Here is a 57,671-nt window from a genome sequence, read left to right on the forward strand (position 1 = left end):
TACAGATAGTAAGCGAGAGCGGAGTGACAGTGAAGAGGATCACCGTTATCAAATAATCATCGAGTATGATTAAGAAGAGAAAGGGGACGCAACAGCGTCCCTTTTTTTTATGTATAAGTATTCTGAAAAATTATGAAAGTGTTATATTTTAATAATAAATAAGTTATTTTAATAAAATTTATAATAATTCAAGATTTATTGTTAAATAATATATTTACAGTTGTTTTATTGATGATTATCATAATTTTTCTCGACAAAATCCCAATTTATGACATTCCAGAATTCATTGACGTATGCAGTTCTCAGATTCTGTTTATCGAGATAATAGGCATGTTCCCATACATCACATGTAAGAAGTGGAGTAAGATTATCTAATGTTAATGGATTGTCAGCGTTATGTGTTTGTATTATAGACAAACGTAATTTTTTGTCGCTCACCAACCATGTCCAGCCTGAACCGAACAATGATGAAGCCTGTTTAATGAAAATGTCTTTAAAATCATTGTAGTTTCCAAAGTCACGTATAATTGAATGCATTAGTTGACCCTCTGGTATTTTTTTTGCTTTAGGAGACATACAATTCCAATAAAATTCATGATTCCAACTTTGTGCAGCATTATTGTAAATTCCTCCTGAACTTTTTTTTATTATATCGACCATACTCATGTCTTCAAGTGGAGAACCGGCAATAAGGTTGTTAAGATTTTTAATGTATGTAGCATGATGTTGACCATAATGGAAATCCAAGGTCTGTTTAGAGATGTGCGGTTCTAATGCATCTCTGTCATAAGGTAATTTAGGTAATTCGAACATAGTAAATTATTTTTATGATAAATAACAATTATACAAGGTGAAAGTTTGTATGTATTGAAAAAACAATGAAGAATCATGTATTGTTGGTTCTGTCTCTGAAATGTTTGGGAATTCCGGGATTATGATAACAAATATGTTCTCCGCAGTTTTCTATGCTGTCGTGTATGGATTTAAGACTTTCCCATGGATTCAGATGTATTCCGGGTTTATTTTCATATAGTTTATAGTTTTTCTTTTTATATAATGGTGTTACATTTGGCATAACTACATTGGCCCCGGCAAGGATGGCTTTTCGTCTGCCTTGATTATCAAGTGATTCAAGTGCTGTTGATGCTGCAATATTTATTGTAGGCATCATAATGCGAAGTATAGCAATCATTAAAAGGCTGACATTAAAACGTTTTTCGAGAGTCCAAAGCTGGTTTCGTTTTTCATAAAGAGGTGTCTCACTGTGTTCTATAAATGGTCCCATACCTATCATGTCCACATCAAAATCTCTGAAAAAAACCAAATCTTTAGCAAGATGTTCAACAGTTTGATTTGGAAGTCCTATCATGACACCTGTACCGACTTGATAGCCGGTGTTTCTTAAGTCTGTTAGAGCTTGCATCCTTGCTTTAAATGAATGATTCTCATCTTTTGGATGAATGCTGTAATACAGTTCTTCGTCGGAGCTTTCAATACGAAGCAAATAGCGATGTGCTCCGGCGTCAAACCAGCGTTTATACACTTCTGGTGTTTGTTCTCCACATGATAAGGTTATCAGTAGTTCAGGATAATTTTGATGTATCTCTTTTATATATGATTCCAATGTTTCAATGAATGTATCTCCAAGTAGTTCACCACTTTGGATAACAACAGAACCGAACCCGTATTTCTCGGTAAGACGTACAGATTCCATAACTTCATCGTGAGACAATGTATAACGTATGGCTTTGCTGTTATCACGTCTAATACCACAATAAAGGCAATTTTTTCTACAAATATTGGACAATTCTATCAATCCTCTCAAATAAACAAAACGTCCTATGGCATTTGCTTTTACTGATAATGCCTTGTCGAAGACTTTTTGCATGTCATTTTTGTCTTCAATAGAAAGAAGTATTACAATATCTTCATAATCAAGATACTCTTTGTTTAGAATGTCATCGATATTTGTCATTGGCATATTTATTTTTTTACAAAAATAATCAATAATACAGTCTATGAAGGTATCATTTGTTACAATTTTATTGTTAAAAGACATGAATTGTTTACAGTTGTCTTAAAAGGTTTAATTTTGCAGATTATAAATGCCGTCATGAAGATATATTTGTTTGATAGTATAGAAGAATTGGGAGAAGATTTTGTAAAGCAATGTGTTACATTTTTTCCATCTTGGAGAACAGAACAAATGATGGCGTATAAACATCATTCGAACCGTGTCAGAAATGCAGTGGCATATTTACTATTGGTCAAAGGTTTGAAAGATATTGGGGTAATGTCAGGAATGCCGGAGTTTGACTATAATGAACATGGAAAACCGTTTTTAAAGAATTATCCCGGCTGGTATTTTAATATAAGTCATTGTAAAACAGCAGTTGTATGTGTTTTGTCAAGGAAAATTGTCGGTATTGATGTGGAGGATATAGGTAAATTTAGGGAGCAGTTGGCGAAATATTCATTTAATGATGATGAATTGAAAATGATATATGAAGGAAATAATACTGCCGATATGTTCTATAAGCTATGGACTCAAAAAGAGGCGGTTTTCAAATGTCTTGGTATGGGAATAACCCATGATATCAAGAATGTTTTGGTAAATAATGACGCAAAAGTTATTTCCCTCAGACATGGAAATATTTGGATTTCTTTAGCAGAGAGATGATTATGGATAATTTTATTTGTATAGAAATGGCGGTATGTATTTTTAAGAAACTAATGCATACCGCCTTTTGTCATTTACGAAAAGGTTCCATGGCTCTGTCGAAGATGCCGTTGAGATATGCCAATGTCATTCCGTAGTTGCTAATTGGTATGTTTTTGTTGACAGCCATATTGGTTCTGTTAATCAGTTGTTTACGTGTCACCATACAGCCTCCGCATTGAATGACCATGGCATATTGTTCTATATTTTCTATTGGAGCAAGTCCGGATACATAATCGAAAGATATGTTTTTTTTCGTGAATTTACGGATCAGGTTAGGTATTTTGTACCTGCCGATATCTTCGCAATTTACTTGATGAGTACAGGATTCGAGCATTAAAATTTTGTCATCGTCTTTAAGTTGGGATAGAAAGCTTGTCCCTTTGGCATAATTGTCGAAATCACCGCGGAGACGGGCAAGGACAATGCTGAAACTTGTTAAAGGTATTTCGGGAGGGACTATTTTATTGACCATGGCAAATACTTGACTGTCAGTGACTACAAGTGCCGGCTTGCATGTTATTTTTTCAAAATAGTCCTGTAGATTCGTCTCTTTTACTACTACGCAAATGCAGTCATTGTCAAGGACATCACGTATAGCCATTACTTGTGGCAATATCATTCTTCCATCAGGAGCCTCGGCATCTATGGGTGTAACTAAAACTACAACATCTTTTGGTTTTATTATGTCACCAAGAAGTGATGGTTTATGGTATGATGTTTCAGGGATGGTCTTTTTGAGAAGTTCTGTCAGAGTGGAGGTGTCTCCATTTATTGTATTGAAATCTAATACTTTAGTATTGTAGTCGTGTTCAATTCTTGATTTTAGTGAAGTATCGATAGGAATGATATCGGATTTGTTATGGATCACGAGAAAAGGTATATCGTTTTCAGTAAAACGGTTGATAAGTTCAGTTTCAGGAGTGTCGAACTCATTATTTGTTATCACCAAAATGGCACAGTCGATATTTTTAATAGTTTGATAAGTTTTCTCTACGCGTTTTGTTCCGAGTTCGCCATAGTCATCAATACCGGCAGTGTCAATAATAACAGCAGGACCTATGCCGAAAATCTCCATAGATTTCTTTACCGGGTCGGTAGTGGTGCCGGCATATTCAGATACTATTGCGATATCTTGTCCTGTCAGTTTGTTGATAATGGAACTTTTACCGTTATTGCGACGGCCGAAAATTCCGATGTGAGGTTTCAAATCTTTAGCCATTTTTAATAGTTTGATGATAAAATGAAACGCGGGAATATACTCGCGTTTCATTAGAGGACTTTATAATACTTAAATCAAAGAATAACATAATCATAATTTAGAAATAAAGGTCGCGTTCTCCGTTTTTAATTCTCTCGATACGATTTTTCAATTCATCAAGGAACTTGGGATCGACATTTTTGAAATTGTTTTCGATACATTTCCATCCTTTTGCAGCAACTGTGGGGTTGGCATAGTCAACGAGATATTCTGCAAGTGTCAGGATAGCGTTGGGTGTACAATAACGTTTGATAAATCCCGGTACGCTAAATTCCATAAAGTGTTCGCCTGTACGTCCAAGTCTATAACAAGCTGTACAAAAACTTGGGATGAAGTTGTCGTCAAGCAATTCTTCAATTATATCAGATAAAGTACGGTCATCGTTGATTTTAAACTGTTCCCTATGAAGATTTTGGTTTTCGGTTTTGTCAGTGTTGTTTTCAATATCTTCATGGTGGTATTTATAATCTCCGATTTGCAAATTGGTACCTCCATCGATTTGGGAGATGCCGAACTGTATTGCATTATGTCTAAACTCAGGAGACTCACGTGCTGTAAGTATTAAACCTGTATAAGGCACGGCAAGACGGAAAATAGCTATGATTTTCAGGAAAGTGTCGTCGTCAACCATATATTCTCTGTCAATATTCAATCCTGAAGCATCTTTTATGCGAGGGAAAGAAATGGTATGAGGACCTACGTTGAAACAAGCCTCGAGGTGGTTGGTATGGCGTATCATAGCAAGCACTTCGAAGCGCCAGTCATAAAGACCGAAGAGGATACCGAGACCGTTGTCATCAATGCCTGCCTGTTGAGCACGGTCCATAGAGGTGAGACGCCAATTGAAGTCGCCTTTGCGTGTATAAGCAGGGTGGAATTTCTTATATGCATCTATGTTATAGGTTTCCTGGAAAATTTGATAAGTACCTATACCTGCTTCTTTTACGGTGCGAAATCCTTTTACGTCGAGAGGTGCAGCGTTGATGTTTACACGTCTTATAGAGCCGTTGCCTTTATGTGTTGCGTATGTCAAGTTTACCGTATGAGCTATATATTCCGGAGAATATTTGGGATGCTCGCCATAAACTAATATCAAACGTTTCTGTCCATCATCTTCAAGAGCTTTTACATTGTTTATCAGTTCTTCATCTGTAAGTGTGGTACGTATTTGTTCTTTATTGGAGGATCGGAATCCACAATACTTACAATCGTTGATACAATGGTTACCGACATATAAAGGAGCAAAAAGAACTATTCTGTTGCCATAGATACGTCTCTTCAATTCGCGTGCTCCTTCTTTGATTTCTTCTATCAGTTCAGGATCTGTAGTATTGACAAGGACGGCTGTTTCTTCCATGGTAAGACGATTCTTGTCTAATGACTTCTGTATTATTTCTCTAACTCTTTCCGGAGTGCTTTTTGTATTATTGATATAATCCCAAATCTCTTCTGAGTCGATAAAAGGTTTGTTCGGCTCGTCCGGTATTCTACATTTTTCAGGATGAAATTGCATAATAATCTAATGTTTTTAGGTTGTAACGATTTTTTTCGTTGCAAAAGTACTAAAGTGGGTTTTGGTATTATGTAACAAATGATACAAAACTTTTGTTTTCATGACAATTTGATTAAAATAATTTGTAAATAATTGATATTGAATATATTATTTTTTGACATGATATTATTTTTGATAACTGTTTTTTTAAGGTTATGGATTTTTATGGATAGATAATGAATAATATGTTAACAGAATATTACATATATAAAACACATATATGGCATCATTAAAAAAAACAGTAACATTTGAGTGATAGGATTTTGGTTTGATTATAAAATTTAAAATATTGATTATCAATAATATATAATTTATTTTAAAAGTTAGGTGTTTTTTATACGACTATGTGTAAATGGCGGGTATAATTTTGCTTTCGAAAGTAGAACTTAAAAACGTAGAATTATGGGACTTAATAACAATGTTAGACTTATAGGATATTCAGGAGGAGATCCGGAAGTTAAGACTGTAAAAGGAGAAGGAAGAAAGATGGCGCGTTTTACGCTTGCAACCAATGATTTCTATTATAATGAAAAGAAAGAATTACAAAAGAATGTTACTTGGCATAATATGTTGGCGTGGGGTAAAACTGCAGAGTTGGTGGAGAAACTGATTAAAAAAGGGCAGTTTATAGCCATAAACGGTGAGATACAGAATAGAAGTTATGATGATAAAGACGGTAACAGAAGATTTTATAGTGAAATAGTCATAGACGAGTTTATGTTACTTGACAAAAAAACATCAGAATAACCTAATCACTCTATATGTTTCTTATTGAATGATGGTGGTTTGTGTCCTCCTTTTCAAATACCGCATTCCAAATACAACTCTTTAGTGTTAGAGGTCTTAAACATTAATGGAAAGAATCTCTGATGAATTATCACCCTTTAGGAGACACTAACAGCATTATTCAGGTTTTCGGCCGGAGGAGTACCATTCGAACGACAGTTTAAGATGGTATTATCCTCCACGAAGACCATGCCTGAAACGATAATGACTTGTTTATGAAAAAGTTAGTACTATATATGATTTAAAAACTTTTTTGACCGTTAAAAATTGGTTCATGATTATCTATAGATAATTAATTAAAATGACTTATATCAAAAGCAAACTGGATTTGTGTTTTACTTGTACAAGATTTATTACATAACGTAAAAATTAAAATCATGGTTCATGAATTTAATTGTTCAAACTATGGTTTTTCTTTATAAAAACTGTAATTTTATTGCTATTGAAAGTTCTATAAGACAATGAAATTTAAAAAATTTTTACAGATTGCAATGAATCAAAAACAGTTATTCTATTGTATGGCAAAAATTTCGAGATTCTTAATAATATCTTGAAAATAAAATTTATATGCCTGAAAATCAAGCTGAGGAATTATATAATGGTTTTATATTGATACTTCATCAATTTATTATGATTTTATATGTAGAGACGTCATATTATGGCGTCTGTACAATATGTTTAAATAATTTGTGTCTTAATTAGTAATCTCACATATATTTATTCCATATAACGATTTTATTCAGCAACAATGAAAAAATTTTTTAAAAAAATATCGAAAGTAATAATAATTTATATATTTGCGATAAGTAATAGGTTTGAGGACTTATTATCAGACATACAAAATGAAGCACAACTAAAAATTATATTTACTATGAAGAATCTCTATTATTTAAGAAAAGCAGTCTGTTGTAAATCATTACCCCCCCTCCATCCGCTTACTTATGAAAAGTATTTTTACTTTGGTATTATGCTTTTTAGCATTGACATCATTTTCTCAAAATGAGTTGAAAGAATTAAAGGCACGCCTTGTCGATGAAAATGGTGCAGCTGTTCAATTTGCAAATGTATCCTTGAAATCGGCAGACAATGACAGCATCATTGCCGGAACGTCTTCAGATGAAAACGGGAACTTTATTTTCAATGTTGAAGAAGGAAGATATATTCTCTTAGCCACAGCCATAGGTTATGAACGTCTTTCAATATATTGCCGACCGTCCGACCTTGGCGATTTGACTATGCCTCAAACTTCCGAGATATTAGACGATGTTGTGATACAAGGTTCTCGTATTGAAGAGACGCCTCAACATTTTGTCATACTTCCAGATCCTACAGAAGTGGAGATTTCCGGCAAAGGCATCAATTATCTTAACATGTTGCAACTACCCGGATTGAAAGTCAATATGGCAAAAGAGACAATCAGCATTGACGGTGGAACTCCGGTATTTCAAATCAATGGCAAAGAGGTTTCATATCAAAGATTTATCAATGTAAGTTCAGAAAAGATCAAACGAGTCGAGTACAGTAATAATCCGGGAATACGTTATTTGGACAAAGGGGCAACAGGGATTATCAATATTGTCTTGAAAGAAGTTGAAGACGGAGGCTCTATAAGTGCCAATGGCAAGACCGCTTTCAATACCGGTTTCGTTGACGGTTATGTTTTAGGAACATACAACAGAGGAAAATCTGAAATATTGATACAATATAATGTCAGTCATCGAAATTATGATGATGTACCTTACGAATTGACAGACAAATACATCAATGAAAACAGAATGGTAGAGCGCGAACAGACGATGAAATTTCCGTTTTATTATACCACACATAACATTATGGCTGAATATACTTATCAGGCTAATGACAGTACATTTTTAATCGTGTCGTTGAGAGATAATATCAATAATAACAATTGGACAGGTGACGGAATGATGATGGAGAGTGATAATGGCATCATAGATACAATAACAATGAACAGAATTAGAAGAGACAAGGCGAACATGCCTGTACTCGATTTGTATTTCAGTCGCAGGATGAGAAATTTTCAAAAGATTGAATTAAATGTTGTCGGCCAATATTCAAAATCTAACTATGAAAATAAATTAACATACGACTATATTTCAGACACTCTCCTGGAGGAATATCCTACTTATATTGAAAATCATGGATATTCTGTCAGCGGAGAGGCTATGTACACAAAGTCATTTGACAATTCAGAATTATATCTCGGACTTCAATATCAACACAATTTCGCTCATAATGATTATGTGGTCTATGAAGAAACTTCGTCCATGAATAAGGATAATGTTTATGCATACTCACAGTATGTCACCATGTTGGGAAAAAGAGCAAGTCTTGTCCTTGGAACCGGAATGAAGATATTTGTCGTCGATGATGGCATGAACAAACAAAATTACATCAAAAATTTAAGTACAGTCAAATTAAACTGGATAATTAACAGGAAATTATCGATGTCAGCCGTAGCAAATTTAACTCCGAATCTTCCTTCGCTCGGAGCACTATCTACCATAATGCAGCGTACCGATGATGTTGAAGCCAATGTAGGTAACCCTGATTTGAAACCGTATTATTCATTATTGAGCAAATTAGTACTTGTTTATAATAGTCAAAAGAGTTTGTATGCCATAGCGACAGCAGGATATTCCTATCTGTTCAATCCAATAATATTCACATATCATTATGATCCGGGATTGAATTTGTTCATCAACTCTCCTCACAACAGCGATTATTTCAACAGTATGTATTTTAATGCAGAACTCGGAATGAGGAAATTGTTTAAATTCCTTTACATATCTCTCAATGGTACGTTAAGCAGAGATGAATCTAAAGGAATTGATTTTCATCATGAACATGTAAATTTCTATAGCAGCGTTGATGTACAGGCTGTTTGGAATAAATTCAATATAGGATGTGAATTCGATATTACTCCGAAAATTTCACTGTATGGCGAGGATTTGTCTTATAAAGACATGTCACAAGATATTTACGCGCAATACAAATTGAAAAATTTGTATATAACATTGACATGGCATTGTCCGTTCAACAAAGAAGGATATAAATACGAATCAGAAGGCTTGTCGGAAGTACATCCGTACAGGCATGTCAACTGGACTGCAAATAATGGCAATATGCTTGTGCTCGGTTTGTCGTGGAACATCAACTACGGCAAGTCATTCAGCAAAGGTAGGAAGTCACTCAATAACGGAGGTTATGACGACGGTATGATAAAACCGGGAGAGTAGTTTGAAACATTGATTATTTGTTAAACTGTTTTACAGAATGTCATTCAAATTTTATCAAGGAGTCTTGTTTTTATGTGTATGCAAGGCTGTAGAAAAAATATGGATGAGAATCATTGGATGTTTTCCGAGTTATGATAAATTAAAAGACAAAACTTCTCTTTTTATGGTTCATTGTAATCAGAATCGTTTTGCAGACGTACGTAAGTTATGAATAGGAAAAGTGTTTGTTTTGTTGTAAGTGATTGGATATTTTTATAATTTTGCATGTGTTGCAACGATTGATAAGTTGTAATAGAATAACCACGTTATGGTAGATTTGGAAAATAGATGGTTTGAATAAACGGAATTTACTATAATGTCGATGTGGATTTGATAATGATGTTTTAATATAAAATTATGAAGATAGTATTTTTGGAACCGTTGGGTGTTTCGGTTGACAGTATAGAAAGTGCAACAAAGATATTGAGAGACAGAGGTCATGAGGTGATAATATATTCGGACAGGATACCTGAATTGAATAAAGAGAGAGCATCTGATGCTGATATAGTCGTTGAGAGCAACATGCCGTTGGATAAGGACTTTTTTGATGCATGTCCCAAATTAAAGATGTTGTCCGTAGCTTTTACAGGTTTGGATCATATTGATTTGGAAGAATGCAAGAGGAGAAATATCACTGTAATGAATTCAGCAGGTTATTCAACACAGGCTGTCGCTGAAGAGACTATATGTATGATGATAGGATTATATAGACATATAGTTGAAAATGATTCTATTACACGTAAATGTTGCGGTAAATCCATTGTTCCCGGAAGAGAGATTTCAGGAAAAACGGTTGGAATAATAGGTATGGGTGCCATAGGTTGCAGGACAGCGACTTTGGCTCAGGCTTTCGGCTGTAAAATTATTGCTTGGAACAGAACTCCTAAACATATTGACGGTGTCAGCTTTGTGGAAAAAGACGTATTGTTTAAAGAAGCAGATATTATTGCTTTACATCTTGCACTTAATGAAGAAACACGTAATTTTGTCACAGCACGTGAGTTGTCAATGATGAAAAAGGATGCCATAATAATCAATGCTGCAAGAGGACCTGTCATTAATGCCAATGATTTGTCCGAGGCTTTGAAAAACGGTAAGATTGCCGGAGCTGCTCTCGATGTCTATGACAATGAGCCTCCTTTGAAAGAGGATAATGTTTTGTTATCGGCACCTAACACTTTGTTGTTGCCTCATATAGGTTTTGCTACAAAAGAGGCTTTTGAACTGCGACTTGGCATAGTGGTAGATAATATCCTTAAATATTTGGGATAACCGGTTTTTGATTTTAAGTCTTTTAGTGATTTGTTTTCTGTTTTGAAGGTAAATCATTCGTTTGAATAACTGTAATTTTGTTACAAATACTTGTTGTTGTCTCGAAAATATATGTAAAATTTCTTTTAATATATTTATAATCAAATCATTATATGTTGATTGTTGATAAGTGTCGGAAGAAATGGTACTTTTGTGATAACAGTTCTGAAGAATAATTTTTTGAAGAAGAAATCAATGTCGTTGTTTTTTACAGATATGAAAAGTTGAAAACAGTGTTGTTTGTTGCAAAATTATTGATTAATGTCCTTGAAAAAGTGAAATTTGAAATGAATAATATGTAATGTGCATAAAATCAATATATTATGTGTGTGAATAATTTTTTTGAGGGTTAATTTATTCATTATAAAAATTGTTACTTTTGTGCCCCGAATTGGTAGGTATAATTGTTATGAACACTAAGTTTAGGGGATATTTATGCGGTATAATAGCGGCTGTCTGCTATGGAACGAATCCATTGGGAGCCAAGTTTCTGTATATGGATGGAATAAATACAGATACGGTGTTGTTTCACAGGTTTTCCTTGGCTGCAGTGATAATAGCGATTATTATGATGACAAGAAATATTTCTTTTAAACTTACCAAAAAAGAAATAAAAGTGTTGCTTCCTCTTGGTGTTTTATTTGTAATATCTTCATTGACATTATATTACAGCTTTATTTATATGGATGCCGGTGTAGCTTCAACATTATTGTTCGTTTATCCGATGATGGTTGCAATAATCATGGCATTGTTTTTTAAGGAAAAATTGACTGTAGCAACAGTGTTTTCTATTGTTATGGCATTTGCCGGAATAGCCTTGCTCAATGAATCTGAAGGAGATTCCCCACAAAGTACAATAGGTTTTATTTTGGTAATGCTTTCTTCCTTAAGTTATGCAATATATATTGTGGTAGTCAACAAAACCGAGGTTAGGATGCCATCTATCAAAATGACGTTTTATGTGTTAATAGTCGGGGCTTTTGTGATTTTTTTACATTCCATGTTTGATAAGGAGACACATTTGCAGGTTTTGACAACAGCAAGGGAGTGGATGTTTGCTTTAATGCTCGCCGTTCTGCCTACGATATTGTCTTTGGTATTTATGAATGTTTCCATACGAGATGTGGGTTCTACGCCTGCAGCCATTATGGGTGCCTTGGAGCCGTTGACGGCTGTTGTCATTGGCATTGCAGTTTTTCATGAGGTATTTACTTTACGTTTGGGATTGGGAATTATTCTGATATTATCAGGTGTTTTGCTTGTTGTAGCCGGAAAAGCAATTCCCACAAATAGATTTATTCACCATATAAAAAGACGAAGCGTGAAATAATGTGTTTTGAGTGATATTTGTAAATACGGAAATGTAGTTCTTTCTTAAACTTAATGATTAATAAAAGATTACCGGACTTTCTTCAAAGAAATTCAGTGAATACATATTAATATATCTCTCAGATATTGAAAGAATTTCATGAAAATAATGAATTTCGTACTTGATTGCGGTACTCTCTACATTATCAAAAGTATCTTGAAAATATTGTTATATTAGTTTGATATTGAAAAGCAAATTATAGAATACAGCTCATTAAAATCTGTCACCATTTCTATAATTTGCACATCGATTAATAAAATTCAAACAAAAATTATTATAAAACAACAAATTGTCGTTTTCAATACTTAAAAATATATTGTCGATTTTATTTTCTGCCAACATATTCGAATCCGATTTCCTCAACAGCCTTTTTAACGGCTTCGTCGTCAGGATTGCCTTTAACAGATGCTGTCTTACTGCCCAAGTCAACAACAACATCCTCGATATTGTCAAGTGCTCCAATAGCCTTTTCTACTGAGGCCTTACAGTGGTTGCAGGTCATTCCGTTGATACGGTATATGATACTGCCATCATTTTTAACTGTTTGTCTATTAAATAATTTCATGATAAAAGCATTTATAAGTAATAATACGAATACTGAAGCTGAAATAATCTCTATCCATGAAGGAGTAACGCTATGGTTACAGCTTATTGCATCTGACTGCATGCTGTTGTCGAACCATGAATGTGGCAACAAATAATCTATAAATAGTCCGCAAGTTATTGAGCCTATGATAATGGAAATGAGATAAAACAACAATTGTTTTTTACCGAGTGATTTACCTATCACCAACATGGACGCTATGCTTGTTGCAGGACCGGCAATAAGGAACACTAAGGCTGTTCCCGGAGACAGACCTTTCATCATCAAGGCGGCGGCAATAGGTATAGAACCCATGGCACATACATACATGGGAATTGCTACCAATAAGACAATCAACATGGTGATTAAAGGAGGAAGATTAAGAGAAGTAAAGAATGAGTCGGGGACCAATACAGTTATCAAAGCACCGATTATCAAACCTAAGGTGAGCCATTTTCCCATGTTTTGTATTAAATCGACGAAACTGTAGCGCAGCAATTCGATGAGTTTGTTATTAAGTGGAGTTTTTACGGAACAAGATGAATTATTGTGAACGACTATTTCATCTTTTGAGAACCATGTAGTTACCATTCCACCGGATAGAGCTGTCAATAGTGCTACGACAGGTCTTATTATGGCAAAGGGTAATCCCATAAGAGAATATGTTGCAATAATCGAGTCAATTCCGGTTTGTGGGGTAGCAATCATGAAAGCGACAGTGGCTCCTCGCGAAGCTCCGTCACGACGTAATGATATGGCAGTAGGTATCACACCGCAAGAACATAGAGGAAGTGGTATTCCCAATAATGTCGCCCATAAGACTGATTTGAAATTCTCCTGTGACAAATGTCGTTCGAAAAATTTGGACGGAACGAATACATGCAACAGACCGGCAACAAAAAAACCGAGTAAAAGATACGGTGCCATTTGGCATAACATGAATAACAGTGTCTGAAGGAATTTCATAATGGCTTGTTTATTTTGTTGTTATTCTTTTTTTTAAAAGGACAATTGTAACAACCGTCGTGATGACAGTTGTTGCAATCTATGAATTTGCCGGAACAACATGAGTTGCCTTTGCGTATCTTTTTTATCATTAAAATAAAAAAGTAAATAACAGCTGCAGCGACAATGATAAATACTATGATGTTCTGAATCATGAGTTATGATATTAGCGAACCGATCTGATACACCAAAAAAGATACAATCCAAGCTAAGCCGGTACTGTAAATCATGGAAAACACCGCCCATTTCAAGCCGGCTTCTCTTTTTATTGCCGTCAAGGCTGCTATGCACGGCGTACAAAGCAAGACAAAGAGCATTAATCCGTATGCCACTAATGGAGAGAATATGGTTTCTCCGGCATATTTGCCATTTTTCCAAGTCTGTTTTTGTATCAACTGTTCCATATTGTCATTTTCATTATAATTGTCTTCAGCCTGATAAAACACTGCCATTGTCGAAATGATAACCTCTTTTGCGGCAATGCCTGTGACAAGGCTGACACCAATACGCCAGTCAAAACCAAGAGGACGTACTATTGGTTCAATAAAATGTCCAAAACGTCCAATATAGGAATTCTCACTGTGTGTAGCAGCATATAATCGTTCCAATCTGTCAATCTCTGCTATTTTATCTGCTTCGCTGATATTGTCGTCCGATTTGACATTTTCTATATTTTGTTCTATTGCTGTCAATTTTTCATTGGTTCTCGGGAAATATTCCAACGCCCATATTATAATAGAAGCAACTAATATAACAGTTGCCATTTTCTGAAGATATTGAACGCTTTTATCCCACATGTGTATTAAGGTATTACGCATTGTTGGGATTCTGTATGGAGGCAGTTCCATGACGAACTGTTCTGATTGCCCCTTGAAAGCAGTTTTATTAAGTAAAAAGGCTGTCAAAATGGCAAAAACTACGCCAATGGCATAGATACTTAATAATATCAAGCCTTGGTGTTTCTCGAAAAATGCAGCGACGAATAACAAATAAACAGGTAATCGTGCTGAACATGAGATAAAAGGTGTAGCAAGTATTGTTACAAGTCTGTCTTTCTTGTTTTCGAGAGTACGTGTTGCCATTATTGCAGGAACAGTACAACCGAAACCTATGATAAAAGGAATGAATGACTTGCCATGAAGCCCGATTTTATGCATCAGTTTATCCATTATGAAAGCTGCTCTCGACATATATCCAATATCTTCAAGTATGGAGATAAATAAAAACATTATCAAGATATTAGGAAGAAAGACAAGGACACCGCCCACACCTGCAATGATGCCGTCGATGATTAGGTTGTGTAATATGCCTTCACTAATCCATGACCCAACAAGGTTGCTGAACCAGTTGACTCCCATCTCAATCCATTTCTGAGGATAAGCACCTACGGTAAATGTCGTTTGAAACATTATCCACATGAACAAAACCAATATTGGAAATCCCAGCCATCTGTTGGTTAATATGTCGTCTATTTTATATGCCGACCAGTTTTCATTTGTCTTTCCTTGAGTATATGTCTCTTTAAGTGCGCCTCTGATGAAAGCATAACGTGCATTGGTTATCAGAGTGTTTACATCTTCGTCGTATGAACGTTCAAGCGACTGACGACGTATCTCTGCTTCTTTGAGAATTTTGTCACAATCTTTCAGATTCTTTATTTCGTCTATGGTAGATTGCGTGTTGTCCAAAGTAGTGATGGCGATATATCTTGCCGGGTATTTGTTGATTATGTCTTTGTCTTCTTCAATAAGTTTTTTAATTGGAATGATGGCGTTCTCAATATCTTTGCCATAATTGATATGAATGTGTTTTGTCAGGTTTTTCCTGTTGTTGTAAACATCGATTATAGTCTGTAACACATCTTTTATGCCAGAACCTTTTGATGCTGTTGTCGGCACTATTGGTAACCCGAGCATTTTACCCAACGCTTCATAATCTAATTTGTCGCCTTTGGAAGTCAATTCATCAAACATATTCAACGCCATGACGATGGGGATATTCATGTCAATAAGTTGTGTGGTAAGGAAAAGATTTCTCTCTATATTCGATGCATCGACAATGTTGAGAATCATGTCGGGGTTGTTATGTGTAAGATAATCACGTACATAACGTTCTTCAGGAGAATATTCTGTTATGGAGTATGTACCCGGCAGGTCAACGAGGCGTATGGTATAGCCATTATGATAGAAAGTGCCTATTTTAAGGTCAACGGTGACGCCACTGTAATTGCCGACCTTTTCTCTAAGTCCGGTTGCATGATTGAAAAACGATGTCTTTCCGCAATTAGGGTTGCCTATAAGTGCTACAGTTATGGTATTGCTTTGGTCTTTAATGGTTTCAGAGATGCGTTCCTCTGTCATTATGCCGTTATAATCCGTTTCGTTGACATATTCTTTGTTGACTTCTACGACTTCGATTTTGTCAGCTTCGCTGCGTCTTAATGACACATGAGCCTGCATTACTTGATATTCAACAGGGTCGAGAAGAGGAGCGTTTTTAATGACTGTGATAGTCTCTCCTTTGACGAATCCCATTTCCATAAGACGATGCCTTAACCCACCATGTCCGTTGACTCTGATTATCACACACTTGGTGCCGGTCTTCATCTCTGAAAGGTTTACTCTCTTTTCACTGTTGGTATCCATATTTTTGACTTAGTTATAACTAATCTTTTTAAGTTGCAAAGTTAATGACAATTATTCATATTTTCATCATTATTAATGATGATAAACTGCAAATAAAATCATTATTTGTAGGTATTATGCGTGTCTTTGCAACTCGGTTGCAATATGTTTTAAGGGTTAATTTATTAAGTCGTGTTTCGTAACACAAATTTGATTGGGTGAAAAAGATTTTGTTTGTATGATTGTTTTGCAAATTTTATGATAACGGGCAATGTTAGTATAATGTGATGTATTAAAAAATGGTGTGCCAAAAATCTTTTGACACACCACCGCTCTATTATTTGTAAATAGTTTGATTTTTTTTAATTGGCAATAAGACCGAAAAGTACCCAAGCCACTATCAGAGTAAATATGATATTGAATCCTTGTGCTGCAAGAAATGCTTTCAACGATTGACGGTTTTCTTTGGCAAAAATCTCTTTGAAATGTGTTTCAAGACCTATACAAACAAATGCTATGGAGAAGAAGATTCCTTGGAAATTTTTTGCCATGTCTTTGTATTTTATTGTAGCCTCACCTACTTCGGCAGCGCCTGAGAACCAGATGCTGAATACAGCGGAGGCAATGACCATGCCGATTACAAATTTAGGAAAACGTTCCCAGATGACTTTTCCGGAGGTCTTTTCAACACCTTCAGTTTTGCGGAAAGACCAGAAAAGTGAGATGAGGAATGCAGCCACACCTATCAAGACATTTTGTGATGCCTTGACAATAACAGCAGTATCACCGGCAATGTCACCCAGAATACCGCCTGAAGCGGCTACTGCTGCTGTAGTGTCTATTGTTCCGCCGATCCATGCCCCTGCAACCTGTGCCTGGGCTATTTCATTGCCCGGGAGTATTAATGGAAGAATCCATTTGCAAAGCAACGGCATGATGTAAAGCATGGGTATTGCAATTACCATGACTAATGAGATGACGTAACTGAGTTTCTTTTGGTCTCCTTTGATAGTACCACATGTCGCGATAGCAGCAGAAACACCGCAGATACTGACAGAACTTGCAAGCATTGTAGCCATCTCGTCATCGACGTGATATACTTTGCGGGAGATCCAGAAACCGAAATACCATACGCAAAATACTACTATAAGTGCCTGTATGAGACCGAAAGCTCCGGATTTCATGATCTCTCCAAAAATTACTGTGGCACCTAAACAGACAATGCCTATTTTAATGTAAAACTCACTCTGTATTGCAGGTTTCATCCATTTAGGAACACCAATGAAGTTGCTGATGATCAATCCGAAAAGAACGGCAAACAATACTGCCTCGAGCCCATATTTCTTGCAGAAAGGAATACTTGCACATAATTGAGCAAGTAATGTTAAGGCAAAGATTACTAAAAATGATAAAAATATTCCTTTAATATCCTTTTTTAAAATGATAGCTGAGGTATAAATTATTATCATTAAGAATACGAATGTATAACCTGCATTTAACCATCCGTTGGCTGTAGTCAAAGTTTTAACGTTCAGCATCTGAATCCCGTTCATGAATTTCGGGAAAATAACGCATAATGCCAAAATTACAAGACCTATTGCTACTATCAACCATTCTTCGTTGATAAAAGGTTTTTTTGTTGCTGTTTTAGTCATATAATACTATTTTTTTGATTAGAATTTAACTGACAACATAGCTGCGACAGCATGTCCCAAATTGTCATTGTTGCCATTGTCTTTCAATGTGTAGTTAAGCTGGAAACGAAGATGTTTTTCCGGCCACCAATCTAAACCTAACATATAGTATGTTGATGTTGTTTTTGTCAAATCTGTGTTGCTGTTGTAATAATCATAACGTACGACAGGTGCTATGGTTTGTTTTCCTTCTTTTCCTACGTTGAAGACGTATGCAGCTATTGCATAGAAACCGTCCGATTTTTGGTCATTGACAAGTTTTCCTTCTGCCAAAGTAAATTCATCTGTGTTATCCATTCCGGTTACACCCCATAGATATTCCGAACGAACTACAAGATGGTTATTTTTGTATTCACCGCCAATACCGTATCTGTTTCTGACTGCATTCTCATTATTTGTTGTTTGATATTCGCCAATGTACATGGAACCGGCAAGAACAAGTTCTTTTATCCAAGGATGTAATTCCAAACGTCCGGCAATGTCTTTTGTTTTATTGTTGTCTTTTGTGTTGATACCGGCACCATTGAAGACACCTACGCTGTAATTGAAAAGTTGGAACTTCTTGCCAAAGGTCTCCATGTTGATGAAACCTCCGTAAAGCATGACACCTATCTCACGACCGAATTTGTAGTTGCCATTACCGCTTACGTCGCTGAAGCCGCTTAATGCGTTGATGACTTGTGCGTTGTCTATAGCCTCGAGGTCAAGTGGTGCATAAGGGTTTTCTATTGAAAACGGTATCTTGAATTGTCCGACTTGTACATTGATGTATGGATTGAATTTGACTTTTACGAAAGCATCGACAAGAGCAGCTGATTTTGTAAAATCACCCTGCAATCTGAATTCAATATTTTTTGTGATGTTGCCCTTGATGTCAAGACGTGCACGGCGAATCTGAAATGTATTTGACTCATCCAAAGTGCCGTCATTCAATTTTTGGGATTCAAAACTATACTGTGAATTGATGTACCCTCCAATGGACAAGTAATCGCCTATCAATGATTTTTTAGGGGCTGGTTGGATTGGTTTTTGTGCAAACAATACTGTTACTGAACTCAATAACAGAAAAATTCCGGTGATAAATAAATTTTTCTTCATCTTTAAAAAAATTAAAATTTGCAATTTGTTTTTGCAAAAATATTAAAATTAGTAATACCTTTTACTAATAAAGTCAAAACTTTTATGGTATAATATAATACATTATTATAAATAAGAAGATTCATGAATTATGATAATCATATCATTTTACTAATTAATAATTATGATAGATAAGGAAGATATATTGTCAATAAATGAGTTATATGATTTCTGAAAGAAGTTTCAATATTTTTCAAAAATAAATAAGGCGTGTTTTTGGGAAGCACGCCTTATATATAAATAGGTGATATCAATCTGCCAACACCAGTATTTTATTGTTGAGTACTTCTAAAACACCGCCTTTAATTTCGAAATAACTCAGTTTGCCGTTCAATTCTCTTATTTTTATTTTTCCGGCGCCCAAGGCAGCAATCATGGGAGCATGGTTGTTAAGTATCTCGAACAGTCCGTCTATTCCGGGCAATTGGACCAGGTCGGTGTCACCATTATAAAGTCTTTTGTCCGGTGTTATTATTTCTATTTTCATGGTCATTCATTTGTCTCAGCCATCATTTTCTTACCTTTCTCGATAGCTTCTTCAATTGTTCCAACCAAATTGAAAGCTGCTTCCGGATACTGGTCAACTTCGCCATCCATAATCATATTGAAACCTTTTATGGTATCTTCAATACTGACTATTGTTCCCGGTATGTTGGTGAACTGTTCTGCAACATGAAGTGGCTGTGAGAGGAATCTCTGAACACGTCTTGCTCTTTTCACCACGAGTTTATCTTCTTCTGACAGTTCGTCCATACCCAAAATAGCGATTATGTCCTGCAGGTCTTTATATCTCTGTAAAATATTGATGACGCGTTGAGCTGTATTATAATGAGCTTCGCCAACTATTTCGGGTGTCAATATTCTGGAAGTAGAGTCGAGAGGGTCAACGGCAGGATAAATGCCGAGTTCAGATATTTTTCGGCTCAATACCGTGGTAGCATCGAGGTGAGCGAATGTTGTAGCAGGTGCCGGGTCTGTCAAGTCGTCGGCAGGTACATATACTGCCTGTACTGAAGTTATGGAGCCGTGTTTAGTGGATGTGATACGTTCCTGCATGAGACCCATTTCGGAAGCCAAAGTAGGTTGATAGCCTACAGCGGAAGGCATACGTCCCAACAGGGCTGACACTTCAGAACCTGCCTGTGTGAAACGGAAGATGTTGTCAATGAAAAACAAGATGTCACGTCCCGAATTGTTCTCGTCTCCGTCCCGGAAATATTCAGCCATTGTAAGACCGCTGAGAGCCACTCTGGCACGTGCTCCCGGAGGTTCGTTCATTTGGCCGAATACCAATGTCGCCTGTGATTTTATCAATTCATCGTAATTTACTTTCTCTAAAGGCCAGCCGCCTTTTTCCATTTCTTTTGAAAACTCTTCTCCGTATTTTATTACGCCTGATTCTATCATTTCTCTGAGCAAATCGTTACCTTCGCGGGTACGTTCTCCCACGCCGGCAAATACCGACATGCCGGAGTACGATTTAGCGATGTTATTGATCAGTTCCATGATAATGACCGTTTTACCCACGCCGGCGCCACCGAACAAACCTATTTTTCCGCCTTTGGCGTACGGTTCTATCAGATCTATGACTTTGATACCTGTATAGAGTACCTCTTGTTTTGTGGAGAGGTTTTCGAATTTTGGTGGTTCTCGGTGTATGCTGTTGCGTTTACATTCTTTCATAGGTTTGAGACCGTCGATAGACTCTCCTATAACGTTGAACAGTCTTCCTTTCACCTGGTCGCCTGTCGGCATTGATATGGGCTTGTCGAGACAACGCACTTTCATGCCTCTTCTCAAGCCGTCGGTAGAGTCCATGGCAATGGTTCTCATGGTATTCTCCCCAATATCCTGCTGTACCTCAGTTATCAGTTTATCTCCGTTGTCACGTTCTATCTCAAGAGCGTCGAGCAGACTCGGAAGATGTTCTTTATCATCAAAGGCAACGTCTATAACAGGTCCGATGATCTGTACAATATGACCGATTTTTTCTTTATTCATTTTTTAAGCTCCTGTTGTTCTTGTTTTTTTTCTGAAATAGAATCTATTGTATGAAGTATAAATTTGCCGTGGAATATTATAAGATACAATGTTCCAATGGTAATTGATGAATCCGCAATGTTGAATATTGGGCTGAAAAATATCTGACCTCCGAGAAATGGCATCCATTGCGGAAAGGTGAAGAGTGGAAAATAAAGCATATCGACTACTTTACCTTGCATAAAACCGGCATAACCACCACCTTCCGGGAACAATACCGCTGTGTTGTAGAAAGTACTCTCGCTGAATATCATGCCGTAAAACATTCCGTCTATGATATTGCCCAATGCTCCTGCTATAATAAGAGAAATGCCGAATAAAGGTCCGAAACTGACATCTTTGTCACTCAGTTTCTTTAACAGAATAAACAGCAAGATCACAGCTGCTATTCTGAATGCTCCGAGTATCAGTTTACCCCAAATGCTCTCTGAGATTTCCCAACCGAAAGCCATGCCGTTGTTTTCTATGAACAAAATATTGAACCATTTGCCGAAAACAGGGATACATTCGCTTAATGTCATGTTTAATTTGACCAGAAATTTGCTTATCTGGTCTATCAAAATGACTGAGAAAATCACTATAAGAGATTTCTTCATTTCTTTTTCTGGTTCAATTTAGCTTCCACACTTAATGTAGCGTGAGGCACGGCACGTAGTCTTTCCTTTGGAATGAGTTTCCCTGTCACACGACAGATGCCGTATGTCTTGTTTTTTATGCGTATCAGTGCGTTTTCAAGGTTCTGTATATATTTGTATTGACGCATTGCAAGTTGACTGTTCTCTTCCTTTGACAACACGGCAGAACCTTCTTCCAAAATCTTGAAAGTCGGAGCGCTGTCATTGGCACTGTTTTTTCCGCCGGCTACATTTTCGTTTAAAAGTTCCAAATCTTTTCTCGCTGTTTCAAGTTTTTCCAATATCAGGGCTTCAAATTCGGCGAGTTCTGCATCAGAATATCTGAGTTTTTCTGTTTCATTTGCATTTCCTTCCATAGGGCTCATTTTTTTCTGAATTAATAACGCCCAAAAATAATATATTTTTTTGAAATATGAAAGAAAAATCAATGAAAATCTATTTTTGAAAGAAATGTTGACGTCTTTTCTTTTGATAAAAAACTTGTTTCCGAATGAAAAATACCGACAACTATTGATGTTAAATGTTGTGGGTTAAATCAATAGTTGTCGGTATATACAGTTTGTAATCAGAACTAAAATTCAATTAGTAATTCAATTGTTATGCCTTGCTAATGGATATTTTGGCATATATGTTCTCTACGAGTTCTTGTTTTGTCACATTTTCATCATTGATAGAATCCACAAGATTCAAGGTGGCGAGTGTCTCTGAGCATATATAGTCAGTGTATTGTTCTACAGCGTTGACAATATCATTGTTTTTCTCGATAGTGAGGACGATATGGTCAGTAACTTCAAGACCTTTGTCTTTTCTCATACCTTGAATACGATTGACTATTTCTCTTGCGAGACCTTCGTCGGCAAGTTCTTTTGTAATTGTCATGTCGAGAGCGACAGTGATATTATCCTGTGTTGTCACTGTCCAGCCGGGAATGTCGTCGGTAGTGATCTCGGCATCGTTGATGTTTAATATGACTTCTTGATTATCAATATTTATCATTGAACCATTATTTCTTTCAAATTCTCTTATGTCATTTTGGGACATCTCTGAGAAATATTGAGAAATTTGTTTCATCAGTTTACCGTAACGTGGACCTAATGTCTTGAAGTTAGGTTTTATCTTTTTGACGAGAACATTTTTGTCATCTGTAAGATATTGTATTTCCTTGACATTCACCTCTGACAGAATCAGGCGTTCCACTTTAAGAAGTTGTTCATGACGTACTTCAGAGTCTATCGGTATCATGATTTTAGACAATGGTTGACGTACGCGTATATTGGCTTTCTTTCTCAGCGACAGTACCATGGAAGATACGAGTTGGGCCATTTCCATACGTTCTTCAAGTTGTTTGTCTATCATGGAAGTGTCAGCTGATGGAAAGTCGGTAAGATGTACTGACTCAGCTGTTTGTCTGCCTGTGACATTATTAAGGTCGCAGTACAACCGGTCTGCGAAGAACGGTGCTATAGGAGAAATAAGGCGTGATAGTACATCCAAGCATGAGTAAAGAGTCTGATAAGCGGATGTCTTATCTTCCGAGGCGTTGCTTTTCCAGAAACGGCGGCGAGAGAGACGTACATACCAATTGCTCAGGTGGGCATCGACGAATTTGCCTATGGCGCGGCCGGCCTTTGTAGGCTCATAGTTTTGATAAGCGTTGTCAACCTCGATAATGAGTGAGTTAAGTTCGGATAGTATCCACCGGTCTATTTCGGGACGTCTCTCATAAGGTATGTCAGCATCAGAATAGTCGAATTTATCGATATTGGCATACAAGGCGAAGAATGCGTAGGTGTTGTACAATGTGCCGAAGAACTTGCGACGCACGTCATCGACGCCTTCTTCGTCGAATTTGAGGTTATCCCATGGCTGTGAGTTGGTCATCATATACCAGCGCACGGCGTCGGCACCGTATTTCTCAATGGCACCGAAAGGATCCACGGCATTACCGAGACGTTTTGACATCTTGTTTCCGTTTTTGTCGAGTACCAAGCCGTTGGAGATGACATTTTTATAAGCCACAGAATCGAATACCATAGTGGCAATGGCATGAAGGGTAAAGAACCAGCCGCGTGTCTGGTCCACGCCTTCAGCGATGAAGTCGGCAGGAAACACCTTGTCGTTGAGTTGAGCTTTATCGCCCATATAATGTATCTGTGCATACGGCATGGCACCGGAGTCGAACCATACATCGATGAGGTCAGGCTCTCGGAACATCTTCTTTCCGCTGTTGGAGACGAGTACTACATTGTCGATATAAGGTCTGTGCAAGTCGAAATCGTTATAATTGTCCGATTTATACGGGTTGTCCGTCATAAAACCGGCATTTATAGATTTTTCTATTTCTTCACTGAGTTGTTTTACACTGCCGATACATATCTCTTCGTTGCCGTCTTCAGTACGCCATATTGGCAAAGGTGTGCCCCAGTAGCGGGAGCGTGAGAGATTCCAGTCCACGAGGTTCTCGAGCCAATTGCCGAAACGTCCCGTGCCGGTCGTCTCAGGTTTCCAATTGATAGTCTTGTTGAGTTCTATCATTCTGTCTTTCAAAGCAGTAGTACGAATGAACCAACTGTCGAGAGGATAATAAAGGACAGGTTTGTCAGTACGCCAGCAGTGCGGATAGCTGTGTGTATGTTTCTCGCTTTTGAAGAGCTTGTTCTGTTCTTTCAACATTATGACTATGTCAACGTCGAGAGACTTGTCTTTTTCTGTTTTTGTACTGTCGTAGGCATTTTTGACGTATTGTCCGGCGAAAGGTTTGTATGCATCCGTGTCTATATTGTTTTTCACAAAGTCGGGGTCGAGGTCTTCCATGAGGAAGAATTTACCGGAGCGGTCAACCATAGGCTGAGCCTTGCCGTCTTTGTCTATCATGACGAGTGGAGGTATGTTGTTTTGTTTAGCCACTCTGTCGTCATCGGCGCCGAAGGTAGGAGCGATGTGAACAATACCCGTAGTGCCTTCATCGGTAGTGACATAATCACCCGGAATCACGCGAAAAGCGTTATCGCTTGTTTTGACCCAAGGTATAAGTTGTTCGTATTCAATGCCAACAAGGTCGGAGCCTTTGCAAGTACCGAGAATGTCGTAAGGTAATTTCTTATCGCCAGTTTTATATTCTTCGAAAGAAGGTTTCTCGTTTTCCGGTGGGAAGAATGAACTCATCAAAAGTTTTCCGATGATGACGTATGTCGGAGTACCATTGACAGGGTTGACGGTTTTGACGAGACAGTATTCGATGTTCGGACCCACGCACAAAGCTGTGTTGGACGGCAGAGTCCATGGGGTAGTAGTCCATGCCATTATCTGAATATCGTTAAAAGGCACCTGGACGCCGAATGGCAGTTCTTTGAACTTGCTTTGCGTTGCCTTGAGGCGGAACATGGCGACACAAGTGAGGTCTTTGACGTCACGATAGCAACCAGGCATGTTGAGTTCGTGGGAGCTGAGGCCTGTGCCGGCGGCAGGCGAGAAAGGTTGTATGGTATATCCCTTGTAGAGAAGTCCTTTCTTGTAAAGCTCAGATAGTAAAAACCATAAAGTCTCGATATAATCGTTGGTAAAGGTGATATAAGGGTCGTCGAGGTTCACCCAATAACCCATTTTACGAGTGAGGTCATCCCATAAGTCTTTATATTTCATCACTTCTTCGCGACAAGCCTTGTTATAGTCGTCAACGCTGATTTTTTTGCCTATGTCTTCTTTAGTGATGCCTAATTTCTTTTCCACTCCAAGTTCTACGGGAAGGCCGTGAGTATCCCATCCGGCTTTGCGGGATACATATTCACCTTTGAGAGTATGGTATCTGCAAAATGTGTCCTTAATGGTCCTTGACAAGACATGATGTATTCCGGGAGTGCCGTTTGCTGAAGGTGGCCCTTCGTAAAATACGAAGGCCGTTCCGTTTTTGCGGCTTTCCAGACTCTTGCTGAAGATTTCGTTTTCTTCCCAATAACGACGAACCTCATCTGCTATATTGGTGAGATTCAGGTTTTTGTATTCACGATATGCGTTTTTCATAAGTCAATCTTTAGACTTTAGGATTTTTAAACTGCAAAAATAGTTTATTTTTTTTAAGTCCACAAATTTATTGTAACTGTTTATATCATGAAAACTTTAAACAATCAAATACAGAATCAGTCTTAAAGTTTGTGCAAAACAGTTTAATTTGGTTCAGAATCATGTTTCGATATATGTTTTTAATTCATTTTTGACTCGATTTGTGCAGATTTTTTTGGTTGTGGACGATTGATTCAATTTTTTCATTTCAGGTTTGCAAGTCGATTCTTTAGATAATATTACTCTCTTTTTAGAAAACAGGTTTCTGACACTTATTTGTTGATTTGTCAGCAATATTCATAATGCTGTTTGTCAACGATTTCAATATTCTGTTTCATGAAAGGCAATATCATGTTAAAATAATGAATATTGTCAGGTGTTGTCAAGTTGTGTTTTTAATAATTTAAAGACTTTTAAAATAAAAATTATAAATAGCAGTCTTGGATAAAATCTTTAATGGTGACCGTATAAATAGATAAGATACAGACTTTTTTGTTTTGATAATATTGTAAATATTTAATTTACATATAGATATAAAATTTTTCATACAGATATTTTTGGGAAAGATGATGGTTTGAAATATGATAGTCTTGGATTGAAGGTCTCAAAATATATGATTCAATATAAACGAAAAACATAAAATTGATTGTTACAAACATTCTATTCAACAAAAATCATATATATATTTAATAATCAGTTAAGTAATAAATTTAATTTACAAACTTTTTTCAGGCGAAAGATGAAAGCTATAGATGTAAAACTAAAATTGTTTTATTTGTAATTTTTTAAATTGTTATTTCAATATAAAAAATGATTGCACATTTTTTTGATACAGATTTTTTAAAGCATTAAAAATTTTAAATATTTATCAGCCAATTATATATGAAATATTTGATACAGATTTTTTTAAAAAAATATTAATATTAAAAAAATTTGGTTTCACTTTATAATGAGGATTGATTATTTCAATATAAACAAATAAATTTAATTTCGTATGTACAGATTTTTTTAAGATTTTATAATGTAAATATTTATTATTGTTATATATATTGTGTTTTATGTACAGACATTTTTGATGAAATATATAATTATAATTTTTATAAAATATTATTTTTATGTATGTATAGAACTCTTTTCTTGAAAAATGTCGGCATTTACATTTATTTTAGAATATGTTCGCCAAGAGATGCGACAATAATATTTTGCTTGGATTTTAACCTTAATAAAAATTCATTGGTACCCGGTAAAAAATCGTGCTCAAAAATTTATGTAAGTGGTAATCATAATCATTTGCGATACTGATATTATTTTTATCAACTTATTGTTGTAGAGACGCCATCATGACGTCTCTACGATAAAACAAATTATATTTTGATTTTAATACGCGATAATATGACGTCTCTATTATTGTTTAAGCCATTTGCCGCTATTAACTTCTTTTCCTTCATTGTAAATTTTCCAAAGATACATTCCATTTGTCCAATTTTCTGTAGAAATCTTCGTAATTTCTTCAGTAATATCTTGTTTAAATATTGTCTTTCCGAGAATGTCAAATACTTCTATTCTTGCATTTTGCAATGGTGTTTTGATGTTCAAAATATTGTTTCCCGGATTAGGATATACTTCTGTCGAATACATGTCTTTTTCTTCAATATCAGAAAAATCAACATAACAGTCGTTATAATAATTATTGTGATAAATTTCTTCACCATCAAAATATTCGCATATCAGTGTTTGCTCGGCAGAATACACGGAATGTTCTTGCGGAAGTCCGAAAGGATTCTCATTCGGGAAGCAGCCTTCAGTAAATACAATGTCGCATATAGTTCCGTAAGAAGTGATAAAACCGATTTCTTTTTTCCCTGATTCGGTATAACTAATCTTATCAACGGTAATGTCTTGGATATCTTTGTTGTCAAGGTAAAATTGAATAACATCACCTATCTCCAACGACATGTCGCAAACAAGAATCTCCTTTTCACCTTCCATGTCGTAACGATAAAGTCTTCCCGTTTCAGTTTCTTCCCTCAAAAGAATATTGTATTCATTGTTGTAATAACTTGCACTTGTTGTTTCGTATCCGAATTTCCATTGATAAACTGTTGCAACATAGTATTCTTTACCGTTTATTGTCATAATGTTGTCTTTGTGGAAATTAAAAATACAAGTATGAATGTTATCGATGCCATTTATACATACATTTGCTGTTGTAGAGTCGGATGCGAAATATGACATGTATTCAGTTTTATTCTGAGCATTAAGGCTTAATGTTAAGAATAATGCCATCATAATGATGATGTTTTTCGTGTAAAGTTTTTTCATGATAATAGTTTTTTGTTAATAAATGATTTAGAAAACTTTGGTGTACCATCAAACAGGATGTTCAACTGTCTCATAAAGACAAGAAGTCTTTGCCTGGTAGTGCCATTTATCAGTATTGCACAATGGTAACTGTCTCCACAAACGGCGGTACATTATTTATTGCGAAGACTTTACAGGTTGTATTTTAATATCTGTTTCATAACACGATGTTTTTTAATTGCGTCAAAGATAAGACTAATTTTTCATTAATCCAAAAAAAATCATACTTTTTTTATAGGACTTTACATATATTTTAGTTATTTCTTGAATGACAGTATATTATATCTTGTTTTTTAATGTTCAATGGATTGTTTCAGCAATAAATCATCAGTTTTATTATAAAACTACTAATGTAATTTCCATAAAATAACTCTGTGTTGTTTTTTCTGTAATTTTTTCAGCCATTGGATGTTTTTTTAATGTAACCTAAAAAAGCGATGATACAGACTTTTATGTTTATCAAAATTATAAATACCTAATATTCAGATAGATATGAAATTTCACATACAGACATTTTGCTGGCATTGTTGTTTATATTATATGAGAGTTATGCGGTAAGAGTATGTGAATGATTATTCTAATATTAACATGGCATCATAGATTGAAAATATACAGAAATTTTTAAGTATCAAAAAATATAAATATTTATTATTCAGATATATATAAAGTTTTACATACAGACATTTTTGTGGCTTTAGATATTTAAAATATCTATGTTATTAAACAATTACATAGAATAATTTTCCAATAATAACAAGATGACCGATATTTGAGATGTACAGATATTTTTATGCATTAAAAAGTTTAAATATTTAATATTCAGATATATATAAAATTTCACATACAGATATTTTTATAGAAAATATACTTGTTTTTACAATATAATAAATGTGATTTTTTCTTTACTATGGTATTTTTGTTTTATCGATGGTTTTTATATGTGATTTAGAATTATCATAATATGAATTATTGATATTGGTAATAATGTCATGTTTAAATCAATGGTGAATAATGTTGAATGTTGTATATTTTTTACACTGAAAAAAATAAATCTCAGATAATGAAAAAATTATTATTTTTGCAGTGAGATGCAAAATCAAGATGCGGTAAGGCAAAATCAAGATGGAGTTTATGTCTATTACGTTTTATCTTTGTTTTGCGTGACAATAAATATATGGATGAGAATAAACCCATAAGGAAAAGAGATAAGATAAAGAAAGGCTTTTCTAAGCTTTTGAAAGAAGACAAACTCAAGGCGGTTGCTGAATATATAGAGAATCCCGGTGAGTTTGTTTCTTTGTTGAAGAGTTTTTGGTATGCCGATCCGGTAAAACAGAAGCAGTTCGATGAGTTTAGCGAGAACACTATTTCCAATTTTCATATACCTTACGGTGTTTCGCCCAATGTGCTTATCAATGGTAAAAATTATGTCGTTCCTATGGTCATTGAGGAAAGCTCTGTTGTGGCAGCGGCATCTGCAGCAGCTAAATTCTGGAGTGAAAGAGGTGGATTTCATGCTGAAGTTGTCGATGTTAAGAAAATGGGGCAGGTTCATTTTTGCTGGAATGGCAGGAAAGAAGTGATAAAAGGGTTAATGCCCGATATCAGGAAAAAATTGCTTTCGGATGCTGAAGACATAACCGTCAATATGAGGAGACGCGGGGGTGGAGTCGTAGATATACAATTGGTGGATTTTACTGACAGGATGAAAAACTATTATCAGTTGCTTGTGTCATTCGACACTTGCAATTCTATGGGTGCCAATTTCATCAATTCAGTCCTTGAATCTTTTGCTCACAGTTTGCAGGATTTTTTTGCTTGTTATAATGACTTGGAAGATAATGAACGCAGTGTTGAGATAGTTATGAGTATTTTGTCGAATTATACACCTGAGTGTAGGGTGCATGTTTGGGTACAATGTCCTGTTCATGCTTTCGATGGTGTTGACAGTCATCTCAGTGGAAGGGCTTTTGCAGATAAATTCAAGAAGGCTGTTGACATTGCCCATATTGATGTATATCGTGCCACAACACATAATAAGGGAATATATAACGGTATCGATGCTGTAGTGATAGCTACGGGAAACGACTTTCGTGCTACTGAGGCAGCAGGGCATTCTTTTGCAGCTCGCAATGGTCATTATGAGAGTCTTTCATCTGTGGAGATACAAGATGGCATATTTATCTTCAGCCTTGAGGTGCCATTGGCACTCGGCACTGTTGGTGGTCTTACCAAGTTGCATCCTCTTGCAAAAGAGTCTTTGGAACTGTTGGGTAATCCTTCTGCCACTGAATTGATGACCATAGCTGCCACCATGGGACTTGCAAACAATTATGCAGCAGTCAAATCCTTGATAACAAGCGGGATACAGCAGGGACACATGAAAATGCACCTTTCTAATATTCTCAATCAGTTGGGAGCTTCCGAAAAAGAGAAGTCTTTGGCATTATCATATTTCTCAGATGTCACAGTGAGTTATTCTGCTGTGGAGAGTTATCTCAAGACATTGAGAAAATAACATTTACAATATGTTTCATGATGAGCAGGTACAAATCCAACGGTAAATTGTTGTTGACTGGGGAATATCTCGTCTTGCAAGGTGCTATTGCTCTTGCCTTGCCCTTGAAAATAGGTCAAAGTCTTGATGTCAATGTGTTGGCAACCAATAACAACATCATACATTGGGATGCCTATTCTCCAAAAGGATTATGGTTTTCTTCCATGTTGAACAAACACGACTTCAGCGTAAGAGGCTCAGACAATGTAGAGATGGCTTTTATGCTGAGTAAAATATTCAAGGCGGTGAAGAAGCAGAATGACTGTATTCTGAATGAAAGGGGCGATTATGATTTTGTCACTCGTTTGGATTTCGAGCCGGAATGGGGTCTTGGCAGCAGTTCTACATTGATAACCAATATGGCTATGTGGGCTGATATAGACCCTTACAAGTTGTTGCGTGATACTTTCGGTGGCTCCGGTTATGATATAGCTTGTGCCAAGGCTTCAAAGCCCATATTATATTATCTTGAAAGTGGTGAAGCACATTACCGTGAGATAGATTTCAACCCTCCTTTTGCTGATAATCTGTATTTTGTGTACCGGGGTCATAAACAAAAGACTTCCGTGGAAGTGTCTTATTTCAAGGAAAAACTGATGTCCAACGATTTTGGCGATGACATTTATACTGTCTCCGAGTTGAGTCTGTCTCTTCCCAATATTTGTGAATTGAAAGATTTTTGCAGTTTCATGGACATACATGAGGCTATAATGTCGAATTGTTTGGAACGTCCTGCCATTAAGACATTATTTCCTGACTTTGACGGCAGTCTTAAATCCTTGGGAGCCTGGGGAGGCGACTTTTTCCTTGCCGCCACCGAGTTGTCTCATGATAAAGTGTTTTCTTATTTTCATAAAAAAGGCTTTGACGTGATTTTAAAATACAATGATGTTGTGCGTAATAATGTGTAATGATGATTCTTTCCTGCTTGATAAAATGTGTATTTTTGTGTAAAATATAATAAATTTTAACAACAAGCGTTTTAAACGAGGTTTGGCATTATTTTTGTAAGACATGTACTGTTAAAAAAAACTATGAAGGGAAAATTTGATTATCCGTTTGTTGTAACTAAAAAAAGTCCGTCAAATATTGCGATAATAAAATATTGGGGGAAACATGGTAAACAATTACCGAATAACCCTTCAGTGAGTTTTACATTAAGTCGTTGTTATACTGAAACAAAAATAAAATGTGAATATTGCAGGGAAAATGTTCTGGATTTTTATTTTGAAGGTAAAGAAAATGCAATATTTAGGGACAAGATAAATAAATTTCTTGTTGACAACAAGCAATATTTTGGTTTCCTGGATGGTATGCATCTTGAAATAAGTAGTAGCAATTCCTTTCCACATTCTTCAGGTATAGCGTCGAGTGCATCATCCATGAGTGCATTGGTGATGTGTTTGTTGGAGATAGAAAAGACTGTCAATCATGATGATACATCCATTGATTTGAACAAGGCATCGTTTTTGTCGCGACTTGCTTCGGGGAGTGCGTCACGTTCTGTATATCCTGTTATGGCATTGTGGGGGGAGACACCTTCAGTGATAGGCAGTTCGGACGAGTTCGCCGTGTCTGTTGAAAACATGGTGGCTCCGATATTCAAGACTTATCATGACAGCATATTGATAGTAAGTTCCAAAGAGAAAAGTATTTCAAGTCGTGTGGGGCATTCTCTTATGGACAATCATCCTTGGGCCGTCTCACGTTATGAGAAGGCACGTCATAACACCGAAGTGTTGATTCAGGCATTACAGCAAGGCGATATTGATACTTTCATCGAGATTGCCGAATCCGAGGCATTACAGCTTCATGAATTGATGCATACCTCTAATCCTCCTTTTGATCTTATGATGCCGGAAACGATGAAGATTATTGAGGCAGTGAGGCATTATCGTACTTGTTGCAATATACCTTTGTGTTTTACACTTGATGCAGGTCCTAATGTGCATCTGCTTTATCCCGACAGTGTCGCCGATGATGTCGTTGACTTCATAAAAAAGGACCTTGTCAAATATTGTGTCGATAATAAATGGATTGATGATATAGTCGGATGATTATGGAAAGCAGGGTTTATCATGGTAAAGTGATTTTGTTCGGTGAATATTCTATGATTTTCGGTTCACCTGCTTTGCTGATGCCTTATTATCCATCTTCGGCACGCTGGCAATATGCAGAGAACAGTAATGATGAATTTGCTATGAGTTCAAGTAGATCTCTATATGACTTTTTGTCATATCTTCTTGAAAATGAAGATGTCAATTCTGTTTTGGACTTGATGGCATTTAAAAAGGATCTGGACGAAGGTTTATATTTCGCTTCAGATATTCCATACGGATATGGAGTGGGTAGTTCAGGAGCTTTGACAGCAGCTGTTTATGAACGTTATTGTATTGATAAGGCTGTTGATAATGTATTGCTCAGGTCTTTACTTGCTTCTATGGAGAATTGTTTCCATTCTACAAGTTCTGGCTTGGATCCCATGCAGTGCTATTATGGCAGACCATTTGTAATAAATGAAGATAAGTCGTTGACAATGTTGGAGAAAGATTTTATGCCTGATGATGTGCATGTCTTTCTTTTGGATAGTAAAGTGAAAAGCAATACAGGACAACTTGTATCATATTTTAGGGAAAGGTATGCAGATAAGGGTTTTTACGTTGATTTTCAACGTTTATATTATCCTAATGTAAAGAAATGTATCACTTCTTTAGTTAATGGAGACAGTAAAGATTTTTATGAAAACTTATCTGAGTTGTCATATTATCAGACAGTTATGATGCGTCCCATGATTCCTGACAGTATGATGCCATATTTTTCTTCTCGAATAGAGACCGAGCATTTTCAAGTTAAGATTTGTGGTTCCGGTGGGGGAGGTTTCTTGCTTGGTTTTGCTGATGACAAAAATAAAGTGAATTGTTTAATGAACAAAAATAAAGAAAAAATTATTTGGTTAATGTAAAATTAAAAAACTATGAAAAGAAAACTTTTAACAATGGCGTTGCTCCTTGCGTTGGGTTTTGTTTCTCAAGCTAAGGACATTAAAGTGACAATCAATGATTTACCTGCAAAAGCACGTGAATTCATCACTACGTATTTCGCAAAACAAAATGTGGTATCTGTCATGAAGGATATTGAAGATAATGAATTTACGGTGCGTTTCGATGATAATACCAAGATAGAGTTTGACAGGAAAGGTGAATGGCTTGACCTTAGCAATAAGGTAAATTGTTTGACAACAGCATTTCTTGTTCCTCAGATTACAAACTATATAGAAAGTAATCATTCCGGCTATTGTGTCAATGAGATTGATAAGGAAAGAAGTAAAGTTAAGATAGAACTGGATAACAATATGGAACTTGTTTTCAGACTTACAGGTGAGTTCCTGTATTATGATGATTGATTAGTATTTTAATGATTTTTAAAAAAACTGTTAGTTGTTGACAACTAACAGTTTTTTTTATCTTCTTTTTATATCGCTTGAAAATTTTTCTGCAAAGATTCTTGCCGCATAACATTCAGGTATAAATATTTTTTCTATGTTCATGGCACCGAGAATGGATTGGTGTGTTTCATCCAAAGCACGGGCATAGATTCTTTTTACTGACAGCTCTTTCAAAGCGGCAACAGTACGTAATGAAGAATCCATACTTTGTCCTATCGCTACTATAGCGCAATCTATTTCATCTAATGGCAATGCCTTCAATGAAGACCGTTCCGTTGCATCTAATATATATGCAAGCGATATTCTGTCTTTTATGTTGTCCACTATATGTTCATTATTATCAACACCGATTACTTCATGACCTTTGTCGATTAATTCTTCGGCAAGAGTTTTGCCAAAATTGCCTAAGCCTATTATTAAATATTTCATATCGTTTTATTTAGTTAATGATAACATTGTCTTTGGGATAACGGTATTTGGTATTGCCTTTTTGTTGAATGACGCTCATCAGTATGGTGATAAGACTGACACGACCAATAAACATTAGCACCGACACTATTATCTTGCTGTTGTCAGCCAATAGTGGTGTTATGTTAAGGCTGGATCCTACAGTACAATAAGCAGAGATGGTTTCAAAGAGAAGACCTTTGGGGGATATTTCAGGCTCCATGGCTACAAGTATAAGGAAGAATACGATGATTGTTATCAAAGATCCGAAAATAGTAGCCGAGGCGCGTCGCACTGACTCTGCCGATAGTTCTCTGTTGAATAGTGTTACGGATGTTTTTCCTCGTATTACTGAGAAGAAATTAGAAATGGCAACAGCAAAAGTATTGACTTTTATACCGCCTGCCGTTGATTGGGAACCACCGCCAATCCACATCAAAACAGAATATACTATGATAGTAAGCAATGAGAAATTGGTTAGGTCCACACTGTTGAAACCTGCGGTTCTCGGTGTTACAGAGTTGAAGAAAGATTGTACTATCTTGTCTTCGATGTCCATGTGGACAAAGGCATTATTCCATTCTAAAATTGCTATTATTATAGTACCGAAAACTATCAAAATGGATGTCGTTACTATGACAATCTTAGTGTTGATATTTGTAAGATGCTGATAACGAATTTGTTTATAATTTTTTTTGAATAATTTCATACAAAAACTCTTTATATGAAATGCCAAGACATTTTTAAAATTGACTAAAATTGGAAAACCTATGCCGCCCAAAATTATCAATATGGAGATTATAATATAAAACCAGTTGTGATTATATAAAATTGCCGGATTGCCGAGGTTGCCTGTCAAAGTAGAGAAACCTGCGTTGCAGAATGCTGAGACGGCATGAAATACAGAGAAGAAAATCTCTTCATTCAAAGTCATATTCATGGTGGAATGAATGCTTATCCATATCAACAATGCTCCTATAGCTTCAATAGTGAATGTGAAAATAAGGATGTTGAGCAATGTGGAGATAAGTGAGCTGAAAGCATCCGAACCTAACATGTCACGTAGAGCAAACTGGTTATAAAGACTTGTGCTACCCATGAAGAAAAGAGCAAAGAAACTTGTTATCGTCATTACGCCAAGTCCGCCTATCTGTATCAATAGCATGATGACTATCTGACCTTCCAGAGTGAAGGTGTGTGCCAAATCAACAGGCGACAACCCTGTTACGCAAACAGCACTTGTTGATACAAAGAGTGCATCAGCTAAGGGCAATCTAAAATGTTCGATTGTAGAACGTGGCAATAATAATAATAAGGTGCCGAAGAAAATTATCAGAGCAAAACCGGCGACCAATAATAATGCCGGATTTGTTTTCTTATTGATAAAATTGACAACGCCTTTGCTAACGTTAAGAACAGCGAAAATGCCTATCAATGCAACGATGAAATATTTGCTTTTCAAAAAATTCCATATTGCAAACCATGATGATGTCTCTGCGACATTGACAAATTTTGCTATCAATGACAAGTAAAACATTACTCCAAGCATAATGGTAAGGAAAATAGTTTTTCTTGTTATTTCTGTCCATGTCAAAATAAGTCTCCCGGTAAAGACAATTAAATAAAACCACCACGTAAAATTATATATCTTACTGATATACAATGTTTCTGTTTCGTCAAGGACAAAACCGTAATCAACGACGGCAGTACCTATTAATACTACAGAGACGAGGAATACCAATAAATCTATCCAAAACTTAATGCTTTTTTGAATCTTTTCAGGTATTTTGTTCGCTAATATGGTGTTCAACATTTGTTATATTTTATGTTGCAAAAATATCAAAATATTTTTCTCAGCAATTGTTTTTATCTTAATATGTCATAATCATACGCCAAAATCGTGCCGTAATTACTGTTAAATAGTCAAATATTCAAACCAATATTGTGAAATACAGGTTATCAATAGTATAGAATATTGATATCGTTTCTTGCATTGCGGAATGTTTCTATACTTTTAGCTTTTATTTTTGTCTTGTAAGCTGTAATATGTTTCAAAGACATGATTCCCTCTAAAGGAATGATACTTTTAATTGGAGTATTAGTGATGGAGATATCTTCCAATGCTGTCAGATTGGAAATGGGTTTAAGATTCTTGACCAAGGTTCCCGATATATTCAAAGAAATAAGATTCAACATGTTTTCCAATGCTGTCAATTCTGCTATTTCAGTATTTTGCAGATTGAGTTTTTTGAGGTTTGTAAGTGTTGACAATGGCATGATGTCGGAAACGGGATTTCCGTTGAAAGAGATTTCTTCAAGCAAAGTGTTGAACTGCAAAGGTGTCAAGTCTTGAATGTAGTTGTCGTTGATAACAACTTTTTTAAGGAAAGGCAGTTTGGTGAGAGGTTCAATACTGTTTATCGTGAATGTAGGTTCAACAATGATGCTTTCAAGGTTAGCAATCTCTTGCAATTGCATCTCAGAAGGTTGGGCATCGCAGCTGACATGTTGTCTGAAAATGTCACGCCATGTGGCATCGAGATTGTTCCACCATGTTTTCAACTGGTCGCCTTGATAAAACACTGTCGCCTTAGGTTGTTTTTGTCGGAGATTAAAAACTTGATCATCAGTGACTTTACTGTTTTCAGCAAAAACCATATTGAGGTTATTCAGATTGTATAAAGGAGAAAGATCTTGTATGTTGGTGTTTTGTATGCTTATTTTTTTGATGTTTGTCGATCGTGACAGTGGTGTCAGGTCAGTTACCATTGTATTGTCGAGCACTACGGTTTCCAATTTGTAATGTCCATAAAGAGGATTAATATCTATGACTAAAGAACCGGAGAGATCTATATGTTCGAGATTGGTAAGTCTGATGACAGGTAATATGTCCTGAAAACGGTTGTCAATACGTAAATTTTTGATATTGATGATATTATGCAGTTCTTCCGTTGTTGGGGTTATACTTGTATTACATTGTTCGGCAAGTGTTGCTTTCCAATGTTGAGCTAAATCTTTCCACCATTCATTGAGAGACTCTGTATCAAAAATAACAAGAGTAAAAGGTCTTTTTTCCTTAAACAGGTTTACTTTTTCTGCATTGATATTTGTCTTGTCGCAATATATCTTTGTCAGGAATTTATTGTTTGCCAATGGCATCAAGTCTGAAATACCGGTATTGCTGCAATACAGCACGTTGAGTGAATTAATATCGGAAAGAGGAGACAAGTCTTGTACAATGGTACTGTCTATATTTAAGATTTGTAATGCTTTCAGGTTATAAAGAGAATCTAAATTACTAATAGCAGTATTGCTGACGTCCAAATCGTGGAGGTTGTTTAACCCTTTGATGTCGTTAAGGTCAGATATTTTGGTCCCGTTCAGGTAAAGTGTCTCGAGTTTGATACATTCAGACAGAGTGGATAAATCTGTTATGTTGGTGTTATTAAGTGACAATTTTTCAAGATTTTCAAACAGAGCCAAAGTATTAATACTGTCTATTCGGGTATTGTCGGCTATAAATGTTGTTATGGTATTGACATATCGTAAATCTGATATGTCGTCAATGTAAGTGTTGCTGATGTTTAAAGTTTTGAGTTTATTGAGATTACGTATAGGGAACAACTCTTTCACAATAGTATTGGAGCAATCGAGGTAAGACAGCTCTGACAGTTTTTCCAAAGGTTCGAGATCTCGTATTTCTTCGTTGCCTGATATGTTTACTTCAGTAGTTTTCAGAATGTTGTTGATATAATTGTTTAAAGGTTTAGTGTCGGTGTATATGGTATCATAAACGACTGTTGGTTGATTTTTTTGAACGACAAATATTGTGTCCGGAGTGATATTGTTATATAGGAAAGAGTAAGAAGCCGGGACAGTGTCGGTGGCAAAAACCATGAGAGTGTCCGGAATGATGGTATCTTTATGAACATAACGTATCAGATAGTCATCGGCTATGTTGAACACATCCTTGAGCATGACGGAGTCGTTGACAATAATGTCTTTTCCGAAATATGACTTCCAGGCAGGCGACATCAAAATCCACCAGTTGCGGATCTCTTCTTTGTTATTCGGTTTTGTAGTATAAATACTTGCTATTTTAAGGTCTTTTTTGTTGGGGTCAACATTGATTTCAATAAAACGTTGCTGTGTATTTTTTACGTTATTGCCCAATATATTTACACCTTCCATATTACGGTTGATGATGACTTTGAAGAATGTTTCTCCCTTATCATTGGTTTTAGTTTCTATGTCTTTGATATCAAAGGAGAAAGCGATACTGTCAAAGAAGAAGTCAATATCTTTGAGATAAGCCTGTACATCCTTATAGATAGGCATCATGCGGTTTTCGTCCAGGTCGTCTTCAATTTGTACCTTGTTGTCAACAAATATTTTAGCATAACTGTCTTTAAAAATGATGTCTTTCTCCTGAGGAGTATTTCCCGGATTCCCTATGAATGATAATGTCTCTTCGAGATATTTCATCATGAGAGTTATTTTACCCTTGTATTCAGCAATATCATTATTACTGTTTTTAGTTTGTGAAAAAGCGGAGACACTACCTGCGAATATAAGTAGCAATGTTAGTAAAACCTTCATTATTATACATTATTTAGGTTGATAGAACTTTAACAGTGATGCTTTTTCCTCATCTTTCAGATAAATGAGGTTAGAGATTAGCCAACCGGCATTATGCCCGGTCCTGTTAAACCACGACACCTCAAAATACCAATTTCCTATCTGGAAAATGTGAAACTTGACAGCATCTACATTTTCGAACGTAAGATTGCCGTTCTTTATTTCGTAAAAAAACAATGTCAGATAGTCAGGATAATAATTTTTTGAAGAATAATACTCAATATATTGAGGATTTCTGAAAGCCTTGTGAATATTGAAAAAGTCGAGTTCATGACTCATGGGGTGAAGAAAATGCTTTTCGCGTTCTGCCATCTCTCCGGAAGGGAACATCTTGTTGAATTCCGTAAAGATGACGTTGGTAAGTACCCATTTGGAGCCTAAGTTTTCCTGTTCTACTGTCAGGATTAGACTTATGGAAACAGGTTTGTTTTTCCAAAGGAAAGTAGCAGATACTTCTGAAAACCATTCTCCTCCCAAAAACTCCATGTAGTGCTCTTCATCGGAAGTTACATCGGCGATAAACATGTCACGCAACTTGCCGCTCGTGCGGGGATTCTCACTGTCAAACAAGATAGGAAGAATCTCTGCTCTTCTTTTGTTGTCGCGATATTCCGGACTGTCGGGGTGATATTTTACCCCATATTGATCTTCTTCGTTGTTAAAACGACTGAAAAATTGACTCATCTGTTTGGTCATCATATAAAAATCACTCTCGTCTATTATGTTGTTGCTTATGCTGTATGTTTGACAATCAGCATGATAGAAGATTATGAGCATAATGATTAATGATAATGACCTCAACAAAGATTTCATCTTTTAAATTTTTAGAATTTACAACGAAGGTTTGTCGGCATCAGTGCGTTGTCTCTTTGACTCTCATGTCGCCGAGCAAGACATCCCAGAATCCGATAAGACGTCCGCCTATTTGTGTCTCTTTGCGTTTGACATATATCGTAATGTCTTTCTTGGTAGTGTCTTTATATACCAGTCTGCCTTCTTTATCATAACCTTTGAAGGTCTGGAATATTGTGATGACACCGACATAAGTTCCGTCAGGTTGTCTTTGCAGGTCGGACACATATTCAATATTATACCATTCTATCTCCACTTTGTCATAATTCAGACGCATAAGACGTTCTAAATATTTGCGTACTGAATAATAATTGATTTTCTGGGAGCTGAGTGATGATACTCCTATTTCGGCATCAGGGGCGAACAACTCTTCCACACGTTCTATTACTCTGTTTGCCTCGCTCCATGGAGTGTCTTTTGAACCTACTATCTTGATATATTTGCTGAGGTCTCTTACTTTTTCGAGTGCGAGACTGTCGATTGCCTGTTTACGTTCCGGACTGATATCCTGGGCTTTGACTTCTGTCGATGCGAGCATGAAAACGCCCATCAATACTGCTAAAAATATTCTTTTCATATTATTTATTTCTTTATCAATTCCAATTCAGTTATCTTATTGTTGTCGTCGTATTTTGCCTCATAGATGCGCATCTTGGCTTCTTTGCTGTCTTTCAGATAGTTAAGATATTCAACAGCAGTTGTCGGGCGGTCATAGTCTCCAAAGCTGTTGATACGTATCAATACTATGGCGTCGGGTGATGCAAAAAGTTCCAATGCCTCGTTGATAAGGCTGTTGGCACTTGAAATGCTGCTTGCACCGGCTATTTTGCCGAAATAATCTTCCAATGAGGTCTTGGGAATGTTATTCAACTCTTCCATGCGAAGCCTTTCTTCTTCAGCTCTGCGTTCTTCTTTAAGCTTTTCTTCTTCAGCCAATTTTACATACAATTTTGCATATTCAATGAGTTCGTTAAGTTCAGGGTCATTGAAGTCGCCATTGCTGATTTCTTCAATTCTTGCAATCTGTTGGTCCAATGTCAAATCGCTTTGATCGTTAATGATGGCATTGAGGTCATCTTTTGCCTGTTGCAATTTCATCTCATACTCTTGCTTGAGCATCTTTTTTTTGCTGTTACAGCTACTCGTTCCTCCAATAAGAAACAAGGCTATCAAAGAAACAAATAGAACTTTACCGATATTTCTCATTTTTGTTAATTTAAATTATTTTGCAAAATTACAGTTTTTTTTAAACCCATATATTGATAATTCGATATTATTTTGCATTTTTGTTATCCAAATGAGATACTATAACATACCTATATTTCTTCCGGAACTTGCATGTCCGTACAGATGTGTGTACTGTAATCAGTTCAGCATTACCGGTAAGCAGCATTTTGTTGATAGTGAAGATGTTAAGCATATTATCGATCGACATTTGTCAACATTTGTCGAAGATGAACGTTTTGTTGAAGTCGCATTTTTCGGAGGCAATTTCACGGGGTTGCCGGAATCCATGCAGGATAAATATCTTGAAGCAGTGCAGCCTTATCTTGATGCCGGTCTTGTCGATGGTTTGCGTTGCAGTACTCGTCCGGACTATATAAGTTCGCAACGTGTCAGGACATTAAAACGTTACGGAATGCTCAACATTGAACTCGGAGCACAGACTACTGATGATGAGGTCTTGCGTCTGTGCGGCAGAGGACATACTTTCAAGGATATAGAAGAGGCATCGGCAATGATACTTGCAGAAAATGTCACTCTCGGCTTGCAGATGATGCTCGGTCTTCCGGGAGATACTTTTGAAAAAGATATGAATACAGCATCCGACATTGTGCGTCTCGGAGCTTCTGAGACGAGAATCTATCCTTGCGTGGTGGTGAAAGATACCGTGTTGGAGCAGATGTATCTTGACGGGAGATACGTGCCGCTGACTCTGCAGGAGGCTGTTGGTCAGACGGCTACGCTGTTATCGTATTTTGATGACAACAGTGTCAAAGTGCTGCGTATGGGTCTTCATGCCTCGGAGGAATTGGACGGTGCTGCTTTGGTGGCAGGTCCTTATCATCACAATTTCGCCGAAATGGTACATGGAGAATTGTGGGCACGACGTTTGAACAATATAAAAGAAGATACGGAACACCTTATTATAAAGGTGCCATCTGCACAGTTGAATCATGCCATAGGATGGAAGGCGGCCAACAAGGTGATGTTGCAGCAACGTTACAACAAGGTGGTTTTTAAAACCGATGATACACTGCAAAATGACAGTTTTGTGGTGAATAAGAAACCGGATGTCGTTATCATTGCAGATGCCCGTATGCCTGAGGAGGCAAGGCGAAAGTTGAAAACCATGGGTGAGGTGCTATGGATGAAGGGAGGGAAAGAAGCATATAAGTCGATAAGCGGACACCCCGATATTTTCTTTTTCTGTAAAGACGAAAGAAATTGTAAGACAGTGATATATGCACCTGATGCTCCTGCTAATATTGTAAAGGCTCTTGATAAATATAAGGTATCGTTGAAGAAAGGTGATAAGCCGGTGGGTAAGAAATATCCTTATACGGCACTCTATAACGCCGTAGGAATAGGCGATACTTTTATACATAATACACGCTATAGCGATGCTTCATTGTTGACATTCGGCAGAGAGATATGTGTAAATCAAGGATATACGCGGTGTAACCTGTTGGCTTTGAATGACAAGGCTTTCATCACTTCCGACAAGGGAATACAGAAAAAACTCGAAGAATATGGTTGCGATGTGTTGTACATAGCTCCTGAACAGATAAGGTTGGAAGGACATGATCACGGATTTTTTCCAGGCTGTTGCGGGTTGACAGGAAATAAGGTCGTAGTTTGTGGCAGCACAAAAAACATTCCCGAAAAAGAAAGCTTGGATGCTTTCCTTCAAAAATACGGCATGATTATGATGGAGTTATATGAAGGCGAACTCATAGATGTGGGAAGCATATTCTTTATTTCCTGATATTTGATTATAATGTTATATGATTAATGTATCTTTGCAATAGATTTTAATAATTAGTGACATAAACAGATTCGAGACAATGAGTAAGATATCTTTTTCGGTATGTATGTCGGTATATGAAAGAGACCGTGCTGAGTATTTTGCCATTGCGGTAGAAAGCATATATCATAGACAGACATTGAAACCCGATGAGATAGTATTGGTTGTCGATGGTCCTGTTCCTGAAGATATTATGTCGGAGGTGTCGCGTCTTGAACATGAAATTCCGGTACTTAAGGTCATTTGTAAAAAAAAGAATGAAGGTCATGCAGTAGCGAGACAGACTGCAATAGATGCTGCAACTCATGAGATAATAGCCATAATGGATAGCGACGATATTTCTAAAGAAAATCGGTTTGAATTGCAGATGAATTATTTGCAACGACATCCGGATGTTGCCGTTGTTGGTGGACAGATAATGGAATTTACTGGTGAAGGTAAAATAGTAGGACGCCGCAATGTCCCTGTTGACGATAATGATATCAAGAGATATATGAAGTCGCGCTGTCCAATGAATCACATGACGGTGATGTTTCGTAAGTCAATGATTAATAATATTGGAGGATACATAGACTGGTATTGTGAGGAGGATTATTATCTGTGGATAAGGATGGCTTTGGCAGGATATACTTTTGCTAACATGGAAGAAGTGCTTGTAGATGTGAGAGTCGATGATAATCTTTACGGTCGCAGAGGAGGATGGCGTTATTTCAGGAGTGAGTTGAGGATACAGCGTTTCATGAGAGATAATGGGATGATAAACATCATGAGAATGTGGGTTAATGTCATGGTGCGTTTTGTAACGCAAGTACTTATGCCTAAAAAGTTTAGAGCCTTGATGTTCAAATCGTTGTTTCGTCAAAAGCCATGACGATGTGTTGAAAGAGGAAGATTTTGGGTTTGAATAGATTAAAATAGTGAAATATAGAATTGTTTATAAGTTTTTATAAAAAAAATTTATTTTAATTTTGCGATATTAAAAAAATGATTAAATTTGCACTCTGTATTTCCTACTAATATAGTGTTATGGGAATATGCAGAGTTAGTTAGTGAATGTCAAGTACAAAATGTCGTTGTGATGCAGCACGTTTGTATAAAAGACTTGTCGATAGTCGAAACTGTTGATGCTCGTAAAGTGAATTTTACGGTGTCCCCCAAGTTTGCCATATCATGAAGAGTTCGATACCTGCCGGAGCAAGCAGTGACGAATGTTTTTGGTTTCCAATGAGGGTGGCATACGGGCGTGGTTTTGCCATACGGGAGGTCTTGAAAGAAGAGGGTGTTGAGTACTTCCTGCCTGTTGATAAAAAGATAATACCGGACGAGAGCGGTCCCAAGGTAGTGGAGTCTTTAAAAATCAGTAATCTTATTTTCATACACAGCAGCAAAGACCGGATAACGGAGTTGAAACATAATGACAATTCGTGCAGTTATCTCCGGTTTATGACATATATTCCTCGGGAAGATTTGCGTGCTGACATGACTGACTTCGAGAAGAACGAAGCAAGGAGGATTATCATTGTCGATGATGCTTCCATGCAGCGTTTTATCTTTGTGGTGGAAGAGATGCAGGAGCATGTCACTTTGATGGAGTTTGGCGATGCTTTCAACTACATAGGCAGGCGATGCCGCATCTTGGGAGGCAAGCTCGCCGGCATGGAAGGAGTGTTGCGCCGCGTACAAAACATCCGCCGTGTCTATATAGACCTCAACGGCATCATCACCGCCCAAATAGACTCCATGCCAAGAAATTACATAGAGATATTGGAGTGATGGAATGTGTTTTATTAAAGAGCAGATGACAATAAATTACCAATATTTATAATAAAAATAATTACAATAAATATAATCTATAAAAAATAATACTAGTTATAAATTTTGTATATGTCTTTCCAATAATTGATAAGATATAATATATTGAAATTAATTATTTAAATTTATTATAAATTAATTATCGTTGAGTACACTATTTGTAAAATCTGTTATAATATATGAAAGTATTGGTTACTGGAGGAGCCGGATTTATAGGCTCTAACCTCTGTGAAGCATTGCTTGAAAATGGGGACAATGTAATTTGTCTTGATAATTTTTCAACAGGACATATTGAGAATATTTTGCCGCTGATTGAGAAATATCCGACCACATTCAAATTGATTGTCGGAGATATACGCAATATGAATGACTGCAGGAAAGCCGTGGATGGAGTGGAATATGTACTGCATGAAGCAGCGCTTGGCTCAGTGCCACGTTCAATAAAAGACCCGGTAACGACAAATGAAGTGAATATAGGAGGTTTTTTGAATATGATAATAGCCTCAAGGGATGCCGGAGTGAAAAGATTCATATTCGCCGCCAGTAGCTCAACATACGGGGACAGCAAGACCCTTCCTAAGGTTGAAGATGTAATAGGGAAGCCTCTTTCGCCATACGCCATCACTAAATATGTGAACGAATTGTATGCGGATGTTTTTGCTAAAACATACGGCACCGAATACATAGGGCTTAGATATTTTAATGTTTTCGGACGCCGTCAGGATCCAAACGGAGCGTATGCTGCTGTAATTCCTCTTTTTGTAAAAAAGTTTATGAATCACGAAGCTCCTAACATCAACGGAGACGGGGAATACAGCAGGGATTTTACTTACATAGACAATGTGATACAGATGAACATGTTGGCACTTCAGACACAGAATCCGGAGGCATTGAATCAGATATATAACACTGCATACGGAGAGCGAACCACTCTAAATCAGTTGGTGGCATATCTTAAGGAATATCTTTCTGAATATGACCCTAAGATAGCTAACATAGATGCTACGCACGGTCCCAACAGAGCCGGTGATATCCCGCACTCGCTGGCAAATGTGGATAAAGCGAAAAAATTGTTGGGATATGATCCAAAATATTCCATGAGAGAAGGATTGAAAGAGGCATGTAAATGGTATTGGGAGAATTTGAATGCATGATCTTATATTGATAATGGTCTGAAAAACATTATTGAAGTACAGAATGTTAGCATTTATAAAAAATTACTGGTGTCCAGTAAGAAATTCAACTTCTTTGTAATTAATTTAATATCAAATATATAGTTTCAAAATAATAAATTGAATATGCCATATTTGATTGATGTTAAATAAATTAGATTGATTATTAGATGTCAATTATAAAAATGATATTTTTCTATTGAAGTGTCTGAAGTTATAATTAAAAAACATCATATTTGAGTGATTGAATTTTTTTTATTATTAACTTAATTAAATGTCGGTTTTAACATTGATAAAACAAGACCTTTACAGGTACACTGGAGAAGGAGGATTCCTTAAATCCTACTTTATGATACCTGGTTTCAAGTACACCTTTTTTCTTCGTTTAGTTCAAAGCGCGGGAAAAAGAAAATACTTATTGCCTTTTACCTTGCTGTTCAAGATGAAACTGTTATTAATGCAAAGACATTATGGCATACAGATACCTTGGAATACCAAAATCGGAAAAGGTTTTTATATCGGGCATTATGGTACTATCGTAGTCAATGGAGGTACTATAATAGGCGACAATGTCAATATATCGCAAGGCGTGACTTTGGGACAAGCGAATAGGGGTAAACATAAAGGATGTCCTGTCATCGGGAACGAGGTATATATAGGCCCTGGTGCCAAAATAGTAGGAAAAGTGACGATAGGCAATAATGTGGCAATAGGAGCAAATGCAGTTGTGACAAGCGACATTCCTGACAATGCTTGCGTTGGTGGCGTTCCTGCGAAAATAATATCCATGAACGGGGCGGAAGGGTATGTAAATAGGAAAGTGCAAGAAAAGTAATATTAATTATGAGAAATTTGTTACTGCATATATTGTCTAAAATGCATACTAAGTTGTTAGTTTCGAGAAATAAAAATATCAGCTTAGGTAGAAATACGGTTGTTCACTATAAAAGTCATATTGTAAGCAAATCAAAAGAGAAAATAATAATTGGATAGAACTGTCAAATAGGCAGATCTGCAAGGAATTATCATGCAGGAATGCCTTTTTATACTGAAATTTTAAACGATGGTGAAAAAAGTGAAATTACTATTGGAGATAATTGCAGGATAAATGGCGCATATATCCATGCGCAAAAACGGATTGTCATTGGAAATAATTGCGTAATGGCATCAGGAATATCAATAATCGATTCCAACGGTCATGAATTATATAGCAGTAACAGAACGCATGGCAGAGACCATGCTTCCGATATTGAGATAGGTAATAATGTTTGGATTGGGCTTAATGCAATAATTTTAAAAAATACTTCGATAGGAGATAATAGCGTTGTTTCTGCAGGAAGTGTAGTAAGCGGACGTTTTCCGAATAATTCACTTATCGTGGGCAACCCTGGTAAAGTTGTAAAAATATTAAATATTGATGAAAATGAAAGACATTAAAATCTGTGTTATCGGCTTGGGCTATGTGGGACTTCCTCTTGCCCGCCTGTTTTCTACAAAATACAAGACTTTCGGCTATGATATGAATAAGGAACGAGTGGATGCATTGATGGCAGGCCATGATGCTACATTGGAAGTAAGTGATGAACTGTTGCAGGGAGCGATAAAAAATGGTTTGTTTTGTACAGCAGACATTGAGCAAATAAGAGATTGTAATTTTTATGTTGTAGCAGTACCAACACCGGTAGATAGGGATAACAGACCGGATCTTACGCCGTTGTATGGAGCGAGCACTACAGTAGGGAAAGTTATCTCCAAAGGAGACATAGTGGTATATGAATCAACAGTTTATCCTGGTGTTACGGAAGATGAATGCATACCGGTAGTGGAGAAAGTGTCAGGGTTAAAGTTTAATGAAGACTTTTATGCAGGATATTCACCGGAGAGAATAAATCCCGGAGACAAGGTACATACAGTGGAACATATCAAAAAAGTGACGTCAGGTTCAACTCCGGAGATAGGTAAATTGGTGAATGAGATTTACAGTTCGGTAATCGTGGCAGGGACTCATCTTGCTCCAAGCATAAAGGTAGCCGAAGCTGCGAAAGTAATCGAGAACTCGCAGAGGGATATCAACATCGCGTTCGTCAATGAATTGTCCAAGATATTCAATCTTATGGGAATAGATACAGAAGACGTATTGGAGGCGGCAAGTACGAAATGGAATTTTTTACCGTTCAAGCCAGGTTTAGTAGGAGGGCACTGCATAGGAGTTGACCCGTACTATTTAGCACAATGCGCCCAAAGGCACGGCTACAACCCAGAAATCATTCTTGCGGGCCGTCGCATGAACGACGGAATGGGCGAGTATGTGGCCAACGAGACAATCAAGCTTATGCTGAAAAAAGGCATCCAAGTTTTGGATTCGAACATACTCATCCTCGGATTCACTTTTAAGGAAAACTGCCCGGATGTGCGCAATACGAAAGTAATCGACATTTACAAGGCTTTGAAGGAGTACAATGTCCATGTCACGGTTTATGACCCATGGGTCAATCCTGAAATAGTATGGCATGAATACGGCATCGAAGTGACAAACGAGCTTCCTAAGGAAAAGTTCACAACCGCCATACTTGCAGTCGCGCACAAGAAGTTCGAAGACCTTGATGTACGTTCGCTTTTGGAAGACCAGCATGTGATATTTGATGTCAAGGCATTCCTGGACAGAAAGATCGTTGATGGAAGGTTGTAAGTTGTTTTAATGCGAATAAATTTGTAGTGAGTGGCTCAGGTAATAGATAAATCAAGAATCGCAAAGAATACGATATTCCTGTACATTAGGATGTTCGTGATAATGCTCGTGACCCTTTATACTTCGAGAGTCATATTGAAAACTCTCGGTGTTGAGGATTATGGGGTTTATAATGTCGTTGCTGGTTCAGTTGCGCTATTTGGATTTATGAACAGCGCGATGTCGATGGCAACACAGCGTTTTTTGAATTTTTATATGGTAAAAGGAGATGCAAGTATTTTGCGGAGAGTCTTTGCAATGTCTCTTAATATCCATGCTATAATTGCTGTTTTAGTAGTTATATTATGTGAGACACTCGGCCTTTGGATATTGAACACGCAGTTGAACATTCCTTCTGATAGGATGGTTGCTGCCCGATGGGTTTATCAATTTGCGATAATCACATTTTGCATATCTGTTATTCAAGTCCCTTTTAACTCTGCAATATTGGCTCATGAAAAAATGAACATATATTCAATTGTGAGCATAGTAGAAGTTTTTCTGAAACTCGGTGTCGTATTTATTTTGTCAGCCGTTGCTGTGGATAAATTGGTCTTGTATGGGGTTTTGTTATTTATAGTAAGTTTTGTAGTATTTATCGTATATTTGTCCATATCATGCCGTTTGTTTGAAGAATGCAGGTATAAATTATGCTGGGATAAAAAATTGTTTAAAGAAATTGCTGGATTTTCCGGATGGAATATTTTCGGGCAAGTTGCACAGGTTTTAACGACACAGGGCGTCAATATGGTTGCAAATGTTTTTTGCGGAGTAATAGTAAATGCATCGATAGGGATAACGAATCAGGTAAGTGCAGCTATGTCCCAATTTACAAGCAATTTCCAGACTGCTTTCCGTCCTCAGATAGTAAAAAGCTATTCTGCTGGAGACGTTGCTGGGATGCAGAAACTTACTTGCCAAGCCTCGAAATTTTCCTTTTTTCTGCTGTATATAATATCTGTGCCAATAATATTCAACATAGATGTTATTTTGGATTTATGGCTGGATACGGTGCCTCCATATTCGGCGTTGTTCTGCAAAATATTGATATGGTATTCATATATTGAAGTCATTGGAATGCCTTTTGTAATATCCATTATGGCAACGGGCCATAACAGGAATTATCAGTTGCTTGTGAGCATAACAATAGCATTGAATTTCATTTTGTCATTACTGTTTTTGAAAAAGGGATTTCCACCTGAAATAATATTCTATATTAAGGTTGCCATATCGTTTTTTGTTTTAGCTGTCAGATTGTTTTATGCAAAGAGACAGGCGAGTTTTTCCGTAAGTTATTTCTTTAGATCGGTGATGCTTCCAGTTTGTATAGTGGCTTTTATCATATCTTTATTGCAAGTTTCTTTATATGAGTGCATGAAATCGTGGGCATCGCGTATTTTGATGACCTTTGTTATTGAAATAATATTGGTGGCAGTTATTTATTTCGTAGGTTTTTCTAAAATGGAAAGGCAGAAAGTAGTGTTTATGGTACATAAAAAAAATAAAAGGTAAAATGAATCAATCAGTATTAGGTTTATATTATGAGGATTTTGTGGTGGGGAATGAAATAAGGCATTCCTTGTCCAAAACGATATTCGAAAGCGATAATAATTTTTTCAGCCTGCTTACGATGAATCATCATCCGGTGCACACTAATATCGATTATGCAGCTAATAACTATCATGGTAAAATACTTGTCGTAGGAACGCTTGTCTTTTCATTAGCTGTTGGCATAACAGTGCCTGACATAAGCGGCAAGGCAATAGCAAACCTCGGTTATGAAGATGTAAGGCATTTGAATCCGGTTTTTTTGAACGATACAATATATGTCAGGACAAAGATATTGGATAAAAGGGAATCAAAGTCTAAACCGGATCGTGGAGTAATTTATGTTGAATCTATTGCATGTAATCAAAATGGAATCGATGTATTGTCGTTCCGCCGTCACGTTTTAGTAAAGAAGAAAGAATTTAAACTTTAGAATCATGGAAAATTTATTCAGAAGCCTGATGTTCGTTCCGGCGCATAATACAAGATTAATGGATAGTGCCTGTAGAATCAATGCAGATATATTATTGCCTGATATAGAGGATTCGGTACAGCCGTCTGAAAATAAGCAGGTGGCAAGAGATAATATTTTAAGATACATATCGGAAGGCAAATTTAGGAACAGAGTGCTCTATCCTCGTATAAATGACAGGGAAAGCGGACATTTATTGAAAGATGTCTACCAGTTGGCAGTAGATGGGATTAGTGGTTTTGTTTATCCTAAAGCTACTTGCGGCCAGGATATATATTTTATAGGAAAGTTACTAGATACGATAGAATATGAGAAAGGATTTCCTATAGGAACGTTCAAGTTGATTCCGCTTATAGAAACTACTGGAGCGGTATTGAATGTTCAGGAAATATGCAAAGCTTCGTCAAGAGTAGTAGCTATAGCTTTCGGATGCGAGGATTATGTTACGGATCTGGGAGGTGAACACGATCCTGATGGGGTCAGTATTTTTATGGCAAGGACTAAAATAGCCATGGCAGCCAAAGAAACTGGAATAATACCGATTGATACAGTTCATATAAAGGTTCATGACTTAGAAGACTTAGAGAAAAACTTGATTTTATCAAAGAAATTAGGTTTTGAAGGAATGCTTGTCCTTAATCCGAAAGAATTGCCATTGGTCCATAAATATTATTCTCCGTCAGAAGAAGAAATCGAATGGGCGAAAGAAATGATACGGCTTTCAGATGAGGCTTTCAGTACAGGAAAAGGCGTAGCCGTCATAAACGGCAAGTTTATAGGACCGCCAATGTTGAAGAAAGCAAAAGATATTATGAATAAGGTTAAAATGATAAGTAGTCTATGATAACTAAGGACAGTTTAAAAGAGGATTTTCGTAATTTAGGTGTAAAGGAAGGCGATACTTTGTTCCTTAGGATTTCGTATAAGGCTGTAGGAAAAATCGAAGGTGGTCCGATGGTATTTTTAAAAGCCTTGCATGAAGTCATTGGAGAAAATGGTACTATTATTTTAACAGCTTTCCCGGATCTTCACACAAAGCAATATTTCTTTTTTCATAAAAAAATATTTACATCAAAAGAAAATCCTGCAAAGCCTCGTACTGGAATCTTGCCGGTTTTTGCTTTGGCATATCCTGATGCCAAAATATCGGAAAAATTAGAATTTCCTTTTGTTGTTATTGGGAAGCAGGCAGGATACTTAACTACTATGCACACTCACGAAAAAGATCCATATTGGTTATTAGAAGAGGCTATTGAGAAGTTTGGCTGTAAATGTTTAAGAGTCGGAGGTAAGGAATTCACCGGAAGTACTCATATAGCATTAACAAGAGTACTTCTTAAAACTGGAAATTACCAAAAGAAGACTTGTAAGGGAATTTATGCGAAAGAAGGTGGAAAGATAAAATGGTATGACGTAAAAGGATCTTTTTTTTGTTATAATGCTTTTTTATCAAAAAGCAAGAATTATGTGTGGAATCATGTAAATAGATTAGAATCAAAAGTAGGGAATGGAGATGGTGTATTAACTGATATGCATGAGACTTTATATTACGAAGAAAAGTATATGAATAATGATATTCATAATCTTCTTTGTGATGATCCTAATTGTTTTACATGCCGTATCTCATATTCATTTTCGGATGATACAAAATGGAACTTTTTTTTCAGAGAGTTTAGTGAATTATTTATAGCAAATAAAAGAAAAGATGCATTAATGAATTTGTATAATTTGGCGATAAATATTCTTTATGGACAAATACAAAGATGATATAATAATAGCCATACACCATAATCCTGGTTCTTTTTCAGAACGGTGGATTTCGTATTGTGAGGAGAAAGGAATTCTTTACAAGATAGTTGATGCGTACAGTTCGGACATCGTGAAGCAAGTCGAGGACTGCGATGCATTCATGTGGCATCATCATCATGCGAACTACAAAGATGCCTTATTTGCAAAACAACTTTTATATTCATTACAAACTGCAGGAAAAAAGGTTTTTCCGGATTTCAATACAGGATGGCATTTCGATGACAAGGTCGGCCAAAAATATTTGTTAGAAGCCATAGGAGTTCCATTGGTCCCGTCATATGTTTTTTATGCAAAAAAAGAGGCTCTTGACTGGATAGAGAAAACGACTTTTCCGAAAGTATTCAAATTACGCGGAGGGGCGGGGGCTTCTAATGTGAAACTTGCAAGGACGAAAAACGATGCGCGGAAATTTGTCAATAAAGCCTTTGGGAAAGGATTCCCACAATTCGGAAGAATGACATATTTAAAAGAAAGATATAAGAAGTGGCGAAACGGTAAGGATTCATTCATAGGAGTATGCAAAGGCTTTTATAGGTTGATTGTCCCCACTGAATTTTCAAGGATGTACAGCAGGGAAAAAGGTTATGCGTATTTTCAGGATTTTGTACCGGATAACCAATTCGATATACGTGTAGTGGTAATCGGAAATAACAAAGCGTTCGGACTTAAAAGAATGGTAAGAAAGAATGATTTCAGGGCATCAGGAAGTGGCAGTATAATTTATGACAAATCCGGAATAGACGAAAGATGTGTGAAAATATCGTTTGATGTCGCTAAAAAGCTTAAAACCCAGTCATTGGCATTGGATTTTGTATTTGATAAGGATAATACTCCTTTGATAGTTGAAATAAGTTATGGTTATTCCATAAAATCATATTACAAATGTGAAGGCTATTGGACTGATGATTTAGAATGGCACGAAGGAAAGGGTTTCGATATTGAGGGATGGATGGTTGAAAATTTGATAAAAGAGAATTAAACATGGCTCTGCTTATCGTACAGAATAAGTTTATATTGATAAGAAATCTTGCAGTTTTTTGCATGATTGGGAATCTTCTGTATTTTGTGTTTCCTTTTCCTGCAATCGTATGGCGGTTGTCTTTTGTATTATTGAGTTTGTACTGCGTTTATAAAGATTATGTCCAATGTAGCTTTTCAGGTATTGAAAAAGCTATTTTAATGTTTACAGGACTGAATTTGATTTATTTCTTTGTAAGTTATTTGTGGAGCAATCCATCTACGACTACATTAGGAAATACATTGTATGCATTGCTGGCATTTGTAATGTTTGCTTTTTTAGGAAAGAAAGGAATTCTTACACATAAATTCATATTGGTGTCAGCGATATTACTGACTGTTGCAGCAATTCCATCGTTTTATAATGCGCAACAATTGGCATTGACGAAGATAGCAAGCGGAAGTGATGAGACTACTGTAAATGCGAGTACAATATTTTTGATGTTGCTTCCTTTATTGTTTTGCTTAAGAAATCGCGTTGTTTCATTGGTTTTGTTTTGCGTATATCTGTTTTTTTTGATATCAGGTGCGAAAAGAGGGAATATTTTGGCTGCAGTAATCCCAGCAGTTCTGTACGCATGGATGTTATATAAAGAAAATAAAAAGAATGTTTTTAAAATATCAGTATTTATTATAGCAATAGTAGCTGTCGCTCTGTGGGTAAAGGATTTAATATTGTCAAACAACTACCTTTTAAGTCGTTACGAGCAAACATTGGAGGGAAATACATCCGGGCGCGATGTCATTTATTCCATTATGTGGAACATGTGGTCGGGTACGGACAGCATAGTGAATTTGTTATTCGGGTTCGGATATAATGGCACTTTCCTTTATTCTCCGATACATAAATTCGCTCATAATGACTGGCTTGAAATTTTGGTGGATTTCGGATTACTTGGTGCTTTATTTTATGCTGCGATATTCATTTCGTTCGCAAGGCTATATTTCAGGTTGGATAGAGGCTATCCTCGCTTGGTATGCATTGCTATTGTATCTATATGGTTTATGAAAACTCTTTATTCTATGGGCTTTACGGATGAAATGTTAGCATTGATGTCTATTCCGTTTGGATGCTTATTTAGCGAATATTTTACTGATAATAGGATTACGGAATGAAGGTTTTATTTCTTTCCCCGAACCTCGGCAGAGAGGGAGGTGGTGCCGAAAGGCAGATTGTTACCGTAGGCTGTCTTCTGAAAGATGCGGGATTCGATGTTGAATACTTGTACTATGCAGACGGGGATTTTTATGCGCCAATTCTTGAGGAGAAGCAGATTCCGATAAAGTGCAAGTTGTTGCCTAATTATTTGAAACGGATGTTTTATGTGAGGACGTTCATACGTAAGGGAAATTACGATGCGGTAATATCCTTTTTGGAAACTCCTAATTTCCTTAACAATTTTGCTGCAGTCGGTGGGAAAAGTTGGAAAGTTATTACAGGTGAACGGAGTGCTCAGAAGCGGACATTTCTGTCCAGAAAAGGAAAGATATTTTGCTGGTTTCAGCGATATGCTGATTATATAGTCTGCAATTCCGATAATGCAAAGAAATTATGGATAACGTATTATCCACAGTACGAAAATAAACTTGTGACAATCTACAACAATGTTACCCTGCGGTCTGTATCGTCATCATATATACCTAAAAGAGATGGGCGTGTTCATATTGTGGTTGCAGCATCCTACCAAAATGTAAAGAATGCCATTGGGCTTGTCAATGCATTGGCATTGTTAAATGAACAGGAACGGGGAAAGATCCATGTCGATTGGTATGGAAAAAAAGTTATCGCGACAACAGGAACGAAGGAATATGATGACGCTTGTAATGCTATAGAAAAAAACGGATTGCAGGATGTGATTACATTGCACGAAGGAACTACAGAAATACATGACAGAATGAATGAGGCTGATGCAGTAGGGTTGTTCAGCAAATACGAAGGGCTTCCCAATGCTATATGCGAAGGAATGATGTTGGGGAAGCCCATAGTTATGACACGAGTCTCCGATTACGCGACTTTGATCGATGACTCTAACGGATTCCTATGTGATTGGGATAGTTCCGAAACAATCAAGAATGCATTGTTAAGATTGATCAATTTGCGTAAAGATGAGTTATTGGAAAAAGGGGAAAATTCAAAAATAAGAGCAGAAAGATTATTCTCGAAGGAAAGAATAATCAAACAATGGACGGATTTTATCAAGAAATGAGATACTTTTGGCTATTTTTATACATTCTTTTTCTGAAGCATCTGCCGGCAACTGATAATGGTTATTCGGTTTCAATGATTATAAAAAAGATGCGTTCGTCTGTCGGAAAGCATCTTTTCGACAGATTCGGTACAAATATAAATATAGAAAAAGGCGCAGATTTCGGCAGTGGCAAAGGAATATCAATAGGAAACAATTCTGGGTTGGGAATCAATTGCAAGGTAAGAGGCCCTCTTGAAATCGGAGACAACGTAATGATGGGACCAGATGTTGTGATAATGACCAATTCACATAATTTTGAAAGGATAGATATTCCTATGAATATCCAAGGCAGTGCCGTACCCAAAAAGGTTGTCATCGGAAATGATGTGTGGATTGGCACAAGGGCGATAATATTGCCAGGTACGACAATAGGGAACGGTGCGATAATCGGAGCGGGCGCGGTGGTAACAAAGGATGTTCCTGAATATGGCATAGTCGGTGGAGTTCCAGCAAAATTGATCAGGAATAGAAAGTAGAAAATAGTTGTAGGTAGTAGGGAGACAAAAACACATATGCATTCTGTGATCTTCCCTGAATTTAGTTGTCATTTTTAGAGCAATTAAACTAATGTACTTTATATTTTTAGATACACTTTTGGAACAGTGTCGAAAATATATCGAGAATATGTTTTGTTGTCCTTTATAAGAATGTATAAATGGTCAGTATGAAAAGAGTACTGATAGTAGGAGCTTATGGGTATTTCGGCAACCATCTTGACGGACAGACCGTTAAGACGAGAAATGTCCATAAGCTGGTCGAAGAACGTTTTGACGGAAAGGTATGCGGCTTCGATACTTTGAAAGTAAGACGAAACCCGTTATTGCTGTTTGTACTTTTATGGCAGCTAATTAGATGCCATACGCTCATTCTTGTTCCGTGCCTTAACAATCTGACATATGTTTTTCCGATTACCTACTACTTGTCGAAAATTTTCCGATACGATATAATCGAGATATGCATAGGAGGATGGCAGGTAGAATATTTCAAAGGCAACGAACGCTTTAAGCCTCACAAACTACCGATGGATTTGAGCAAAAAGATTAAAGTGATCCTTCCTGAGATGAAAGACGTAGACAGGAGGCTCAAATCCGAACTCGGATTCAAGAACTCAGAATATTTTCCAAATTTCAGGTTTTTTGATCCCGATATGCCATTGGATAGGAACCGCTCAAATGAATTCCGTCTGGTTTTCATGGCGAGGGTCAACAAGAAAAAAGGATATGATACGATTTTCAAATTTGCCAATCATATAAGAGGACAGTTCAATGACATTAAAATCGATTTCTTCGGACCTATAGAGAATGATGACAGGGAGGAATTCATGTCATTGATCGATTCGAACAGGGACATTGTCTCTTATAAAGGCGTATTGCAGCCGGAAAATATCCACAAGACATTATGCATGTATGATCTGATGTTGTTCCCAACCACCTATTATACCGAAGGTTTCCCCGGCAGCATA

At 36.6% G+C, this 57,671-nt stretch carries 47 protein-coding genes and 1 pseudogene (1 of these 48 running past the window's edge); 27 read left to right on the forward strand and 21 right to left on the reverse strand.

All coding sequences use genetic code 11. From position 1 onward, the window contains the following. Positions 1–225: 225 nt before the first annotated feature. Together ACZOVS_RS07730 and hydE are read right to left on the reverse strand one after the other, a co-directional pair. Positions 226–813, reverse strand: coding sequence for a superoxide dismutase (locus tag ACZOVS_RS07730; protein WP_483996663.1), 588 nt, complete (start codon positions 811–813; stop codon positions 226–228). 73 nt (positions 814–886) lie between these two features. Then, positions 887–1,975 (reverse strand): [FeFe] hydrogenase H-cluster radical SAM maturase HydE, encoded by a 1,089-nt coding sequence (gene hydE / locus ACZOVS_RS07735; RefSeq protein ID WP_483996664.1) that lies wholly within the window; start codon positions 1,973–1,975, stop codon positions 887–889. A gap of 138 nt (positions 1,976–2,113) precedes the next feature. On the opposite strand from hydE, the gene ACZOVS_RS07740 reads away from it, so the two are divergent. Then, the gene (locus ACZOVS_RS07740; RefSeq protein WP_483996665.1) at positions 2,114–2,680 is read left to right on the forward strand and encodes a 4'-phosphopantetheinyl transferase family protein; all 567 of its coding nucleotides are present in this window, start codon (positions 2,114–2,116) and stop codon (positions 2,678–2,680) included. Between the two features lie 70 nt (positions 2,681–2,750). Here the strand turns inward: ACZOVS_RS07740 and hydF are convergent, their stop codons facing one another. Next, positions 2,751–3,941, reverse strand: coding sequence for a [FeFe] hydrogenase H-cluster maturation GTPase HydF (gene hydF / locus ACZOVS_RS07745; protein ID WP_483996666.1), 1,191 nt, complete (start codon positions 3,939–3,941; stop codon positions 2,751–2,753). A 97-nt stretch (positions 3,942–4,038) separates the two neighbouring features. Then, the gene (gene hydG, locus ACZOVS_RS07750) at positions 4,039–5,493 is read right to left on the reverse strand and encodes a [FeFe] hydrogenase H-cluster radical SAM maturase HydG (RefSeq protein WP_483996667.1); all 1,455 of its coding nucleotides are present in this window, start codon (positions 5,491–5,493) and stop codon (positions 4,039–4,041) included. 441 nt (positions 5,494–5,934) lie between these two features. Between hydG and ACZOVS_RS07755 the strand changes: the two genes are divergently transcribed. The 4 genes from ACZOVS_RS07755 to ACZOVS_RS07770 all read left to right on the forward strand — a co-directional run bounded on the left by ACZOVS_RS07755 (position 5,935) and on the right by ACZOVS_RS07770 (position 12,258). Then, on the forward strand, positions 5,935–6,279 hold the full coding sequence (locus ACZOVS_RS07755; RefSeq protein WP_483996668.1) for a single-stranded DNA-binding protein: 345 nt from the start codon (positions 5,935–5,937) through the stop codon (positions 6,277–6,279). A gap of 980 nt (positions 6,280–7,259) precedes the next feature. Further along, positions 7,260–9,578 (forward strand): TonB-dependent receptor, encoded by a 2,319-nt coding sequence (locus ACZOVS_RS07760; RefSeq protein WP_483996669.1) that lies wholly within the window; start codon positions 7,260–7,262, stop codon positions 9,576–9,578. 396 nt (positions 9,579–9,974) lie between these two features. Continuing rightward, entirely contained in the window at positions 9,975–10,889 is a 915-nt protein-coding gene (locus tag ACZOVS_RS07765) for an NAD(P)-dependent oxidoreductase (protein ID WP_483996670.1), read from the forward strand. Between the two features lie 448 nt (positions 10,890–11,337). Then, complete coding sequence (locus ACZOVS_RS07770) at positions 11,338–12,258, forward strand: DMT family transporter (RefSeq protein WP_483996671.1); 921 nt, start codon at positions 11,338–11,340, stop codon at positions 12,256–12,258. Positions 12,259–12,622: 364 nt separating this feature from the next. On the opposite strand, the gene ACZOVS_RS07775 is transcribed toward ACZOVS_RS07770, so the two are convergent. The 11 genes from ACZOVS_RS07775 to ACZOVS_RS07825 form a co-directional block, all read right to left on the reverse strand. Further along, positions 12,623–13,846 carry a permease gene (locus tag ACZOVS_RS07775; RefSeq protein ID WP_483996672.1) on the reverse strand — a complete coding sequence of 408 codons (1,224 nt, stop codon included), beginning with the start codon at positions 13,844–13,846 and terminating at the stop codon, positions 12,623–12,625. Further along, a complete protein-coding gene (locus tag ACZOVS_RS07780; protein WP_483996673.1) occupies positions 13,843–14,040 on the reverse strand; it encodes a FeoB-associated Cys-rich membrane protein in 198 nt (65 codons plus the stop codon). The genes ACZOVS_RS07775 and ACZOVS_RS07780 overlap by 4 nt, the downstream gene beginning before the upstream one ends. Positions 14,041–14,043: 3 nt before the next feature. Beyond that, the gene (gene feoB / locus ACZOVS_RS07785) at positions 14,044–16,530 is read right to left on the reverse strand and encodes a ferrous iron transport protein B (RefSeq protein WP_483996674.1); all 2,487 of its coding nucleotides are present in this window, start codon (positions 16,528–16,530) and stop codon (positions 14,044–14,046) included. A gap of 341 nt (positions 16,531–16,871) precedes the next feature. Further along, positions 16,872–18,164, reverse strand: a complete 1,293-nt coding sequence (locus ACZOVS_RS07790) for a YeiH family protein (protein WP_483996675.1) — start codon at positions 18,162–18,164, stop codon at positions 16,872–16,874. Between the two features lie 18 nt (positions 18,165–18,182). Further along, a complete protein-coding gene (locus ACZOVS_RS07795; RefSeq protein ID WP_483996676.1) occupies positions 18,183–19,301 on the reverse strand; it encodes a porin in 1,119 nt (372 codons plus the stop codon). Positions 19,302–19,590: 289 nt separating this feature from the next. Next, complete coding sequence (gene atpC / locus ACZOVS_RS07800; protein WP_483996677.1) at positions 19,591–19,827, reverse strand: ATP synthase F1 subunit epsilon; 237 nt, start codon at positions 19,825–19,827, stop codon at positions 19,591–19,593. A 2-nt stretch (positions 19,828–19,829) separates the two neighbouring features. Then, positions 19,830–21,341, reverse strand: a complete 1,512-nt coding sequence (gene atpD, locus ACZOVS_RS07805; RefSeq protein WP_483996678.1) for a F0F1 ATP synthase subunit beta — start codon at positions 21,339–21,341, stop codon at positions 19,830–19,832. After that, complete coding sequence (locus tag ACZOVS_RS07810) at positions 21,338–21,976, reverse strand: lipoprotein signal peptidase (protein WP_483996679.1); 639 nt, start codon at positions 21,974–21,976, stop codon at positions 21,338–21,340. Before ACZOVS_RS07810 ends, atpD begins: the two co-directional genes overlap by 4 nt. Beyond that, the gene (locus ACZOVS_RS07815; RefSeq protein WP_483996680.1) at positions 21,973–22,371 is read right to left on the reverse strand and encodes a TraR/DksA family transcriptional regulator; all 399 of its coding nucleotides are present in this window, start codon (positions 22,369–22,371) and stop codon (positions 21,973–21,975) included. The genes ACZOVS_RS07810 and ACZOVS_RS07815 overlap by 4 nt, the downstream gene beginning before the upstream one ends. 241 nt (positions 22,372–22,612) lie before the next feature. Then, complete coding sequence (ileS, locus tag ACZOVS_RS07820; protein WP_483996681.1) at positions 22,613–26,035, reverse strand: isoleucine--tRNA ligase; 3,423 nt, start codon at positions 26,033–26,035, stop codon at positions 22,613–22,615. 1,443 nt (positions 26,036–27,478) lie between these two features. After that, positions 27,479–28,396, reverse strand: a complete 918-nt coding sequence (locus tag ACZOVS_RS07825) for a T9SS type A sorting domain-containing protein (protein WP_483996682.1) — start codon at positions 28,394–28,396, stop codon at positions 27,479–27,481. A gap of 1,195 nt (positions 28,397–29,591) precedes the next feature. Between ACZOVS_RS07825 and ACZOVS_RS07830 the strand changes: the two genes are divergently transcribed. The 5 genes from ACZOVS_RS07830 (at position 29,592) to ACZOVS_RS07850 (ending at position 34,395) form a co-directional block, all read left to right on the forward strand. Then, positions 29,592–30,953, forward strand: coding sequence for a hydroxymethylglutaryl-CoA reductase, degradative (locus ACZOVS_RS07830; RefSeq protein WP_483996683.1), 1,362 nt, complete (start codon positions 29,592–29,594; stop codon positions 30,951–30,953). 20 nt (positions 30,954–30,973) lie between these two features. Continuing rightward, a complete protein-coding gene (locus tag ACZOVS_RS07835) occupies positions 30,974–31,903 on the forward strand; it encodes a GYDIA family GHMP kinase (protein WP_483996684.1) in 930 nt (309 codons plus the stop codon). 123 nt (positions 31,904–32,026) lie between these two features. Then, positions 32,027–33,049, forward strand: a complete 1,023-nt coding sequence (locus tag ACZOVS_RS07840; RefSeq protein WP_483996685.1) for a diphosphomevalonate decarboxylase — start codon at positions 32,027–32,029, stop codon at positions 33,047–33,049. Between the two features lie 2 nt (positions 33,050–33,051). Further along, a complete protein-coding gene (locus tag ACZOVS_RS07845) occupies positions 33,052–33,954 on the forward strand; it encodes a mevalonate kinase family protein (RefSeq protein ID WP_483996686.1) in 903 nt (300 codons plus the stop codon). 12 nt (positions 33,955–33,966) lie between these two features. Then, on the forward strand, positions 33,967–34,395 hold the full coding sequence (locus tag ACZOVS_RS07850) for a PepSY-like domain-containing protein (protein WP_483996687.1): 429 nt from the start codon (positions 33,967–33,969) through the stop codon (positions 34,393–34,395). A 57-nt stretch (positions 34,396–34,452) separates the two neighbouring features. Here the strand turns inward: ACZOVS_RS07850 and ACZOVS_RS07855 are convergent, their stop codons facing one another. From ACZOVS_RS07855 to ACZOVS_RS07880, 6 genes are all read right to left on the reverse strand, one after another. Then, a complete protein-coding gene (locus tag ACZOVS_RS07855) occupies positions 34,453–34,866 on the reverse strand; it encodes a potassium channel family protein (RefSeq protein WP_483996688.1) in 414 nt (137 codons plus the stop codon). A gap of 10 nt (positions 34,867–34,876) precedes the next feature. Then, positions 34,877–36,697: a TrkH family potassium uptake protein gene (locus ACZOVS_RS07860; protein ID WP_483996689.1), complete on the reverse strand. Its 1,821-nt coding sequence runs from the start codon at positions 36,695–36,697 to the stop codon at positions 34,877–34,879. 146 nt (positions 36,698–36,843) lie between these two features. After that, positions 36,844–39,483 carry a leucine-rich repeat domain-containing protein gene (locus ACZOVS_RS07865; RefSeq protein WP_483996690.1) on the reverse strand — a complete coding sequence of 880 codons (2,640 nt, stop codon included), beginning with the start codon at positions 39,481–39,483 and terminating at the stop codon, positions 36,844–36,846. Between the two features lie 9 nt (positions 39,484–39,492). Beyond that, positions 39,493–40,335, reverse strand: a complete 843-nt coding sequence (locus ACZOVS_RS07870) for a hypothetical protein (protein ID WP_483996691.1) — start codon at positions 40,333–40,335, stop codon at positions 39,493–39,495. A 40-nt stretch (positions 40,336–40,375) separates the two neighbouring features. Then, complete coding sequence (locus ACZOVS_RS07875; protein ID WP_483996692.1) at positions 40,376–40,951, reverse strand: hypothetical protein; 576 nt, start codon at positions 40,949–40,951, stop codon at positions 40,376–40,378. Positions 40,952–40,956: 5 nt separating this feature from the next. Beyond that, entirely contained in the window at positions 40,957–41,580 is a 624-nt protein-coding gene (locus ACZOVS_RS07880; protein WP_483996693.1) for a hypothetical protein, read from the reverse strand. Positions 41,581–41,671: 91 nt separating this feature from the next. Between ACZOVS_RS07880 and ACZOVS_RS07885 the strand changes: the two genes are divergently transcribed. The 17 genes and pseudogenes from ACZOVS_RS07885 to ACZOVS_RS07965 all read left to right on the forward strand — a co-directional run. Next, positions 41,672–43,363: an elongator complex protein 3 gene (locus ACZOVS_RS07885; protein ID WP_483996694.1), complete on the forward strand. Its 1,692-nt coding sequence runs from the start codon at positions 41,672–41,674 to the stop codon at positions 43,361–43,363. Between the two features lie 79 nt (positions 43,364–43,442). Next, the gene (locus tag ACZOVS_RS07890) at positions 43,443–44,273 is read left to right on the forward strand and encodes a glycosyltransferase (protein ID WP_483996695.1); all 831 of its coding nucleotides are present in this window, start codon (positions 43,443–43,445) and stop codon (positions 44,271–44,273) included. Positions 44,274–44,396: 123 nt separating this feature from the next. Continuing rightward, entirely contained in the window at positions 44,397–44,576 is a 180-nt protein-coding gene (locus ACZOVS_RS07895) for a hypothetical protein (RefSeq protein ID WP_483996696.1), read from the forward strand. Beyond that, positions 44,573–45,175 (forward strand): hypothetical protein, encoded by a 603-nt coding sequence (locus ACZOVS_RS07900; protein ID WP_483996697.1) that lies wholly within the window; start codon positions 44,573–44,575, stop codon positions 45,173–45,175. Before ACZOVS_RS07895 ends, ACZOVS_RS07900 begins: the two co-directional genes overlap by 4 nt. Positions 45,176–45,393: 218 nt before the next feature. Continuing rightward, positions 45,394–46,368 (forward strand): SDR family oxidoreductase, encoded by a 975-nt coding sequence (locus ACZOVS_RS07905; protein WP_483996698.1) that lies wholly within the window; start codon positions 45,394–45,396, stop codon positions 46,366–46,368. A 292-nt stretch (positions 46,369–46,660) separates the two neighbouring features. Beyond that, positions 46,661–47,221, forward strand: coding sequence for a serine O-acetyltransferase (locus tag ACZOVS_RS07910; RefSeq protein ID WP_483996699.1), 561 nt, complete (start codon positions 46,661–46,663; stop codon positions 47,219–47,221). A gap of 200 nt (positions 47,222–47,421) precedes the next feature. After that, positions 47,422–47,823 (forward strand): acyltransferase, encoded by a 402-nt coding sequence (locus tag ACZOVS_RS07915; RefSeq protein ID WP_483996700.1) that lies wholly within the window; start codon positions 47,422–47,424, stop codon positions 47,821–47,823. After that, positions 47,810–49,075 (forward strand): nucleotide sugar dehydrogenase, encoded by a 1,266-nt coding sequence (locus ACZOVS_RS07920; RefSeq protein ID WP_483996701.1) that lies wholly within the window; start codon positions 47,810–47,812, stop codon positions 49,073–49,075. Before ACZOVS_RS07915 ends, ACZOVS_RS07920 begins: the two co-directional genes overlap by 14 nt. A 30-nt stretch (positions 49,076–49,105) precedes the next feature. Beyond that, positions 49,106–50,626 carry a lipopolysaccharide biosynthesis protein gene (locus ACZOVS_RS07925; protein ID WP_483996702.1) on the forward strand — a complete coding sequence of 507 codons (1,521 nt, stop codon included), beginning with the start codon at positions 49,106–49,108 and terminating at the stop codon, positions 50,624–50,626. 1 nt (position 50,627) lies between these two features. Next, on the forward strand, positions 50,628–51,095 hold the full coding sequence (locus ACZOVS_RS07930; RefSeq protein ID WP_483996703.1) for a MaoC family dehydratase: 468 nt from the start codon (positions 50,628–50,630) through the stop codon (positions 51,093–51,095). Between the two features lie 28 nt (positions 51,096–51,123). After that, positions 51,124–51,978: an HpcH/HpaI aldolase/citrate lyase family protein gene (locus ACZOVS_RS07935; RefSeq protein WP_483996714.1), complete on the forward strand. Its 855-nt coding sequence runs from the start codon at positions 51,124–51,126 to the stop codon at positions 51,976–51,978. After that, complete coding sequence (locus ACZOVS_RS07940) at positions 51,975–52,901, forward strand: AAC(3) family N-acetyltransferase (RefSeq protein WP_483996704.1); 927 nt, start codon at positions 51,975–51,977, stop codon at positions 52,899–52,901. Before ACZOVS_RS07935 ends, ACZOVS_RS07940 begins: the two co-directional genes overlap by 4 nt. After that, positions 52,882–53,922: an ATP-grasp domain-containing protein gene (locus tag ACZOVS_RS07945; protein WP_483996705.1), complete on the forward strand. Its 1,041-nt coding sequence runs from the start codon at positions 52,882–52,884 to the stop codon at positions 53,920–53,922. The genes ACZOVS_RS07940 and ACZOVS_RS07945 overlap by 20 nt, the downstream gene beginning before the upstream one ends. Before the next feature lie 200 nt (positions 53,923–54,122). After that, positions 54,123–55,076: an O-antigen ligase family protein gene (locus tag ACZOVS_RS07950; protein ID WP_483996706.1), complete on the forward strand. Its 954-nt coding sequence runs from the start codon at positions 54,123–54,125 to the stop codon at positions 55,074–55,076. Further along, positions 55,073–56,167 carry a glycosyltransferase family 4 protein gene (locus ACZOVS_RS07955; protein WP_483996707.1) on the forward strand — a complete coding sequence of 365 codons (1,095 nt, stop codon included), beginning with the start codon at positions 55,073–55,075 and terminating at the stop codon, positions 56,165–56,167. Before ACZOVS_RS07950 ends, ACZOVS_RS07955 begins: the two co-directional genes overlap by 4 nt. 353 nt (positions 56,168–56,520) lie before the next feature. Next, positions 56,521–56,685: pseudogene (locus tag ACZOVS_RS07960) on the forward strand (DapH/DapD/GlmU-related protein); the annotation flags it as partial. A 188-nt stretch (positions 56,686–56,873) separates the two neighbouring features. Next, positions 56,874–57,671, forward strand: partial view of a glycosyltransferase family 4 protein gene (locus tag ACZOVS_RS07965; protein ID WP_483996708.1) — the 5' portion only. It continues 246 nt past the right edge of the window; 798 of the gene's 1,044 nt are visible here — the first part of the coding sequence; it begins with the start codon at positions 56,874–56,876; its stop codon lies off the right edge, out of view.

Source organism: Candidatus Limimorpha avicola (genome assembly GCF_056978975.1).

Coding starts and splice junctions, on each gene's coding strand:
- ACZOVS_RS07730 (WP_483996663.1), bottom strand. CDS start 813: ATGTTCGAATTACCTAAATTACCTTATGACAGAGATGCATTAGAACCG.
- hydE (WP_483996664.1), bottom strand. CDS start 1,975: ATGACAAATATCGATGACATTCTAAACAAAGAGTATCTTGATTATGAA.
- ACZOVS_RS07740 (WP_483996665.1), top strand. CDS start 2,114: ATGAAGATATATTTGTTTGATAGTATAGAAGAATTGGGAGAAGATTTT.
- hydF (WP_483996666.1), bottom strand. CDS start 3,941: ATGGCTAAAGATTTGAAACCTCACATCGGAATTTTCGGCCGTCGCAAT.
- hydG (WP_483996667.1), bottom strand. CDS start 5,493: ATGCAATTTCATCCTGAAAAATGTAGAATACCGGACGAGCCGAACAAA.
- ACZOVS_RS07755 (WP_483996668.1), top strand. CDS start 5,935: ATGGGACTTAATAACAATGTTAGACTTATAGGATATTCAGGAGGAGAT.
- ACZOVS_RS07760 (WP_483996669.1), top strand. CDS start 7,260: ATGAAAAGTATTTTTACTTTGGTATTATGCTTTTTAGCATTGACATCA.
- ACZOVS_RS07765 (WP_483996670.1), top strand. CDS start 9,975: ATGAAGATAGTATTTTTGGAACCGTTGGGTGTTTCGGTTGACAGTATA.
- ACZOVS_RS07770 (WP_483996671.1), top strand. CDS start 11,338: ATGAACACTAAGTTTAGGGGATATTTATGCGGTATAATAGCGGCTGTC.
- ACZOVS_RS07775 (WP_483996672.1), bottom strand. CDS start 13,846: ATGAAATTCCTTCAGACACTGTTATTCATGTTATGCCAAATGGCACCG.
- ACZOVS_RS07780 (WP_483996673.1), bottom strand. CDS start 14,040: ATGATTCAGAACATCATAGTATTTATCATTGTCGCTGCAGCTGTTATT.
- feoB (WP_483996674.1), bottom strand. CDS start 16,530: ATGGATACCAACAGTGAAAAGAGAGTAAACCTTTCAGAGATGAAGACC.
- ACZOVS_RS07790 (WP_483996675.1), bottom strand. CDS start 18,164: ATGACTAAAACAGCAACAAAAAAACCTTTTATCAACGAAGAATGGTTG.
- ACZOVS_RS07795 (WP_483996676.1), bottom strand. CDS start 19,301: ATGAAGAAAAATTTATTTATCACCGGAATTTTTCTGTTATTGAGTTCA.
- atpC (WP_483996677.1), bottom strand. CDS start 19,827: ATGAAAATAGAAATAATAACACCGGACAAAAGACTTTATAATGGTGAC.
- atpD (WP_483996678.1), bottom strand. CDS start 21,341: ATGAATAAAGAAAAAATCGGTCATATTGTACAGATCATCGGACCTGTT.
- ACZOVS_RS07810 (WP_483996679.1), bottom strand. CDS start 21,976: ATGAAGAAATCTCTTATAGTGATTTTCTCAGTCATTTTGATAGACCAG.
- ACZOVS_RS07815 (WP_483996680.1), bottom strand. CDS start 22,371: ATGGAAGGAAATGCAAATGAAACAGAAAAACTCAGATATTCTGATGCA.
- ileS (WP_483996681.1), bottom strand. CDS start 26,035: ATGAAAAACGCATATCGTGAATACAAAAACCTGAATCTCACCAATATA.
- ACZOVS_RS07825 (WP_483996682.1), bottom strand. CDS start 28,396: ATGAAAAAACTTTACACGAAAAACATCATCATTATGATGGCATTATTC.
- ACZOVS_RS07835 (WP_483996684.1), top strand. CDS start 30,974: ATGAGCAGGTACAAATCCAACGGTAAATTGTTGTTGACTGGGGAATAT.
- ACZOVS_RS07840 (WP_483996685.1), top strand. CDS start 32,027: ATGAAGGGAAAATTTGATTATCCGTTTGTTGTAACTAAAAAAAGTCCG.
- ACZOVS_RS07845 (WP_483996686.1), top strand. CDS start 33,052: ATGGAAAGCAGGGTTTATCATGGTAAAGTGATTTTGTTCGGTGAATAT.
- ACZOVS_RS07850 (WP_483996687.1), top strand. CDS start 33,967: ATGAAAAGAAAACTTTTAACAATGGCGTTGCTCCTTGCGTTGGGTTTT.
- ACZOVS_RS07855 (WP_483996688.1), bottom strand. CDS start 34,866: ATGAAATATTTAATAATAGGCTTAGGCAATTTTGGCAAAACTCTTGCC.
- ACZOVS_RS07860 (WP_483996689.1), bottom strand. CDS start 36,697: ATGTTGAACACCATATTAGCGAACAAAATACCTGAAAAGATTCAAAAA.
- ACZOVS_RS07865 (WP_483996690.1), bottom strand. CDS start 39,483: ATGAAGGTTTTACTAACATTGCTACTTATATTCGCAGGTAGTGTCTCC.
- ACZOVS_RS07870 (WP_483996691.1), bottom strand. CDS start 40,335: ATGAAATCTTTGTTGAGGTCATTATCATTAATCATTATGCTCATAATC.
- ACZOVS_RS07875 (WP_483996692.1), bottom strand. CDS start 40,951: ATGAAAAGAATATTTTTAGCAGTATTGATGGGCGTTTTCATGCTCGCA.
- ACZOVS_RS07880 (WP_483996693.1), bottom strand. CDS start 41,580: ATGAGAAATATCGGTAAAGTTCTATTTGTTTCTTTGATAGCCTTGTTT.
- ACZOVS_RS07885 (WP_483996694.1), top strand. CDS start 41,672: ATGAGATACTATAACATACCTATATTTCTTCCGGAACTTGCATGTCCG.
- ACZOVS_RS07890 (WP_483996695.1), top strand. CDS start 43,443: ATGAGTAAGATATCTTTTTCGGTATGTATGTCGGTATATGAAAGAGAC.
- ACZOVS_RS07900 (WP_483996697.1), top strand. CDS start 44,573: ATGAAGAGTTCGATACCTGCCGGAGCAAGCAGTGACGAATGTTTTTGG.
- ACZOVS_RS07905 (WP_483996698.1), top strand. CDS start 45,394: ATGAAAGTATTGGTTACTGGAGGAGCCGGATTTATAGGCTCTAACCTC.
- ACZOVS_RS07910 (WP_483996699.1), top strand. CDS start 46,661: ATGTCGGTTTTAACATTGATAAAACAAGACCTTTACAGGTACACTGGA.
- ACZOVS_RS07915 (WP_483996700.1), top strand. CDS start 47,422: ATGCCTTTTTATACTGAAATTTTAAACGATGGTGAAAAAAGTGAAATT.
- ACZOVS_RS07920 (WP_483996701.1), top strand. CDS start 47,810: ATGAAAGACATTAAAATCTGTGTTATCGGCTTGGGCTATGTGGGACTT.
- ACZOVS_RS07930 (WP_483996703.1), top strand. CDS start 50,628: ATGAATCAATCAGTATTAGGTTTATATTATGAGGATTTTGTGGTGGGG.
- ACZOVS_RS07935 (WP_483996714.1), top strand. CDS start 51,124: ATGTTCGTTCCGGCGCATAATACAAGATTAATGGATAGTGCCTGTAGA.
- ACZOVS_RS07940 (WP_483996704.1), top strand. CDS start 51,975: ATGATAACTAAGGACAGTTTAAAAGAGGATTTTCGTAATTTAGGTGTA.
- ACZOVS_RS07945 (WP_483996705.1), top strand. CDS start 52,882: ATGGACAAATACAAAGATGATATAATAATAGCCATACACCATAATCCT.
- ACZOVS_RS07950 (WP_483996706.1), top strand. CDS start 54,123: ATGTTTACAGGACTGAATTTGATTTATTTCTTTGTAAGTTATTTGTGG.
- ACZOVS_RS07955 (WP_483996707.1), top strand. CDS start 55,073: ATGAAGGTTTTATTTCTTTCCCCGAACCTCGGCAGAGAGGGAGGTGGT.